This window comes from Rickettsia argasii T170-B, assembly GCF_000965185.1.
GTDB lineage: Bacteria > Pseudomonadota > Alphaproteobacteria > Rickettsiales > Rickettsiaceae > Rickettsia > Rickettsia rickettsii.
In genome coordinates this window covers 1-56322 of the sequence record NZ_LAOQ01000002.1, presented here as the reverse complement: position 1 = coordinate 56322, position 56322 = coordinate 1, and the positions used below count along the sequence as shown (strand labels likewise).

Here is a 56322-nt window from a genome sequence, read left to right as displayed (position 1 = left end):
TTTCCAAATAATAGTATGTTTACTCAATTCTGCGTATAATTTTTGCCATAAATCGGCATTTTTAACGGGTTCATTGTTGCTTTTACACCAATTATTTTTTATCCAATTATGAATCCAAGCGGTAATTCCTTGTTGCAAATATTTACTATCGGTATAAATCTCAATATTACAAGATTTTTTTAAAATCCTCAAGGCTTCAAGTGCTGCCGTAATTTCCATACGATTATTAGTCGTATCTAACTCATACCCAAATACTTCTTTGCTAGTATCATTAAATTGAAGCAAAGCTCCCCACCCTCCGGGACCTGGATTACCCGCACATGCACCATCAGTATATATCACTACTTTTGAATCCATAATATGCATTAACTAGGTTTAGGTTTAGAAGAATTACGAAACTTATCTAACATTATAACATTTGGACTTGAAGATGATGAAGTCTGATAACTTTTATTATTACTTATTTCCTCTTCATGTTGAGGATTTTCATGTATATTTAACGACTGATTAAAAGTGAGACTGTAATTATTATTGGAATCAACAAAGCTAATCAGTGCATCAAAAGGTACGTAAATTATTTCTTTAACACCGTCAAAACTTACTGTTAAAGAAAAGCCCGTATCATTTACTATTAAATTTTCAAACTGATATTGCAGTACTATCGTTATCTGTTTCGGATATGCCTGTTTAACTTTTGAAGGTAAAATTACCGCAGGGTTATCGGTTCTGTACGATATGTATATTAACTGATCCCAATATAAATTTTCATGCTGAATTTTTGTTAGAATTTTTTTCACAAATTCTAGCATATATTCATGCACAAATTTTTTATATTCAATATTCATACGAGAAAAATAAATAAAAATAGGTCGACGAAGTTTAATTTGAACAGTTTACGTCATTACGAGGAAAAACTGTAAGTTTTGACGAAACAATCTCAGGAGTCCTACTTTATGAGATTGCCACATTCTCTACGTTCGCTTGCAATGACAAGATCAACCGTTTTTAGGCAATGCCAATTTTTCAAATTAAACAAGTATAAGTGAGGGTTTTTCTGTTGCCCGGCACACCCTCCAGCCGCGTAGGATTAAGCTGCTAAAGCTAAACGACCTACAGAACGATTATTATCGTTTGCGTTTCTTTGTTTTGACCCATATGGCATAAGCCATCGGCGGAATCATCCCGAGTAAAAGCAATCTTTTTATTAGGCACGTCGATCCTATTTCGCCCCCCAAAAATACTCGATGAACTTCGTATTGTCTACTCTTTTAAGAGTTATTACATATTTAAACTTTTCTAAATGACGTAGCTAATAAAGAGAAATTTGAAGGCGACACGGAACGCAGAACCGCAGGGTACACACAAGTAACGTGAGGATTCGAATACCGGATCGACGTACAAATTACCTTTAGGAGCAAGTTATTTAGAAAGTTTTGGTGGAGGCGTCGGGTACTGCCCCCGAGTCCGCAACCTCTATTCTAAATTACGTTTATTACTATAGCTATATTAGCACCAAATATTATGCCTTAATTTGATTAAAATGTAAAGGTCAAATAAGAATTCTAGATTTATATTAAAAATGGACTTATAATAAATGTTTAGAATTCTAAATTAAAAACTTAATTATGCTACCAAATCTTGGAATTATCGCCGGTAGAGGTTCATTACCTTACTTAATAGCAGGTAATTATACAAAGCAAGGCGGTAATTGCTATATCGCGGCAATTAAAGACGAAGCTGATATAGATCAAATTAAAGATTTTGAATATAAGATTTTAAAAATCGGTATGGTCGGGGAAGCTATAAAATATTTTAAGGAGCATAAGGTAAAAAATATTATTTTTATCGGTGGAGTTAATAGACCGAATTTTAAAAATTTAGCCGTAGATAAAATAGGCGGTTTATTGCTTTTCAAAATAGTTGGGCAAAAAATTCGAGGAGATGATAGTTTGCTAAAAACAGTAGCGGATTTTTTTGAAAGTTACGGTTTCAAGGTAATTTCAAGTAATGAAATATATAAAAATCAACAAGGTAACTCCAATATTATAACCGATACTAACCCTATAAGTTCAGATAAAAATGATATTGAGCTTGGAATAAAATTATTGAATCATCTAAGTGCATTCGACATTGCACAATCGGTTATAGTTGAAAGTGGCTACATACTTGGTATAGAGGCTGCCGAAGGAACGGATAATTTAATAACGAGATGTGCAGATTTACGTAAAAATCCTCATGGAGGAGTATTAGTAAAAATAGCGAAATTAGATCAAGATAATAGACTAGATATGCCGACGATCGGTCCTAATACTATAAAGAATCTTGCTAAATATAATTACAAAGGGATAGCGATTCAAAAAAATAACGTAATTATAGTCGAAGAAGAATTAACTATAAAACTCGCTAATGAACATAAAATTTTTATAACAAAATGTTAGCAATAGGTATTACCGGTAGCTATGCATCGGGTAAAACTTTTATGTTGGATTATTTAGCAGAAAAAGGATATAAAACTTTTTGTGCCGATAGATGCATAAAAGAATTATATCAAGATGTAGTTTTGCAAACTCAGATTTTAAAATTACTACCTGAACTTGAGTCTTTCAATATTGGAAAAATCAGTAATTTAATTTACAATAACGACCTAGCTAGAGAAAAACTACAAAATTTTATTTACCCCTTACTAATAGATAAACTCATTTTCTTTAAAAAAGAAAATGCTAATTCCAAATTTGGCTTTGCCGAAATACCACTGCTTTATGAAGCTAAATTTGATAAATATTTTAATTTTGTCGTAACAATATACTGCTCTGAAGAAATAAGAATGCAAAGAGCAATAACGAGATCTTCTTTTGATATAGAAATTTATAATAAAATCAAAGAAATTCAACTACCACAAGAGAGCAAAATAGCAAAAGCAGATTTTGCTATAAATAGCGGCGTTGATATGTTAGACTTGGAAAAACAAATAGCGAAGCTAATAAAGGATTTGGAATGTCGAGTTTAAGAGAAATAATTTTAGATACCGAGACTACGGGACTTGACCCACGACAAGGTCATCGAATCGTTGAGATCGGTGCTATTGAGATGGTAAATAAGGTATTAACAGGCAGGAATTTTCATTTTTATATAATCCTGAGCGAGATATGCCGTTTGAGGCTTATAGAATTCATGGTATATCCGGCGAATTTTTAAAAGACAAGCCTCTATTTCATACAATAGCCGATGATTTTTTAGAGTTTATTTCAGATAGCAAGCTGATTATTCATAATGCTCCTTTCGATATTAAATTTCTAAATCACGAATTATCATTATTAAAAAGAACCGAAATTAAACTCTTGGAACTAGCAAATACTATTGATACTTTAGTAATGGCTAGAAGCATGTTTCCAGGCTCAAAATATAATCTTGATGCATTATGTAAAAGATTTAAAGTTGATAATTCAGGTAGGCAGCTTCACGGAGCTTTGAAAGATGCAGCATTACTTGCAGAAGTATATGTAGAGTTAATGGGCGGTAGACAATCCGCTTTTAAAATGGTTGATAAATCTGCCGGAATAAATAATTTAGCAACTCATCAAGTAAATCACAAAACAGAGCAAGCTACTATTGTTATTAAACCTACAAAAGAAGAGCTGCAAAAACATAAAGAGTTTCTCAGTAGGATTTTAAAAACTGCTTAGTAAAACGTCATTGCGAGGAGAGGCAAAGCCTCGACGTGGCAATCTCAGGGATTTTATATTTCATGAGATTGCTACGCTCCTTTTAGTCGCTCGCAATGACGATTATCAACAATCCCCTTAAAACTTATCTATGAAAACAAATTTTCTTGTATTTATAACCTTTACAATACTTATCTCTTTAGGCTTTTGGCAGCTTAGTCGTTTAAAAGAAAAGAAATTATTTTTAGCTTCAATGCAAGCTAACCTAACCTCACCTGCAATTAATTTAGCAGACATTCAAGACGGTTTACCTTATCACAAAGTAAAAATTACCGGTCAATTTTTGCCTAATAAAGACATATATTTGTACGGTAGAAGATCAATGTCGAGTGCAAAAGACGGATATTATTTAGTTACTCCTTTTAAAACCATAGAAGATAAAGTTATTTTAGTAGCACGAGGTTGGTTCAGTAATCGCAATAAAAATATTATCACGCAAGCTACAAACGACCGGCAGCACGAAATTATCGGCGTTACCATGCCATCAGAAAAAACTCGTATCTACTTACCTGCTAACGATATAAGAAATAATGTGTGGCTAACGCTAAATTTAAAAGAAACATCCAAAGTGTTAGGCTTAGATCTTGAGAATTTTTATATTATTGCGGAAGGAAAAGATATTAGCAATCTAGATATTTTATTACCTCTTGCAATAAATTATTTAGCAGTAATCAGAAATGACCATTTAGAATACGCCCTAACTTGGTTTGGACTTGCTATTTCTTTAATCGTAATATATGTAATTTATCGGCGTCATTATATGGCTGTGGATGTCATCCCGCGAGCTTGTAGCGGGATCCAGAAAAATAATTAAAAAGACTGGACCCCGTGGTCAAGCCACGGGGTAACAGTAGAAAATCGACACATAAATGAGTGATTTACAAAGAGAAGCATCCGATCCTAATTACTCCGTTTGGGTATCGGCATCTGCCGGTACCGGTAAAACCAAAATCCTAACCGATCGATTTTTACGTCTGTTAATAACGGGCGTAGAGCCTTCCAATATTTTATGCCTTACTTTTACTAATGCTGCAGCTATAGAGATGCAAGTAAGGATTAATAGCAGACTTAAATATCTTTCTCTTTGCAACGCCGAGAAACTAGAAGAAGCACTTTTCTTAATGAGCGGCAATAAGCCATCGCCGCAAGAAACAGAAAACGCAAAAACTTTATATGATAAAATACTAAATAGCAATAAGCTTTTAAATATCTATACAATTCATGCTTTTTGTCAAAAAATCCTTAACACTTTTCCCTTAGAAGCCGGCATAACACCAGAATTTAAAATCCTTGAAGAAACTAAATTACAAGATATCTTCCTAAATATCAGAAACGAAATTTACTTAAGCGATGAACATAATGACTTAATAAAAAATTTACTTAACCGATTTCATGAAATAACTCTGCAAGATATTTTTACCGAGATAATCGAGCAGAAAATTAAATTCAGAAAGTTATTTATAAATAAGCAAATTCCCAAAGAAATATCTAATAAAAGATTAGCGTTAGGGGAATTAAATAATATTTACGATAAGGTAAAAAACTTATTTGCCGAGTATGATGTGGAGATAGCACCAAAAGAAATTTTTTTTACCAAAGACGGGAAAAAACGACAAAGCCTTTTATCGAAAGAATTAATAAGGAAATATCCTAAATTATTACTAGAGCTAGAAAAAATTACCTCTGAAATTTACCGATTAGATGAGCTGCGTCGCATAGAAGAGCTAGAATATCATACGAACTTACTTACTAAACTTGCGCATATTATTTTAAAAAAATACGATTCATATAAGGAAGAAAATAATTTACTCGATTACGACGATTTAATTTACTACACCGAGAAATTACTAAATAATAAAACTACTCATAAGTGGTTACTGCATAAGCTTGAAAACGAGATAAATCATATTCTTATCGATGAAGCACAAGACACAAGCCCCCCGCAGTGGAATATTATTACTACTTTAATAACAGAGTTTAATGCTGTAGAGAGGCCAAATAATAGTGTTTTCATAGTCGGCGATGATAAACAATCGATCTTCAGTTTTCAAGGGGCTGATCTTCATAATTTCAACTTATTAAATGAGCGACTAAAAGCAAATCTTACAAATGCTAATAAGAAATTCAAAAATATCACCCTTGAATATTCTTATAGATCATGTACAGAGATTTTACAATTTACTTATAATGTTTTAAAAAATATAAAATCCAATTACCCGAGTTTATTCCTTTCGAATAATCCTTTAATATCCTCATTTCGTACACATCAAGGCTCTGTAACGGTTTGGCCATTAGTGACGAGTGAAAAACAAGAAGAGCTTTTTTGGGCACTACCTGCAGATTATGAAAATTCTAAATCTGCTGCCGATTTACTCATAGAAAAAATCGTAAATTTTATAAAAGAACAAATAGAAAGCGAAGAAATTTTACCGTCTACTGCAAACAGAATATCTGAAAAAGATTTCATGATATTAGTCAGAAAGAGAGATGAATTTAGTAATAATCTGATCAAAGAACTTAGCAAAGCTAAGCTTAAAGTTGAGGTAAGCGATAGAATGAACCTTAAGGAAAATCTAACTATAATGGACTTAATTTCATTAGCTAAATTTGTGTTACTACCTGATGATGATTTAAATCTTGCCTGTTTACTAAAATCACCGATTATTGGAATAAGCGAGCAGCAATTATACAAACTTCTTGTAAATAAAAGTGAGAATAGCTTATGGGATATACTCTCTTCACATGAGGAGATATATAATAAGTTAGATTCTCTAATTGAAATTTATAAAATATCGATTGTTGAGAACTTCTTTGATTTAGTGGTGCATAATCTAAATTTACGAGAGATTTATGATGATGATAGTGATGATATGATAAATGAGCTATTAACATTAAGCAAAAACTATGCAAATGATATAGATAATTCACTGCAAGGATTCGTTGCTTGGTTTGAGAATAACGATATCTATATTAAACGTGATATGGAGCATTCAGACAAAATAAGAGTAATGACCGTCCACGGCTCTAAAGGGCTTGAAACTCCTATTGTTATATTATGCGATTCTACTACTTTACCGATAAGCAGCAATAAATTTATTTGGGATGATAAAGGAGAAATGTTTTTCTCTGCTAATGCTGCCGATACTCCTGAGTTTTTGCAAAAGCTGAAAGAAGCTGAAAAATTAAAAGATTTGCAAGAATATATAAGACTACTCTACGTTGCAATGACAAGAGCTAAAGACAGGCTGATTATATGCGGTTTTAGTAATAAATCTACCACTCCTGAAAATTGCTGGTATGAAATAGCCAAACAAACTTGCGATAAATTTCTCAATTAGTAGCTGCTATATTAAATATAATATACTATTAAGACGCACATATATTTAAATAGCGTCTTATGTTAAAAATTTTAGAAAGTTTCTTTGAAAATAAAGCAAGAATTAAAATAGAAAGGTTAAACAATTACCATCCCTGCATTATGCTTATGAAAAAGGTAATAAGGAATAATACTTAAATTTTTTTCTTTTAAGGCTTGTTTATACTTTATTATTTTAGAAATAACAACTACAACAAGAAAAATAAAAATACTTATTAACATAAGATATAAGATATTTAACTGATCAAACATCATTAATTTCACAGAATTTAGTTAGATACTACATAATAGTAGTAACATTTATTTAAATTTCAACTTAAATATTTTTTATTTAAATTTAACTCCTATATCTTAAATTTAAATCATTTATAGATATTGTCATAAGAAAATTAATAAGATTTTTATTGAAACCGCTACTTATAAAATAGATAGCATAATAATTTATGCATTATGATAATGATCATGCCCTAATAAATCAGATTTAAGAATACCACAATTATATTCATATAAATCTAAATAAGCTTGTAATTCATGAACATTTTGTTCTATTTTTTCATAATTATATTTATATGAGTTTTGGAATTTTTCAACTAATTTACCTTTATTAACAACTTTTTTATAAGAATCTTCTTTAAAAAACCCATCTTTTTGTTCTTCACTACGAAAGTAATCCTTAAATTCACTATGTTTTTTTCGGTAAATTATAGATAAATTCTGCAAATTTTTCTAATTGAATATTGGTAATTAGAGTCAATACCAAACCTATATTTTTATTGGTTAACTCTTGAAATTTCATGCTCTATTGTATCTTTTTGTTCAATTTCAATAACATTATTAGATAAAATAACTAAATCTTTTTTATTAACCTCTTGCTTTTCAGATTCCTTTAGTTTTATATTCAGTATTTCCTCTTCTAATGCCTCTTTACTCAATAATTTTTTTAATGCAGCAAGCCACGGACCAAAAGCTGTACTTTCTAACTTTTTAAAATATTCTTTTAACTTCATAACTAATTTCCTTGTTTATATTTTCTTAGTTTAATTTATAGTACTAGTTGGAAGTAATCAAGTTATAGAGCTAAGAAAAATTAATACTTTTGTAAAAATTATATATAGCGTAACAATTGAAAAACAGTTTTAAAATGCTTAAAATAATTTGACTATTTTAGAAAATTTTAATAAAATCTATTAATAAACTCAATCGATAATACAAAATATGAAAACAGCTTTTATCTTCCCCGGTCAAGGGTTGCAATTGATCGGCATGGGAAAAGATTTTTATGATAATTTTAAACCCGCCAAAGAAACTTTTCAAATCGTTGATGAAGTACTAAACCGAAAACTCACCGATATAATTTTTAATGGACCTTCTGAAGAACTTACCTTAACCACTAACACACAACCGGCATTAATGGCAGTATCTATGGCAATAATAAATATTATCAAAGCTGAAACCGGTAAAAGTTTGGATAGTCTTTGCGATTATGCTGCCGGTCATTCGCTAGGTGAATATAGTGCTTTATGTAGCACCGAAAGTATTAACCTTGAGACAACAACAAAACTACTTCATATACGTAGTACATCTATGCAGGAAGCATGTCCTGAAGGTGAGGGAAGCATGGCGGCTTGTATCAATATTCCGCTTCAAAAACTTGAAGAAATATTAGAAGAGATCAATAAAATAAATTTATGCCAAATTGCCAACGATAACATTGAAGGACAAATAGTTATTAGCGGCAAGACCACAGCTATAGATCATGCTATTAGTATAATTAAAGATTTAGGTTATAAAGCGATAAAGCTGAAAGTCAGTGCTCCATTTCATTGTAGCTTAATGAAACCGGCAGAAGAAAAAATGCGAGTAGCTCTTGATAAAGCTGTAATTAATAAACCTCTGATACCGATAATCCAAAATTATACCGCAAAACCTACTCTAGATCCTACAGAAATCAAACAAAATTTAATGCTTCAGATATGCGGGCGAGTTAGATGGCGTGAAACTCTAGAACTATTTCACAAATTAGAAATCGCTCATATAGTAGAAATAGGGGCAGGAAGCGTACTAACAAATATGCTCCGGAAAATTAATTATCCATATAAGTTAAGTAATATAAGTAATTTAGAAGAACTACAGCATTGTTTAGATAACGTTAGTCAATAACTGTCTCTAATAACTTCTGATTCATAAAGTTTTTAAATTAACTTAATATTATTATATGCAAATTAGTTTTAGTTTTTTTAAGCAATTGCTAGAATTATTCACTAGTGATTGGCAGAGCTATTTAGACAAGGTAATAGAGGATTTTAAAATTTAGCCTTAACAGATACTAATGATACATTTTTAAAAGAAGAATGTTATAAAAAAATTGCTCTTATCCAAAAAGACATTAAAGAAGGTGAATATCCATGGTATGTTGCTCCTTTTAATAAAATAGATCATGCAAGTTTATTACTTACCAATATTCATATATTAGAGCTTGATTATCTAAATCAAAATACGGTAAAAGCAGTAAAAAATATGCTGCGAAATAACTTCAAAGATATATATAATCCGGAAATTTATATTATTGCTAATTATAAAGAACCTATAATTAAAAACTATACAATAATAGATAAAATAGCCAAAGGTAAAGTTATTACCTTTGAAGATTTAAATATTAAATATGTAGATCACACGGATGAAGAGTTACAATATATTGGTGATATAGTAAATGATATTAGAAAACTAGACAGCGAGTTAGTAGCAGATATTCAAATATCATCAAATTTATTTATCAATTTTATTTTGTAGATTTCTTATTACTCAGTGTACAATCATTTTTATGGCTGCATATTTTGAAGAATTACACAATTTTCATCAAAATTTAGATAACCTCAATTTTTTAGTACCGTTACAAAAATATATTCCCGAATGCCAACCAAAAGACTATAAGAGTTTCAATCTTAAAGCAATAACTTGGAATAGATTTTTAGTTAAATATCAGAAATTATTTGATATTTGTGATGATAACACGGATATTAAAACTATCGAAGCCAAGGCTAAACAGTTTTACAAATATATTGAATATTTTATTGAATATTTCCGTAGTTGGGATGATTTACCTAGTTATTGGTATATGGACTTTAAAGGGCTACCCGGGTGTGATAAGGAAGCTTTGATTATGAGCAATTCCGTAAAGCCGGGAAATGATTATATTGAGTTAGAAAAATTATAAAATAATTCTAGAAATTTTGCTTATTAGATGATATAAAGTAAGGCCATAACCGGAGAGATGGCCGAGTGGCCGAAGGCGGCGGTTTGCTAAACCGTTATACGGGTCATACCGTATCGAGGGTTCGAATCCCTCTCTCTCCGCCAGTCTGTACAGTTAGCCAATTCTTGTAGTGCTATCTAAGTATAATCTTTATCACCAAGCATATTATAGATTTCCGGCATATATTTATGTTTCAGCCAAATCTCAAGGCTACCGATAATATAAAGGTTATTTTTAGCTCTGCTAATACCGACGTTTAAGACGTTTGGCTTTTGCGTCATTATATTTCTTGCACCTTTATCAAGAGGATGCTGAGCTCCTAGTAGTATTTTACCGTATCGTTTTCTGTGCCTTGAAATGCATGAATAGTGCCGATATTTTTATATCCAAATGCTTGAATTGTTTTCTCATATCTTGAATCGTCATATTATTTCATTCAATTTTCTACGAATAGATTCGCTGTAATCTTTATACATTGTAATAATGTAAATTTGTTTGAGCAAATCATCCCCTTTTTTCTCTTTTAATACTTGGTTTTAATAACTCTAGTAATTTTTGAAATTCGGCTTCCGATTCATATTTATAACGTTGAACCTTATTATCTTTCATATCTATCCATTTTGAAGTACCTAAAATCGTTCTAATATCAGAGTTACAGTCAGAGGTAGCAAAAATCATTTTGTCACCGTAAGCTATTTTTTACATATTTTAAACATCAGATTTTGACATCTTCTATGCACTAATAAAGGGAAACCAACCGTAATATCATCTATTTTTGTTTGATATAAAGAATTACGGTCAGCTAGGTTTTGCAATGAAACTTCCGAAGGTGACCACTCAGGATATGAAACCTTAAAATGTTATAATTTGTTCATTAAATCTTGCATTAAATCTTGCTTTAATATAGAAATAGGATCTATTTGCAGCGGATCACCGACTACTACAACTTTTTTTGATTTTTAAATAGCACTAGCTGCGTATTGTGGCGGTATCTGCTCTGCTTCATCAATAAATAACCAAGGAATTTCATTATGTTCGGATGTTGCCAACATTTTATCGAATGAGTGAAAAGTTGTAGACACAACAGGTATGACCATAAAGAAATTTTGCCAAGCAATTTTGTTTATCTTAGGGTCACCCGATGAATGCACTGCCATATCAAAGAAATATTGCAGGCTATGCCCCAAATTATCAGCATTAGCATTTATAAATATCTCATGTAATCTTACAGCACTTATGAATAATTTTGATCTTAATTTTTCAAACTCTTTATCAAAGTAAGGAGTGACTTTATTTAAATCTTCAAAATTTTCTTGCCAATTTTTCCAAAATATATCTTTTTCAAAATCCTTAATATTGAAATATTTATCTTTTAAACTTACGATAGCCAAGCTTATATAGTCGTTAAGCTGTTTTATTTCTTCTACAGAAGCTTCAATTTTCTTAATTGCAGCTTTAATATTCTTAATATCAGTTTTTATCTGGTCAATTTCTTTTGAAGATTTATTTTTTAGCTTAATTAAATCCCGTTTTTGCTCATAGCAAGAATTGTATTTTGCGGTTTTAAAAAATGCATGAATTTTTTCAAAAAAACCAAATTTAATAATTTTATTTCACAATCAATTTCAAGTATTTTAGAGCTTTTATAATCAAGCTCTAATTCTAACTCATTTTGCTCTTCTTTTTTTCTGCATATATCACTCCTAAATTGATACAATATTTTCATAAACTTCATGAATTTCACTGTATAAATTGTTAAAATCAGCACACGCTTCTTTCCATTCATTATTAATTTCATCTATAGAATTACAATATTCAGGTTTAAAATGTGCAGGTGATTTATCTTTACATTTATTATTAACTAGCAGATTAAGATATTGCAGTATTGTATGTTTTTCATCATTCTTATCATCGTTTTCTTCTTCATCTTTATATTTCCAAAACTTATTTGAAAATCTCTTTTTATTTCCATGATTACCGAGCACCGCAGCAAATATACCCCTATCTTTCTCTTTTTCCTCTTTCAATAAAAGTTATTTAAAATATAGCTTATCTATTTTACTATATAACGATATTTCTTTAGATATATTTTCAACGGCATTGTTATTAGATGATGCAACAACCATACCGTAAGTTTGTAATTCCGTTTTTAAAGAATTAACATGATAATCAAAATTTGGTGTATGTAAGGAAGATTTTTTATTTTGAAACCCGTCCTTAGGATCTTCTAAAGTTGCTAAATATGAAGCACGATCTACATAGATATTTGCTATAAGATCAAAAAGTATAGTGGTTTTACCTGTACCAGGCGGACCATTAACAGCAAAAAGCTTTCCTGAAAAAGAGGGTAATACCAAATTAATCGCAGCAGCTTGCAGTGCCGCAAAGAGAGTGACTCGGCGATGAACACCAACGCGTCGGTTGCATCATAAATGGAGATAACAGTTCTTGTAGACTTTCTTGATGCTTTAAAACATCTATGGAACCCGGCTTATCTTCTTTACCGAGATATTTGGCAATTGCTGATTCCGAGTCAAATTTTTCTATATTACTTCGTACAAAATCTAATGGTCTTAGAAAAAAACTATTAAACATTTCTAAGGAAGGAGTGGCAAAATTATAAATTACCGGTTTATCTTTTTTCTTTTTATGCGAGGTAACTCTTCTTACACATATTTCAGAGCGGCTAAATAAATATTTTTTGTCAATTTCTAATTTCTGTACTACAAGATCAATCATAAGATTAATCATTTTTAAATCTAGAGTTTTAACTCAAGAATCTTGCTTTTTATCCTTAAAATATATTCTCTCACTTTCTGAAAATACTTCCTCTATTAGGCTGTTATTATTATCTACAAAATTTGGTAAATCTTTTAATTCTTTTTCTTGGAACTCTTCTCTCATGATTCTACCGAGAACATAAGCAACAGTAGACAACCATAAATCCTTCAATATATTTACCGTTTTCATCTATAGTTAAACCAGCAATAGGTGTTTGTCGGTTGCTCTTGCTTATCTTGATGGTTATTATAATCATTTAAGAACTCTTGATCTAATTTAGTTATATTGTGGATTTTCTTTAAAATATCAAGTGCAGCTTCCGACCGTTTTAAATAACCGAGATAAATATGCCAATGAACTGCTACTTCATTTTTTTCAAGATCAATACCGAATTTTGTTTTATCCAGTTTTTCAAACTAAGCATCTTTTAAGAAAAAAGTGTTTCTTTCTTATCCAGTTTGCAACTAAAACTGCCTTTTTTATCGGTATGTTCTCTAATAATTGCAAAATATCTATTTAAATTTTCGTTTTTATTAGGAGTTAGTACTTCAATAATCTTCCATACACTGAGGATAGATTTGCTTTGTTCATCAGATTGATTGTACATCAAAAGAAGTTTACACTTAAAATAGAAATATCCTAAGTATGAAACTAGAATAAGTAAACAACTTTTTAATGTTACTATTTATAGCATATAAAGATGTGTATAATTAACACAATTATCACCAAATTATTAATGATTTTATCCAAATAGGATATAATAAATGCAAAATAATAAGGAAATTATTAAATATATAGTGTCTAGCATTTGGTCTTCTTGGAATCCTATAAACTGGTCACCAAGTATGCAATTAGCTACCTTAAGTTATATATTCTCTTGTTTAATTAATGGGAATGATGAATATCCAATTGAAGATGCACAAATAATAAATAATGACCAGGAATGGCTTAAAAGCAATCAAACTTATACCTTTTATAATACCCAATTTCTAATCTTCTCCGTTATATGGAACTTGCAAAAGAGATACCTATATGCCTAAAAAGATTAAAAATATTTCATCAATTTGATGATGAGAATTATATACCCAATGAAGCGTTAGCCTCTCATAAGCTCATAAATAACTTTTCTAATTTATTGAAGCATTTTAAACTAACTCCTCTTATAGATTCTACTGATTTTAATCCTAACTATTTTATGGTATGGAGTTGGGCAAAAAATTTAGGGAATATTCCTAAATATTTTGGTCAAAAACTAAAGCGTGTTTGTAATAATATAGAAGAAGCAGAAAATTATTGGGAGAGTTATGAACCGGAGGCATTCTCTCATTTTTCTACCTTTCATGAGTTTATAAATACAATAACACGTTGTAATGATGCATTATTAGGTTGTAGAGATATTAGATCAGATATATATTATAATGAACTATAGTTAATTCAGATGAATACAACTTTCTTCTTTAGCAAATAAAGCAATTAATGCCTATATAGTCAAATGCACATTTAAACCGCTTCAACACACATAGCCATACCCATACCGCCACCGATACATAAAGTAACTAAGCCTTTTTTAGCTTTAGCTCTTCGTAAGCCGTGTATCAGAGTAATCAGTACACGTCCGCCACTTGCCCCGATCGGATGACCGATTGCTATTGCTCCACCGTTAACATTAACCTTCTCCATATCCCATTTCATTTCACGGTTTACATAAATACTTTGAGCGGCAAACGCCTCATTAACCTCGATAACTTCCAAATCATTAACGCTCCAACCTGCTTTACTTAAAGCTTTTTTGGATGCAGGAACAGGGGCAGTACCCATAATACTTGGATCAACACCGGCTGAAGCATAAGAAACAATACGAGCTAGCGGCGTTAAATTATGCTTTTTCAAAGCTTCTTCGGAAACTACCATAAGACATGCCGCACCGTCATTAATAGCGGAAGCATTACCCGCTGTAACTACACCGTTTTTATCAAAAGCAGGACGTAATTTACTCAGAATTTCAAGGCTGGTATCAGGTCTTACTGTTTCATCATGATCAAACAAACTAGTAGTTTTTTTAATCGTTACTTCGATAGGTAAGATTTCATCTTTAAAAACTCCTGCTAGCTGTGCTTTAGCTGCTTTCTTGTGAGAGCTTAAGGCAAACTCGTCCTGCTGTTGTCTGCTAATATTAAACTGTTTCGAGATATTTTCGGCTGTAATACCCATAAATACTCCTGAAAATACATCGGTTAATCCGTCATACTGCATTAGATCAACCATTTTAATATCGCCGAATTTAGCTCCTGCTCTGATATAGCTACCGTGCATACCGAGCGACATATTCTCCTGCCCACCTGCTATAACTATTTCATTATCACCCGTCATAATTGAATTTGCTGCAAGTGCTACGCTTTTAAGACCTGAGCCACATACTTTATTAATCGTATAGCCCGGCACTTCTTTCGGTATTCCCGCATAAATCAGAGTTTGCCTCGCCGGATTCTGCCCGCTACCGCCGGTTATTACCTGTCCAAGGATTACCTCACCTACTAAAGCTGGATCGATTTTGCTGTTTTGCAGTATATCCTTTATTAAATGAGCAGCAAGCATAGGTGCAGCTGTTGTACTAAGGCTACCTATAAACGAGCCGAAAGCAGTCCTTTTCGCATAAGTTATATAAACCGGTTTTGTCATAATGTGTACTCCTTAAACAATTTATCTAGTTTATCATTTATTAAATAACTAATATGTCCGCCTGCTACATCTATAAGCTTAGAGCTTTTAATAATTTTTGCAAAGGTAAAATAGAAGCTTTATGTACTATTTGATCATCTTCTGCTGCTACTATATATACAGGACAATGAATTAAACTCGGATCAATAATAAAATTATCGATTTTCCATTTAAGATTTATAAACATATTTTCATCTAATATATTTTGTGTAATTTGATTATAAATCTCCTTAGATATACTATTTTACCTGACATAAGCCCATTCTCTATTCTCAATGCTAATTCTTGCTCCTTATCGGAAGTTATAGAGAAAAATTTTTTTAATTTAGCATTGAAATAATCAGGGAATAAAAGAAAAAATAAAATTTGAATATGAATTTTAGTAATTATCGGTAAATTGTCTATGCCACTATCTAGTTTTAAATATTGATACAACATTCTTATATAGAAAAAATGAGAAAAATCCCACGGGCAGGTAAGTAAAGTCAGAGTTTTGATAAATTTAGGCATAAGTACGTTTGTAGCTATCGCAAGGTTACCGCCGATACAATGACCTATTAAATTAATGTATTTAATTTTCAAATTATCTATTACTTCGATTATTTTATGCACATAGTCGTCTAGGTTCCTCAATCTCTAGCCAATCTATTAAATAAACTTCACCGTAACTTCTCAAATTTTCAATAAAACTTTTGTCACGAGCTAACAGTGAGTTGAAGATAGAGAGGATGATTAGGAAAGTTTTGATGTCATCCTGATTTATTTCTATGTCATTCCCGACTTCCCCTTTGTCATTCTCACAAAAGCGGGAATCCATTTTTAATTTATTTTTACTGGAACCTGTGGACAAACCACGGGATAACACCGAGTAATACAACACCCTATAATGCTCTGTTTGCATTACTATTTTACCTAATTTTAAATATTTATTACCTAAATTATGTGTCTTTGTATAATTATTATAAAGGTCAAAATATTCCTGTAGTTTATTACTATCTAGGCATTGAGAGTATCTAATCTTATATTAGTAATTCTTGACAAAAGGCTAAATATATTGTATAAGTTCAGCACCTTCAGAATGTAATAACAAGTATATAGGCTCTAAAGTTTTAGGGGAAATACATAAAATCTTGAAGTGCTTAAGTTTTTTTTTTGTCCTTAGGGATTTATAATGCTAAGTACCTCATCACGATCGTTTAAAAACAAATTCAGAGCGGCATTTTGGCCTGTGCATAATTACGAACTCGGAAAGTTTATTCCGATGAGTACCTTAATGTTTTGTATTTTGTTTAATCAAAATGTTTTACGAATCTTAAAAGATAGTATTTTAATCTCCGAGATTAGTGCAGAAATAGCAGGTTTTGCTAAAGTTTATTGCGTTACGCCTGCCGCTGCTTTATTCGTGATTATTTATGCTAAAATGATTAATTATCTTACTTTTGAAAAGATCTTTTATTATTTAAGTGCATTTTTTATCAGCTTTTTTGTTTTATTCACTTTTGTAATTTATCCTAATATTCATATTTTTCATATACATCCCGATAATCTAGCTGACTGGATGGAACGTTATCCTCATTTTAAGTGGTATATCTCATTAGTAGGTAATTGGGGTTATATAGTATATTATAGTCTTGCCGAGCTTTGGCCTAATATTTTTTACGTATTATTATTTTGGCAGTTTGCTAATGAACTTACTACTACCGAAGAAGCAAAAAGATTTTATACTCTCTTTTCGCTATTCGGCAACTCTTCTTTAATATTAGTTGGCTTTTTAATGATGAATCTATCATCGGAAGATACTATTATTAAGAAGTTTATGAGTATTTCGGATAGTAAAATCACTTTAGTTCAAGTATCCACGACAATTGTGTCAATTGTTGCTATTATTTGTTGTTTGTTAGTTAGATTTATTAGCAAGAACGTTTTTACTAATCCGTTATTTTATGCTAAAGCAAAAAGCGGTAGCTCAACTTCAGAACGTATGGGGCTAATTAAAAGCTTTAAATATATTGCGAAATCAAAATATTTATGGCTACTTTTAATTTGTTCGGCAGCTTTCGGATTTGCTATTAACTTAGTCGAAGCCGTATGGAAAGCAAAAATTAAGGAATTATATCCGACTGTAAATACCTATGCTGAATTTAACAGTCTGTATATACTTTGGACAGGCGTGGCAATAATGGTTATGACCATCATCGGTAATAACATTATGCGTATGCACAACTGGTTTGTAGCAGCAGTTATTTCACCGATTATAATAATGGTGACCGGCATTTTGTTCTTTGTACTTATCGTATTTGACCAACAAATTTTATCATTATTTGATGGAGCAATTTTAATGTCACCTCTTGCTCTTGCCGTTTCAATCGGTGGCATTCAAAATATTTTAGCTAAAGGTACTAAATATTCTATATGGGATACTTCAAGAGAAATGTTATATATCCCTCTTGATGAGGAGCTTAAAACCAAAGGCAAAGCTGCGGTTGACGTGATAAGTGCAAAAGTCGGCAAATCCTCTAGCGGTCTTGTGCAATCTATTATTTTTACTTTAGTTCCAACCGCTACTTTTACCTTAATCTCACCAATTCTAATGCTTGTATTTACTTTTGTATGCTTAGCATGGATTTATGCAGTAAGAAAAATATATTGTGAATATCAAAAAATAGCATAAAATAAATTATTATCATCCCGCGACTTGATCACGGGATCTAAGGATACAGTCTGTGACCAAGATACCGTGGCTTGACCACGGTATGACACTGAACGTGTTTTTTGATCCACGCGGGTAATGCCCTTTTTAGCTAGGAACCTTACAGCATAAAACTATCGATGTTACTATGAATCAATCTCTCCTAAAGCTTTAGTCTCTATAATAAGAAAATCTCAAAATCCTTTAAGATATTTTCAACATCTTTTAAGATAGGATCAAATTCGTCTTTATTTGAGAAGAAGGCAGTTTAAATGAAGTTAGGGTAACTTTTTCACTCTTTATAAAATTATGAGGCTGAGGCTGATCCTTAAGTTTAATAGTAACAACTTCGCCTGCTAGAGAGTTCGGATGTCTGTTCTCATTAATTGAATCTGGATGCATAATTTCTAGGTTTTTTGGAGTATTATCTTCCTTGTTCTTACTACGGAATGAAAAAATTCTAGATGATGGCATTTGATTTACATTTTATTTAAAAAACGCTATTTATTATAGGGCAATAATTTATATTTAACAAGCAGGATGGTTAATTGTCATAAACTTTTCTATCATTCTAGTAACGGAACGTTCTAGTTCAATATCTAATTTTGAATAATCAGAAAAGTTAAACCATTTAAGTTCATTCGATTCGTTATTTTTTATAAAATTATCATTATTTACTGTTTTTAGTAAAAATCGTACATCATAGTGATAATGAGCAGGCTCCTTATGAGTTTGCGGAATATAATGGGTGTCTATATCAAAAATCTCCTTATTTATCGTTTTGATTTCATTAATTCCAGATTCTTCTATAGCTTCTTTAACCGCTACATTTAATATATTACTATCTCCATCACAATGACCGCCTGGTTGAAGCCACTTATCAAGCTTTTTATGGTGCATCAATAAAAATTTAGTTTTATCATTATTAAGTAAAAAAGCCGAAGCAGTGAAATGTCCTATTTGTAAATCTCAGCTAAAAGGGTTTTCATATTCATTTAAAAATTCAAGCATTTTTGTTTTTGTAACAATTTCTTCAGGATATGTACTACTGTAATTTTGTAGTTTAATATGTAATTCATTCATAATGATAATTTTTTATGTATAGAGCTTCGATATTTAACTCAAATTTCTCTGCTAAGTCAAATGAAAATAATGTCATAAAATTATATTGTCCATGTTTCATGGTAATTATCATTGACAATTAGTTAATATTTAGTTATATATCGCATAACTAAAATTTAATATTAACTAATTAGGTTTATTTTTATGCTTAACAAAATAGTCGAGTTATTTAGAAGTGATGGTACCACCCCCTTGGTATAGTAAGATTGCAGTAGTAGGAGCATGTGCTGTTGGAATTTATGTGATAGCAGGTGATTTACTTAAATCTCCGGCTTTTATTCTCAAATGTGGTGCCGATGTAGTAGCAACAATGGGAGCAATTCTAGCATATGAGCATTATACAGACGCAACTTCGCAAGAAAGTCCGATGGAATTGATAGAAAATGAAGCACAAGCTGAAATATAATAATAAAATATTTTTAACGAATTTAGAGGACACACCGACTCTAAATTCGTATTCATTTACCATTCAAACCGTTTTTTAGTCTAATTTTGACTTGTTTTAAAGAACGAGGAGTTGCGTCCGTAACTTCAATTTCAATATTTTCTGAAATATCTATTCTAGTACCGATAGCCGGAACACTACTGACTCTAGTCAATACTAATCCACCTATCGTATCAAACTCATCATAATCATTTTGTAGCTTTTCTCCTATTATTTCTTCAAGCACTTCTACTTCAACACGTGCATTTGAAATAATTGTTGAGTTATTAATAACCTTGAAATTATCGCTATCTAATTGCTGATCATGCTCATCATCTATTCGTCCTACTATTTCTTCTATAAGATCTTCAATAGTAACTAAACCGTCAGTACCGCCATACTCATCAACAACTATTGCAATATGTGTTCTCTCACGACGCATTTTTGCTAGCAAATCTAATAATTTCATAGAAGGAGCTGCAATTATATGCTTACGTATAAGCTTTTTTAAACGACCGTTTTGCTTTGTAGCCAATGCTTTAAATAAATCCTTGATATGAATGAACCCTACTACATTATCCAAAGTACCGTCATATATAAGAGTTCGTGTATGTGGGACTTCTAACTTAATAGACTCACTTAATTCTTCTAGATTCATAGTTAATTTTATTGCCGCAATATCGGAACGCGGTACCATTATATCTTCAATAGTTTTATCTTCTAGCTCCAATAAATTAGCTAAAATATTACGCTCGTCTAAAGTCATTTTTTGGCTATTAATTTTAAGGCGTTTTATGACACCAAAAAAATTATCGGGCGTTTTTGTTTTTCTAAAAAAATTTTTTATCGGAGAGAATAATTTTCGTACAGTAAAAATTAACTTATTATTTTGATTTTTTTTACTAGAATCTTCTTTTTTTGAAGATTTTAACATAAATTTTTTTATTTAGTTAATAAGGGGGGAAAATACCGAAATATGATAATATTTCAATTTCTAGATTTTCCATAATATTTGCTTCTGTGTCATTTTGATGATCAAAACCAATTAAGTGTAAAATACTATGTATTAAAAGATGAATAAAATGATTCTCAAAAGTTTTGTGCTGCTCGCACGATTCATTATATATGACCTCATAACAAAATGCTATATCACCTAAATGCATATAATCAGAGTCACCTAAAAATTCAAGTTTAGAATATAAATCCTGCCAATTTAATTCGTTGCTTGGAAAAGAAAGAACGTTAGTAGCTTTTTCTATATTACGAAATTGTTTGTTTAAGGTCAATATTTCTGCAGCATTTGTTAGTAAAATTGATAATTCAAATTGTTTTATTTTACTAAAATTATCAAACCGCAATAAAATATTTTGAGTTATTTTTTTGATTAAACTCTTATTTATCTGCTTATGCTCACGCCATTTGTTGTAGTTTCTTACAATTTCTACGTTTATCATTGTACCAAATATTGAATAAATAGTCGTTATAGACTTAGCTGTAATTTAAGAACATATTTTAAAAGCTGTATATCTTCATTAGAGATAACGTTAATTTTAGATTTTAATCTTAATTTGCTTACTGTCATTATTTGATCAGTCATGGCTTTACCTTTTTTGCTACCTATCATTACGTAGGCTTCACAAGGATAGCATTTATCGATGTTACTAGTTAAAGGTATTACTTGAACACGATTTAATTAAGCATTTGAGTAATCATTGCCGGTCTTACCTTAGCGACTTTCCACCTAACAAAGGATTAAAGTCGACTACCATACCTCAGCTCTTTTCATAAAAATCGCGTTCTATTAACCCTTCTACCCACTCATTGGCCTTCTCCTCAGCTTTTGTATCTTGAGCCATGGCTTTGTAAGCGGCTCCAAGCTCCTTATTAATTACATAAGGTTTTAACAAGTTGCTCAATAAATTTGTTAATTTTACGTTCACCTATTACAGAATAAAACCTATAATAAACCGCTTAATCTATAGTAATTGTCAATTTCTTCTGCATAAAATACTCGTATACACGTATGATATCATATATATAAATTAATCAACATGAGGATTATTTACTTTAGTAAACAAAGATAATAGCTATGAAAACTGACCACACAGGCAATAAGATGATATTTTAAGACACCAGTTTTTGTTGGTAATTCTCTTTTAATTTTTGAAAATCCTCATCGGCATGGTATGAAGAACGGGTTAGCGGGCTTGCCGAAACCATCAAGAATCCTTTTGTTTTTGCGACTCGCTCTAGATATTTAAACTCTTCCGGCGTAACATATTTTGCGACCTCAGCATGATTTTTGGTAGGCTGCAGATACTGCCCGATAGTTAGGAAATCAACCTTTGCTTCTCTTAAATCATCTATAACCTGTAATACTTCATTTATTTCTTCCCCAAGCCCTACCATCATACCAGATTTTGTAAAAATTTCAGGAGATAATTTTTTGATATTATGAAGTAAGCTTAAAGAATTATAATATCTAGCCCCCGGTCTAATCGTTTTGTATAAAGACGGTACTGTTTCGACATTATGGTTAAAAACGTCAGGTTTTGCGTTTGCTATTATTTCAGCTGCTCCTTCTTTTCTTAAAAAATCGGGTGTTAGAATCTCAATAGTAGTATTTGGCGATGATTTTCGGATTTCGCTAATACACTCCGCAAAATGTGAAGCTCCGCCATCCTCAAGATCATCACGATCGACGGAAGTAATTACTACATGCTTAAGATTTAGCTTTTGTACCGCCTCCGCTAACCTTTGCGGTTCATGCGGATCAAGTAAATCCGGTCTACCCGTTTTAACGTTACAAAACCTACAGGCTCTAGTACAAACCGAACCTAAAATCATCACAGTTGTATGTTTTTTTGACCAGCACTCACCAATATTAGGACAAGCAGCTTCCTCGCACACAGTATTTAACCTCAGATTCTTTATTAAATCTTTTGTATTATAGTACTCTGTAGAATTAGGAGCTTTTACTTTTATCCAATCAGGTCGTTTATTTAAATTAGCCATAAAACGGAAATAATTTAATTAATTTTGTCACTTCATTTAATACTTTCTGCTCAAGATCGCTATTATCTTCATTATTTTTTAAGCCGTCTAAAATATCTGCTACCATATGACCGACTAATACAAAATCCTTTTCTTTAAAGCCTCTAGTAGTACATGCGGAAGTACCAAGGCGAATACCTGAAGTGATAAAAGGCGAAGTTTTATCAAACGGGATAGCATTCTTATTACACGTAATCCCTGCTCTATCCAAAGAATTTGCTGCAAGCTTACCCGTGATTCCGTCTTTACACAAATTCACTAAAACAATATGATTATCGGTACCACCTGTTAATATATCATATCCTCTTTCTTGCAAGCTACTTGCTAAAGCTTTAGCGTTACTGATTACCTGCTGAATATAACTTTTATATTCAGGCTGCAAATTTTCTAAAAAAGCTACGGCTTTTGCAGCGATTATATGCATTAACGGACCACCTTGTAGTCCTGGAAATAATGCAGAATTTATTTTGTGACCTATCTCTTCATCGTTAGATAAAATTAAACCGCCTCTTGGACCTCTAAGTGTTTTATGAGTAGTAGAGGTAACAGCGTGAGCGTAAGGAATAGGGCTTTGATGCTCACCTGTGGCAACAAGTCCTGCAATATGAGCAATATCTGCCATAAAGTAAGCTCCTACTTTATCCACGATTTCTCTAAATTTTGCAAAATCAATATTACGAGGATAAGCAGAAAAACCGGCTATAAGTAATTTTGGTTTATGCAAATCCGCTAAGCGTTCAATCTCATCATAATCGATTAAATAAGTCTCTTTATTTACGCTATAAGAAATAGCATTAAACCATTTACCGGACATATTAGGAGCTGCACCGTGCGTTAGATGCCCACCGCTATCCAAGGACATACCAAGAACCGTATCACCCGGCTGTAATAAAGCAAGATATACAGCCTGATTTGCTTGTGATCCTGAATGAGGTTGGACATTTGCATATTTGCAGTTAAAGAGTTTTTTTACTCGTTCTATAGCTAAATTTTCAGCTTTATCTACTTCCTCGCAACCGTTATAGAATCGCTTACTTGGGTATCCTTCGGCATATTTGTTAGTCAGAAGCGACCCTTGAGCTTCAAGCACAGCAGGACTTACGAAATTTTCTGATGCAATAAGCTCGATTACGCTACTTTGACGTAGCTTTTCATGCTTTATTATTTCATTAATCTCTTTATCCGTTGCGTGTAAATTATTATTAAAAATATTCATTCATCCTCATATTTTTTTGGTTTTGTTGTGTGGATATCTAATCGTCATTGCGAGGAAAAATTGAAAATTTTGACGAAGCAATCTCATACCAAAATCCTAAGATTGCCACGCAGCCTACGGCTGCTCGCAATGACGGTTATTTATAAAATTAATCGCAATCTCAAGCCCCCGTCCATCTATTGAATGAGCAAGAGACGTTAATTTATGTCCGCTATGCTCTATATGCAGCTTAGATAAATAGTTTGAAGCATTATACATCTCGCTAACACCGACCACCTCATCTAATTCCCCATGAATCAAGCATATAGGAGTAAGCTTATTATTAACTTCCATAGGTGGAATTAATGCACCCGAAAAACCTATAGTACAGAAAAACGGCTCTTTTTGAACTAGTGTTAAATATAACCCTATCATCGTACCTTGAGAAAAGCCAATAATGATAGTATCTTTGTTGGTTAGATTTAACTCGTCCTGCTTTTGCTTTATTATATCTTCAACCTTAGAAATATTATTTGCAATTAGCTTTGCTATAATATGCGGGCCGCGGTCTTGCAAACTAAACCATTGTCTACCATAAGGCATCATATCATAAGCCTCGATACCATGCGGGGAAATAAAATGACAATTGGGTAAATAATTTTTGATATAAGGCACAAGTCCTATTAAATCATGTCCGTCCGAGCCGACACCGTGCAGTAATACTACTAGCTTCTTCGGCGGCTGCTCTTTACTTTCTACTTCGGGGTATTCTAAATATTTGCTCATGTTTTTATATGTTTATGTACTTAAAATATTAAGGTTGAGTAGTAGTATACGAAGGTCAATTTCAAAAAGAGCAAGGAGTCTGCAAGGCGAGGAGCGTATACTGAATACGTGAGCACCGCAGAACTTGCTAGACGACTACGCCAATTTTTGAAATTCACCGAGTATACGCTTTCAACATCTTCTCAAGTTCTCCACTTTGATATAACTCTCTAACAATATCACACCCGCCGACTAATTCTCCGTTAATGTATAATTGTGGGAATGTCGGCCAATCGCTAAATTTTTTTAAATCTTCACGTAATTCAGCATCAAAAAGTACATTAATATCACGAAATTCTACACCTAATTTATTCAAAATAGCTACTACGGTTCCTGAAAATCCGCATGTAGGCGACTTTTTAGTACCTTTCATGAACAATACTACTTTATTATTTTTTATTTCATTTTCTATAAATTTAAAATTTTTATTTTCTAGCATTTTAAGACTCAATAATTTATCTTCTAAAATATACTTTCTATAGCAATATATGCAAGCACAAATAGTTAATAAAATTTTTGAGATTTTTAGCAAGAATAATCCAAATCCGAAAACCGAATTAATATATAAGAATGATTTTACCTTATTAGTAGCGGTAATATTATCTGCTCAAGCCACCGATATCTCAGTAAATTTAGCAACTAAATCTTTATTTGAAACTTATGATACACCAGAAAAAATTTTAGAACTCGGCGAAGAAGGACTTAAAAAATATATAAAATCTATCGGACTATTTAACAACAAAGCAAAAAATATTATCGCATTATGTAAAATATTGATAAGCAATTATCAAGCTTCAGTACCGAATGATTTTAAGGCATTAATTAAACTACCGGGCGTTGGCAGAAAAACTGCTAATGTTGTACTAAATTGCTTATTCGGCATGCCTACAATGGCAGTTGATACGCATGTCTTTAGATTAGCCAAAAGAATCGGGCTTGCTAAAGGCGGTACTCCTGAAATAGTAGAAAAAGAGCTACTGCAGATTATCGATAAAAAATGGCTAAAGCATGCCCATCACTGGCTAATTCTGCACGGCAGATATATATGCAAAGCTAAAAAACCCGATTGCGACATCTGCCCTATTAAAGAGTATTGCGATTATTATTTTAACCTTAAATAAGAGTTATAGTAAATCTTATAAATTACCAATTATTTCTGAATAATCTTCATGTTCTATAGAATTAGGTTTAGGATCAAGTGTTGCTAATGTTTCTAAATGACAAGTAACGAACGGTGCACCTTTTACCTTGCCCCCTGAATAGATACAGATGTTTGCAAAACCAAGCGAATTCTCCTTCCATTTGTGCACTAGTTAATTCATGTAATATATTACAGTTTTTATCATAAAGACTAAATAAAGTTTTGTCATTATCCTCAATAAGTTTTATAGGAGTTTGTTTATTATCTAAATTTTCTTGCTGATGTCCTATATATATTTTATCTAAAACTCCTTTTTTCTCATATTCTTTAAAAATTATTTGTGTCATTTCCTTTACCGGTACAGTAATCATATATTCTTTTTTATTAGAATAAATATCTTTGACATAGGCGGCAATAAAACTATGAAGTTTAACTGCAAGATTTTTATGTTTTATAATAAAAGGTTTTTCTTGATATATTGGAAGTCTTGCTATACCAGAATGCGAAATAAAGCTTGAATTTTGAGAAGTCAGCATGGTTATAAACATCTCTATAGATGAAGTATCACGCGAGTCATATTTTATTGGAAACAAAGGCTACATAATACATCGGTTAAGCCTTGATCATGATAATCTAAGCTAGCGGAAAAGGCATACTTCCCCTTATCAAAAATTTTTATCACCAGATCATTGCCTTGATAAGAACTTTGAAAGCTACTCTGCTTACCCAAAAAATCTTGCCAAGCAGACATATTCGCTCCGTTAACTTTTACCATATAAAAATGTAAATCATCTTCCTGTTTATAATGATGAATTTCTGAATTTACTTTTTGTATTTGTGTCTCTTGTAACTTTTTAAAAATACCCTGTAAATCAGAATATTGTTTATCTATTTTACTGAAATTATACTTAGAACCAAGCTGTAAAGCTCGCCCATATTGCATTTCGATTCCATCCGGGGTTTTAGCTTCTTTACACACAGCTTTTATAAATTGACTTAACTGTTCTTCATCTTTAGTAAAATTATTTTTTTTAAATCTCTCTAAGAATTTTTTTAATAAAGCCTCTTTTCTGCGATCTGTCATATTAACATCAGTATGATTAGTAATATTTATGCCTGTTTTTAATCTTAAATTCAAAATATCTTCCATATATCTATAGAAGGTATAAATTTCTATAGTTTGGGACTTAAAAGATGAATTATCATTTAATTGCAAAATAAAATCATTTACTTCTTTCCAATGTTCATAAGTTGATATATCAAGAGCGATAATTGTATCCTTTACTATATAAGAACTTTGCAGAAAATTAAAAATCTCTTGTAAGCTTATTCCCTCTAAATTTGTACAATCTAAGACACCGTCTTGCATAAAATATAGTGCTTCTTTCAATTGATCATTGATTTCTTTCATTTTATAAATACTTATTAAATATTAATTCTTAAAGAAATACTAAAAATTAATATTTTATCAACAAAATATCTTATGTGATTATAAAGATACGGCTAAGTGATGTATACAAATACTTTAAATTTTAATATATTTTCAAGTTGACAATTTTTTACTTACTTCATAATATCTAAGCTCAATTTGATAAAGGTAAAATTTATGCGTTCAGCACTTATAACTTCTATATTAGTAGCTGTAGCTTTCTTAACAAGTGCTTGTAATACAATGCAAGGTGCAGGTCAAGATATGCAGGCAGCCGGTAAAAAACTTAAAGATTCGGCAGAAAGCAATAAGCCTCAAAAAGGTTGCGGCTGTCCTCACAGCTCAGCTAACTAAATATACTGTTTTTTATAATGGGTCGTCTGCCGATTCTTCATTTACTCGGAGTATATATCGCAAATGACTTTTTATTTTTCCGCCTTATCGATTTCTGCTTTTAGCTTTTCTATTTCTTCTTTTGAAAGTTTAGTATATTTAATTATTGTTTCTAGAGGCTCTTTATCAATTAGCATTTCTTTTGCTATTTCAATATTTCTTCTAGCTTCGCCTTCAGCTCTTCCTGCCTCTTTCATCTTGTTAAAAGCACTAGTTTCAATTCTAAACCACTCTAAACGATTTTCATATTCCTCTCTTTCTGCATCATTTAAATTTATTACCTCAAGCACGGTTAATGCTTTTTCAATACATCATTATCCAATTCTTTCGGTAAATTATCTTTATTTAATAAATCATTACGTGTTAAAAATGCTAGCCATATATCTAAAGCATTTTTAACTTTCTTGACGACATCAGATAACTCCTCCTTAGGATTCTTAGCAAATTTATTAAGCTCTATCGTATGTAACTCTATATCTTTAAAATATACTAAACCACTTTTTATTTCCTTTAACTGAAAAGAATTATGATATTCATCTGTATCTGTAATACTGGTAAAGTTAAGTATGTGTATCCCTATTGTTTTATTTAATGCCGCATAATCTGATCCCTCTTTCAGTTGCTCCGTATACATTTTCGCCCAGTAATACAAAGCTCTTTTATCGTAATCCGCTTCATCGGTTACTTGGATTTCGATATTATACCTTTTACTGCTTTCACTTTTGGCTTTTATATCAAGTATAGATAGTTTATCGGCTTTAAAATTCTTTGGATTATACGGATTTAAGTAATGTTACTTCTACAATCTGATCTTTCTCACTTACTATCGCATTAATAAGCGATATCAATAAATCTTTATTCTCTTCTACTCCGAAGATTTTTTTAAACGCTAAATCTACTCTAGGATTAACTTTTGACATATTATTATGTTACTGAATGTGATTTTTCTCTTTATTTTAGCATATTCTGAGGTAAATATTCTACTATAAATTTATATTAAATCTTTTGCTTATTCACCAATCTATATATCTCTTTTTTACTATAAACATCTTTGAATTTGTCATAAACAAGTTCGGTAGTAGTTTTGCTACTTAAGTTTTTACTTAAGCAAAGTTCTATAAATTTTTCTAAATTTTTGTGTTGGTTTTGTTCCTGTATATTTCCTGAAATCAACAATACTATCTCACCTTTTAAAATATTATTTTGATAGAACTTTATTATTTCATCTATATCCCCTGTTTTTATTTCTTGATACAGTTTAGTTAACTCACGAGCTACACATATTTCTCGGTTTCCTAGTATTTCCTTAGCTACCGATAAAGTATTTATCAAACGAGGGGCCGTTTCAAAAAAAATCAAAGTAGCCTTAAGATTTACTAGTTCAGAAAAAATCTTTTTCTTACTTTCTATAGTTTTAGGTAAAAACCCGTGAAATAAAAATCGATCAGTAGGAAGAGCCGATAAAGTTAGAGCAGTAACCGGTGCAGATACCCCCGGTACTACGTCTATATAACAATTAAGATTGCGTATACCTCTAACTAACTTATAGCCGGGATCGGAAATTAAAGGAGTCCCTGCATCAGAAATTAAGCTTATTATATTGCCCGATCTTATTAAACTTATGATATTTTCTCTATCTTTCTCGTCACTATGATCATTATAAATTTGTAATTTTGTATGAATGTCATGTTTTGCTAGCAATTTTTGTGATATTCTAGTATCCTCGCATAAGATAATATCCGAATTTTTTAAAGTCGATATAGCACGAAGCGTTATATCTTCAAAATTACCGATCGGTGTTGAAACAATATATAATCCCGGTTTGGAAAGATATCTAATCATAGTTTTTTAATTTTTAAGTAACATTATGGCTAGTATAAAACATAAACTACGAATCGTTCTATTATTTTTTTGCTTTATATATTTAACGTCCTGTCAAACTCCTAAAGCAGAACCTATAAGTTTGCCTAAAAAAGAACAAACAGAAATTGAGATTGCAATTTTAATGCCAAATCAGGGTCCTGATAGTATTGTCGGGAAACAATATAAAGATTTAATTAAAATGGGACTTAACGACGGAACCAAATCTTACATACATGTTACTTCTTACGATGGTTCAGACGAAAAAAACGTTTTAGCCGCTATGGATAAAATAGTAGCACGTAAAACTAAGATTATTTTAGGTCCTCTATATTCTAACTTTACCTCTCTAATAACAGAAAAAGCAAAGGCAAATGATATTATTATAATAACTATGTCAAATAATCCGGCTCTTGCAGAAGATAAATTATTTGTATTCGGTCATGCACCTTTAAAACAACTGATACGTATCATTAATTATTACGCAAGTAACAACCATAAAGATTTTATGGCATTATTACCTAAAGGGAAGCATTCGCAAACTATTAGTCAAGTAATGCAAAATATATTGATTCAGAACAATGCATCATTATCACGCACTGAATTTTATGAGGATAATCCTGAATCTATAGCAAAAGCCGCAAGAAATATTTCAGACAATACCGATATTATAAATGAACGTAGCGACACGACAAAACCGGTTATTTATCTATCAGATGATCCAAAAAATTTAAACCTACTCGCTGATAGTATTCGTAAATATAATTTAGATAAAAAGGCTATTTTAATTGGTGATAATCGTATTGATATCGATTACCCTGAAAATATCGATATTAGCTTTACTGGCTCTTTAAATTTACTCAATAGCAACGTTCCGGATAGGGCAAAAGACTTAGATATTAACCATATAGGCTTCATGCATCTTCTTTCTTATGATTTAGGACGTATGACTGCAAACTATATAGGCAATGAATTTGCATCTGAAAGGTTTTTAAAGAGAATGAACAGTAGACAACCTTATATAGGTTTATCCGGTAATATTTATTTCATCGATGGAGTAGCTCAGAGACGATATGATATTATTAGGAAAGAGAATGGGATATATTCTACTGTTTCAGGAAATTAGGACGTTGTTGTATCTTAGTCACTCAGTGACCTGACCATGTGTTGTACGAACGTTCAGGATGTCATTCCCGCGGAAGCGGGAATCCAGAGTAAAGCGAAACAAATCGAGCTTTTCAAAAAAGCTTTAAAGTACTGGATCCCCGCTTCCGCGGGAATGACATTGAGTAGGTTTTTCAAGCCATGCAACAAGGCTGGTCAAACCACGGGATGACAAAGGGACACTAAAGATTAATTATTTATTTTTATCATTATCACTACCGTCGTCTTTCATGCCGTCTTTAAAAGCTTTAAGACCTTTAGCAAGATCGGACATGACTTGCGGTAATTTGCCAGCACCGAATAATACAAAAATAATTAATAAAACTATTAATAAATGGCTAAAGCTCATTCCCATGATATTTTTGCTGTATAAGTTAAAATTTAATTATATAAGATATTATAGCTCTAATCTAGGATAAAATAATTAAAGAAATGTTTACTAAAAAAACTAAAAAACAATTTTCAGAATTTTTTGCTACTTTTTTTTATATCGGAAAAATAAAATACTGCCCAGGCACTTTTGGATCGATTGCTGCTTTCCCTCTAACTTATTTCTTAATATATTTTATTGTTAATAACAAAATAATCATTCCTTTCTTAAGTCTTACTCTCGGTGAAGCTCAACTTGTCAGTATATTTATTATAAGCTTTAGCCTATGTTTGATACTCTTAATACTCGGCACTTATTTTACTAAAATATATTTAAATTATACAAATTCAGAAGACCCTAAAGAAGTGGTCATTGATGAAGTAGTAGGGCAAATGCTAACTATTGTTTTAGTATTTTTTTCCGCTTTATTTGCTAATGAATCGTATTTAATTAAATATTTTAGTCCGCTAACAATAAATATTATATTACTTTTCGTATTACCTTTTTGTCTATTCCGATTTTTTGATATAGTAAAGCCCTGGCCTATTAATTGGTTGGACAAAAATATTAAGGGCAGTATCGGCGTTATGCTTGATGATTTGCTAGCCGCAATATTTGCTGCGGTAACTCAATATGCAATTATATTTGTGTTAATAGATATTCGACAATAGATTTGCTATAAAAAAAGATCATTGACTAATTTCTTCTAATATAATAATATGATACGGTAAATATTTATAAATTTTTAAAGAGATAGTTTTCATGTTCGCAGTTATAAAAGCAGGTGGAAAACAATATAAAGTAGACAGAAATAGTATTATTAAAGTCGAAAAAATTGATGGAGAACTTGGCTCTAAAATTCAGTTTGATCAAATTTTAATGATTGGCGAATACTCAAAGCCTTCTTTTATTGGGACTCCAATAGTTAAAGGGGCTATCGTTACGGCTGAAATTACTAACCAACTTAAAGATAATAAAATTATAGTCTTTAAGAAAAAGCGTAGAAAAAATTATCGTCGTAAAGCCGGTCATCGTCAAGAATTGACAGAATTAAAAATATTAGATATTATCAAACAATAATAATAACTTAAAAGGAATTATAAAATGGCAACAAAAAAAGCCGGTGGTAGTTCTAGAAACGGAAGAGACTCGGCCGGTCGAAGGCTGGGAGTTAAAAAAGCCGATGGGCAATATGTAATACCCGGTAATATTATAGTTAGACAACGCGGCACAAAAATTCATCCTGGAACGAATGTAGGGCTTGGTAAAGATCATACAATATTTGCTTTGATAGAAGGTAGAGTAGAATTTTTAACTAAGCGAAATCATAAAATCGTGAATGTTAAAGAAATTGCCAGTGCTTAAGTATTGCGGTTTGATCTACTAGTGTTACGTGGAACGGAAAATGCTTTTTATGGCATTGTTGCGTTGATTGGTAAAATCCACTTGGTCACCCCGTAGCTTGACCACAGGGTCCATAAAAACAATTTAAAGTACTAATATTATTAGTATTTTAAGCTGGATCCCGCGATCAAGTCGCGAGATGACAATTGAAAACCGTTCCACACAATAATGTCTGTAAGTGAGCTAGATGACGACAGACGGGAATTAATTATATAACATAATATTCTATTAGGCTTTCTTTACTTATGGCCTTAATAATTCAAAAGTTCGGTGGCACTTCCGTTGCAAATATTGATAGAATAAAAAAAATCGTTCCTATCATAAAAACCGAAATAGCTAAAAATAACCAAGTAATTGTAGTAGTTTCGGCTATGGTAGGTGTTACTAATCAACTTGTCACATTGTGTAATGAAGTATCAAGCCTTAACAACATTTCTCAATTTGCAGAATATGATGTAGCACTTTCTAGCGGTGAAATAGTCACTGCTTCATTACTAGCGCTCGCTCTTCAAGAAGAAGACATAAAGGCGCGATCATTTCTAGCTTGGCAATTACCGATGCTCACCGATAATAATCATAGTAAAGCTTTAGTAGAATCAATTACTACAGATTTACTAGAAAAATATTTACAGTTAAATACCGTTCCTATAATAGCCGGTTTTCAAGGAATTAACAAATCCAATAGATTAACTACTTTGGGCAGAGGAGGATCTGATACTACTGCCGCCTTAATCGCTGCAGCTATGAAAGCCGATAGATGTGATATTTATACCGATGTAGAGGGAATATTTACTACTGATCCAAGAATTATTCCCAATGCCAAGAAGATAAAAGAAATAGATTTTTTAGAAATGTTAGAACTAGCATCAAGTGGAGCAAAAGTACTACACCCTAGAGCCGGAGAGTTAGTAATGCGGTATAACATAGATATGCGTGTTCTGTCAACATTTTCACCGGATACAGAAGGTACGTTAATCACTTCAAAGGATAAAAATATGGAGAATGGGATTATTAACAGCATTACTTCTAATAAAAATTTATTAAAAATATCTGTAAAGAGCATTTCTTTAAGTTTTTTGCAAGTTGCAAATATGATTACACAAAATAATAATCATATTGAGTTTATGCAAGAGATAAAAAATAATGAAGAATATAGTTTTATTACAAATTTAACCGATAAAAATAATTTACAAGCTTTACTGACTAATTTACAAGATGATAAGCAGATACAAGATTTTACTTTTGATACCGAAATTGCTACAATCTCTCTTATTGGTTATGGGATTAAAAATGATTGTAAATTACTTGAAACGATATTATCAAAGTTAACGAACGATAATATAAATGTTCACATGATACAATTATCAGAAGTTAAAATTACCTTATTCATAAATGATCAAGATGCAGAAAAAATAATTTTTAATTTATATAATCTCTTAGATTCTGCATCTGAAATTTAATTTATAGTAAAAGAAGTGGAACAGACATGGCTCCTACTACAGAAAAATTTTATAATTTGTGACAAAAAAAGTTAAAATAGATTAATTTCAATTTCATATATAAGACCTAAATACTTAATTCAATAGCTTAAATTTATTATTTTCATTATAATTATCTTCTATTTACTATCTATTAGTTATATATTAATAAATAAGTCTAAGAGACTATCTATGAAGTTATTTTAACTCTCAATTTTTAGGAGTAAATTTTACAGGAAAAAATAATGAGTGAAGATATAAGGTCAAAAGAAAGATTTAATCAGATTAACGATATATCAGAAACAAATAAAGACGATCCAGCAGAAATTAGAAATAATTTTAAAAAATTTGTACTGAATATATTAGAAACAGACAATATAACCCCGTATAAGTTAAGTGAAAAAACAGGTACTCATGAAACAGCGTGGAAAAATTTTCTAGATGGTCGTACAAAAATGCCTGATATGGGAGCAATTGTTGCTCTTGCAGATTATAAAAATGTTCCACTAGATGAAGTAATAGGCAGAGATATAAATAAAGCAAAAAAGATAACGGTAGAAATAAAACAAACTCCGGAAACATCGGCATCTATAGCTAAACTACCAAAAGATATACTTCAAGAAGCCATGTTGATAGGAGAAAAAACTAGAGGATTTATTCATAAACCAACAAATAAAAAGACCAAATCTTTTGCTGAACAAGTTAAATCTAATAAACCGAAAGGAAGGTCTATCTAAATAAAAATATGTTTTTCAATATTGAGCCTAATATAAAACTTAAAACCTTACTTGATATTCTAAAATGGAAAATAACTTCAAAACGACCAAAATGGCTGACAGCACTGCCGCTTACTTCCACTGATATTCCACCACAAAAAATAACTAGAAGTAAAAATACACAGCTAAATCTCGATCGCTTCAGATAAGATGAATTTAAGGACGAGTCTGCACAGTGTACATTAGTACGTGACTACAGACGAGTTCCACGAAATTCATTAGTATCAAGCGATCGAGATGACGCTGTACGAGTAGCCTACGTAGAGCATGTAACCTTTTGAATTCAAATAGACGGTTTAAATATCTTAACCGATCCGGTATGGTCGGAGCAGGTTAGTCCTTTTACTTTTGCAGGACCAAAGAGAGTGGTAAAACCCGGTATTAATTTTACCGATTTACCTAAAATAAATGTTATATTAATAAGCCATAATTACTATGACCATTTAGACATCAGAACAATATAAGCCTAAGATTATTACACCGCTAATTAATGACGTAATAAATCAAAAAACATATTACCGATGCAGAAATTGTTACCTTAGGGTGGGGAGAATCATATAAAGAACAAGAAATACAGCTAAATTCAAAAAGTTTCCAAGAAGATGAAATTAAAGACGATGTAGAATTTTCTTTAGAACCGACACAGCATTGGTCGGCTAGAGGAATATTTGATAAAAATAAAGCATTATGGGGAACTTTGATCATTAAAACTAAGATAGGAGATATTTGTTTTATAGGTGATGCGGGTTATAACGATACTCTTTTTAAAGAGATAGGAAAAAAACATAATATTTTAATAAGCCTTATTCCGATAGAGGCTTATGAACCAAGATGGTTTATGAAACCGGTGCATATGCATCCTGAAGAAGCCATATTTACTCATTTGGACTTATGCGCTAAATATTTTCTATAGCTAGTCATTTTGACGTCTTTCAATTAGCTGATGAAGCATTTAATGCCGCTCCTTTGGAACTTCGACAAGCTATGAAAAAACATAATATTGATGAAAATAAGTTGATTATCCCTGAAATAGGTGAATTTTTCCTATTTGATAAAAACGATTTATAGTTTATGAACTTAAATTAAATGTGTTTTGTCTACCCATACTATATGTTTTACTGGATCCCGTGAATAAATCACGGGATGACAGAGAGGAATAATAAACCACACCAACTACCCCTGAACGACACAAAATTCAGTTTATAATGGAGATAAAAGCATATTTATTACTGAATGAAAATTGCCCATTTCTGATTTATCACGAGAAGAGAAAATAGAGCTACTAAATGGTTGTGCTTGGGGCATTGCATTAGTCCATAATATTCTACCACTTTTTGCTTCTACTACTCCTATAGACATAAATATATTATCTGCATTACTTACTGAACAACCCAAAGCACTCATTAAAAAGTCACGTGTACGAGCTCCATTAGTCTTTATTATTTGCACATAATTAAGTAATACAAATATATCGGCTCCTGTTTTTTCTCTTAACATTATAACAGGTTCACCTATATTTTGAGTCATTGAGAAAGCTTTTTCTTCAGATCATAATAAAGGCGTATATAAAGCAGTATAAGTATTATTATAGGAGCTACGGAAACGAGATACTAAATCATCAAGCTTTTGTGTTCTAATATCTTTGTTGTGCAATAGCTTAACTCTTAAACCATTCTTCTGCATTGCTAAAGAAATTTCTTGCTTCAACAATTCTTCCAAATGATCTTCATAGTTATATTTACGTTCTTTACAATTACCAATATCTAAAGTATATACTTCCGTTTGCATCGGTAAAACTAATATTTCCTTGTATACATAAGATAATAAAAATTATAGATTTATGAAAAATTTTATGCATAACATTTAAAGTTAAAAAAAATACAAATAAAGATACTTACATTCATTATTTTCATCAAGATTTATTTTTTACCTATTGCGGTTAAATAATATGGTCATAGAATAAGCAAGTACGGCAAACATGCAAAGATATAAAATCGGGAATAGGTTAAAATCAAATGATTTTATTACCTTTGCACAAATATAATTAGCAGTACCGGACATTAACATTGAACCGATATTATGTCCTAAACTTATAACACGATAGCGTTCTTTAACTACAAAAGACTTAATAACTATACTATGAGCAAGAGCATTAAAAGGTGCAACTGATGCAGCTAACATTAAACTAGCTGCAAGCCCTAAATTAGTCATTTGATATTTTACTGCTATCACAAAAAATACACTTGCTGTAATAGTACATATAAATGCGATTTTTAATACTGAATTAACTCCTAAGCGATCAGCAATAAAACCGGCAATCGGCATGCAAACAGCAAAACATATTACTATTAAGACCGAAAAAGCACTCATAATAATAACGACTGAAGGTAATACGATCGGTAAATATTGCTTCATAAAGATGATCGCAATTTGATATGTTGCTCCAAAACCTCCGGCTAAAAATATTAACCGTGCAATATTTTTCCATTGCTTTTTAATTATAGAGCTAAGTTTTTCAATAGCATCTTGGCTATAGTGTGCTTTTTTAAACTCCGGTGTTTCATCAAATTTCCGGCGATAATAAAGAGTTATTAATGCAAGTGGTAAACTTAGTAAAAACGGAATACGCCAACCCCACTCCGGCAAAATATGAGAATTAAAGAAATTAGTTGCACCGATTCCACATAATAAACCTATTACTCCTGTACATCTAGTTATTGCCGAGGCAGTAAATCGGTATTTTGCTCCTAAATGTTCAATAACATAAATCGCTGCACCGTCATATTCCCCTCCAATAAAAATACCTTGCATGAAGCGACATAAAACTAAAATTATTGTACTCCAAATTCCTATCGAGGAATAATCGGGCAATAAACCTATTATTAAGGTAGGGATTACAATACCGATAATCGTAAAACTTAAGGCTTTTTTTCGACCGTATATATCCCCTATACGTCCAAAAATATAAGCACCCATAGGCTTTGATAAATATGCTGCTGCATAAACGGCAAAAACATTTACAAGCTTTGTTAATAGATCAGTATTGGCTGAAAAGAATTTATCAGCGATAATTGCCGCTGAAAAACCATATAAACTATAATCGTAATATTCAATAATAGTGCCTAAAAAAGCACCAAGAACTTTATTGCGTGATTTTGTTTGTTTCATTTTAAAGGTATACTGTGAGTAAACGAAAAGTAGTTAGACTAATTTGGAAAAGAGCAAGGCGTCTTGAAGCTGATAACCGCAGCGTATATACTAGTACGTGAGGATTATCAGCAAAAGACAACGTAGCCAATTTTTCAAATTAAACGAGTATACATGACCGCTTTGGCCGTTACTTAAAATCCTTCAAAGACCTTTATGTAAAGGTGGACTTCATATATCTAAACTGAATTAGTATTAGACAGGGACGATGTCCTAAAAGTTAGTGGTAGTCCTAAGTTAATATTAAGCTCACAAACCAAGCAGCCAAAAGCTAATATATCACTTTCCCATTTTACGTGCAAGGTTTTCTAGGTAACCTGCTATAGTAGTTAAGGTTTCTGCGAATTTTTCTTCGTCTGGATGATTTTTTTGAAGACCGTTTTTATTAAGTTTTTCTGTTAGACTAGCTATTTCAGCTTGCGCATTAAGTGATGCCATAACTAATAATAGCTCAAAAGAGGCTGTGGGACTACCAAGTTTAATTTCCGCTATTTTATCATTCAATTTATTCGCTAAAGATAGTAATTCTTCCTCATCTCCATTATTACAATATAATTGAAAACTCTTGTTATTTAATGTTACCGTAACAATTGACATAATTATTTTTGCTGTTTTTTTATTTCTTCCAGTTCATTAATATAAATGTTAATTTGATCTAGCATTGTTATATAATTATCTTTTAATACTTTATTTTCGTTTTGTAATTTTTGAACTTCATTTTGATTATTTACAAGCATACTCAACAAATCATCGATTTTATGTTCTACTTCTTCCATTAATTTCTTTAGACTGTTTACATAACCTGCTTCTAAAGGTAATTTGTACGTCGATCCTGTACTCGCATCCTCACGTACGTCTATGTACACTGCGGTGCCGCGTTCCGTGTCTCCTTCAAATGCCTCTTTATTAGCTTCGTTCTGTAAGCAGTCTAATATTTCATTATTATTTTCGTTTAAGCGTTAATTATGAATGGATGACTTACAATAATAATTGATAACATTATAATAGATATAAGTACTAATTGTTTTTTATGTTTATAATTTATTAATACCGTAGCTCTTTTATTATTTAATAATTTTTCGGTTTCGTTCTGTTTAGTAGCTTCTATCTGCTCTGCATTTCTATCTTTTACATTAAGATAATCCAAGTATAATTTTAAGTAACCTCTTACGTATACTTCTCCCGGTAAAACATCAAAATCACCCTCTTCTAAAGCTACTAAATATTTTTTTCTAATTTTTAAATCACTAGATACCTGATTTAAAGTTTTACCTAAATCTAACCTAATTTGCCTAAGCATTGACGACATAATTTACTCAAGTTTTTGTAAGAATATTTCAAATTTCTTGTTCGCTAAAATAATTATATTTAAGTCTATAGTTTCTTGAGCTTTAATTTCTTTAATAAAATCAAGCAAATTTCTAACTAAGTTATTATTATTATCAATCCATAAATCTAAATCAATAGTTGTTTTAGATTTATTAATTATTTTTATTAATAATCTACGTTGTTTGTCATATAAATCATCTTTTAGCGATTGAATACCTAAGCGACGCCAAAATGAATCGTTCAATTGCCTATCACAAGCTTTACGTAACCAATCAAGACTAAACATATCACTTATAACAAAATAAGCTTTTGCTATCTCTTTATTATTCCCTGAAGTCTGTTTTGTTACATATATAATGTCAAATACTGAAATTAAATTGTCAAATGTAGCGATAGTAGCAGCCAATGATTCCTCTACCCCGCTAGTGGTATAATAATTTAATTTTTCTTCAAATCTTATTTTAGTTTCTCCAACTAATAAAGTATCTACCGTTTTTCTTAAGTTTTGTGCAGGAACTCTAAACTCTTCTATAGTTTCACTAATATTAATAGGATGTTTTAAATTTTTAATAAACCACGAAATACCTCGACGCATTAATTTCGTTATTTCGGTAAACATGTCGATTTTTACATTGTAATCAATATTAGTAGGTAGCTTACTTATCGTTTCCCATATATCATCAAGATCAAAAATTTCACAAATAATGGTATATGACCTTATTATATCACAAAGAGGAGCCCCAATCTCACGCTTTACAATACTAATAAGCGGTCCTCCAAGCTGATTCATTATTTTATTTATAGTAACGGTTTTAATAATCTCATGTTTAAGTGGATGAGATAAAATTTCATTACGAAACTTTTTTTGCATCATTTCAGGAAAATAATCTATAAGATATGCATCAAAATATTTATCATGGGAAAAAGTAGAATTAATTAACTCATGATAAGCAGATCTCTTACTATATGATAGCAATATGCAAAGCTCAGGACGAGTTAATACTTCACCGCTAATAGCTCTGCTATTCAATTCTTCTGCACTAGGCAAGAATTCATTTTCCCGCTCTAATACTTTTTCTTCTTCTAAAATATCTATAAATTGACTAAGTATATTAACAGTTAAAGTAGGAGATAGTTGCATAATTGTTATTGCTTCAGTTTGCTTATAATTATCAAGTAATACTAACTCTTCAACTTGCTTTGTCATATCGTTTAGAAGTTTATTACGTTCTTCTAAAGTAATTTTGCCTGAGGTTATCGCACTACTTAAAGCAATCTTGATATTTACCTCATGATCGGAGCAATCAACACCTGCTGAATTATCAATAAAGTCAGCATTTATGCGCCCGCCTTTTTTAGCATATTCAACTCTACCTCTCTGTGATACCCCAACATTACCGCCTTCTGCTATAACTTTTGCTCTAATTTCTTCACCGTCACATCTCAGATTATCATTTGCTTTATCACCGATTTCTAAATTATTTTCCGTTTTAGCTTTGATATAAGTGCCTATTCCGCCATTCCACAATAAATCAACATCTGCTTTTAAAATAGCTTTAATTAATTCTTCCGGTGATAATTCATTATCATTTATATCAAGTAATTTTTTAATTTCCGGCGATAATTTTATTAATTTACTACTGCGTTCAAATACTTTGCCTCCTTTAGAAATAAGCTTAGAATCATAATCAGACCAATTAGAACCCTTTAAATTAAATAAACGCAAACGCTCATTAAAACTTGATAAAGGATCAGGAGTAGGATCAATAAATATATGTTTATGATTAAAGGCAGCAACTAACTTAATAGCCTCTGATCTGAGCATACCGTTACCGAACACATCTCCCGACATATCTCCTATACCTACGACGGTAATAGGGTCTTTTTGGACATCTAACCCTAAAGTTTTAAAGTGATTAGTTACGGAAATCCAAGCTCCTTTGGAAGTAATAGCCATTTTTTTATGATCGTAACCTGCAGAACCACCGGAAGCAAAAGCATCATCAAGCCAGTAATTATATTCTCTTGCCACACTATTAGCATAATCCGAAAATGAGGCTGTACCTTTATCGGCAGCAACCACTAAATAAGGATCTTCTTTATCATAAATAATAACGTCTTTTGGATGTACTACTTTACCGTCAATGATATTATCAGTTATGTCTAATAAACCTCTAAGGAAATTCTTATAGCATTCTACCACTTTTTCCATATATTCATCACGAGTAAGCCCTTCCTCAGTAAAATGAACATAAAAGCCGCCTTTAGAACCGACAGGGACAATAACGGAATTCTTAGTCATTTGTGCTTTCATAAGCCCAAGGACCTCAAGCCTATAATCTTCTGCTCTATCCGACCATCTAAGCCCTCCGCGTGATACGGGACCGCCTCTTAAATGAACAGCTTCAAAATTTCTAGAATAAACAAATGCTTCAGCAAACGGAACAGGTTTAGGTAAATCCGGTACTTTTGAAGAATCAAACTTAAATGAAAAAATATGTTTATGTGGTTGATAGTAATTTGTTCTAGTAATAGCATTAACTATACCAAGCATATTACGTAGTACTTTATCTTCACTACTCATCTCAACGGTTACTAAGTAATTATTTAGTTTATCTTTAATTACATCACAATTATTATCCAAATGTTTAGGATTAAATTTTATATCAAATAGATTTACCAACATTTTTGTATATTCGGGATGTTTAAGTAACGTTAACTGTACATAGCCTTTACCGTAACTAAATCCCGTTTGATGTAAATATCTTGTTAAAGCTTTGACGAGTTTAACTTGCTTCCAATTAAAACCGGCAAGCACTATTAATTTACTTAAAGAATCATTAGCAAGCATCCCAAGTGCCATTTTATCTAAAGCTTCTTCAACATTTATTTTTAATTCGGTAATATTATCCTTTACAGGTACAATAGAAGTTAAGATAAAATTATATATCCAGCTTTCTTTAATTTCGCGAGCCTCCTTAATTGCAAAAGTTTGTTCATCAATTGCTTTAAAACCTAAATTTTCTATTGGCGGCAATATGTTAGAAAGTGCAAGTTTTACTTTTGGACTATATATTTTTAAGTAAAATTCCGTTTCATTTACAGAAACTAGATTAAACATACATTTTTGTGACTTACTTGCTTCCGTTAGATATTCAATATCTACTAAAGCTATTTCCGGAGAAAATTTTTGCCGATAATCTGCCGAAAAAACATTATCAAAAAGTTTTAAATTAATACCTGCTTGATATTCGCCGAATTTTTTAGAAAACTTAAAATAAAAATCTTCACTCCAACGTGTAGAGATACGATCTAAATCTTGCTGTATTATTTCTGCTTCAAAATTTATTTTATGTTCCCCTTGTGCTTCAAGCGTTACAAAAAGATAAGAAAAATTACCGGCTACTTCAGTGATATAGTTGGATAAAATTTTACTACCGAATTTTTCTGCTAAATAACAATCTATCATATTATGCATTTCAGCCGTTAAACGTTCTCGTGGCAGAAAAATTATGATATTAAGAAAAGAACTAGACCAATCATATTGAATAAATAATTTAAGCTTCTTACTCATCATACTTGAGAGCATATGTAAACACATACAATATAAATCGCCTTGATCAATTTGTATTAAAGCTTCTCTCGGTAACGACTCCATTAAAATTCTTAACTTATCGGCATTATAACCAGATAATGCAAAACCGGCTTTCTCAATTACAAAATTAAATTTTTGTCGTAGGATTGGAATATTACTTATTGAATGGTAATACATATTTGAATTATATATACCGAAAATTATACTTCCCGAAATATATTCACCCGAAGAGTCAAATTTTTTCACTAAGATATAGTCGATTAAATTATCTGAATGGATAAGCGACGCACTATTTATTTTACCGAGTATTATTAATTGATTTTGATATAAAGGATTAGCAGAACATTTTATAATATCATCAATCTCGTCTTTTACTTCTTGCCATATTTTTGCTGCTCCTATTTCATTGCTTAATTTTAAAGATTTTACTTCAAAATCAAGAGTCCCTAATAAAACCAAATTATCGTTTTGTAACCAATTTAAGAATTCTTTAGCCTCTTTAAAATGTAATTTATAATTATCAATTATATTTTTAGATAAATCTTGTAATTTTGTGAGTAATTGCGGTAAATGGCTATAGCTTTGCTCTAACTTTTCTAATCTTTCATTTATAGCCTCAGTTAAAAATGTAGTAGTTTTATCGTCAAAATTTCCTAAAATGGTTAAATGTAGTATTGATTCTGATTTTTCATCCGACACAGAATTTTCTAATATTTTTTCTAATTCTCCTTTACTATTTCGGACACAGTTTATTACCGGATGGAGTAAAAACTTAGTTTGCAAATTCATGTTTTTAAGCAGACATATGATAAAATCAACAATATGCGGCTTATTATCAAGTAATATCAAGACATTTATTGCCGGATCATTTTCGATAACTACCTTTGTTATTGCTATTTTTCTTGCTCTTGCTATCCTGTGCTTAAAAAACTTAAAGGCTTCATCTGCAAAATTTTGGAATAATTTTGCTCTATTCTCAAAATCATAATCTATCGGAATATAATTTAAAAACTTTTGAACAAAATCTATATATATGGCACTTGACTCACGTTCCTTGCTAAGTTCTAGAATTTTAGTGTTATAATTCGGGATTTGACAATTTAAACGACTAAAGTTTAAAGAGGTTGTTTTTGGGGTCATGATTTTCTTAAGTAATAATAATATGATTATTTCTGTTGTTATTATATTATATAAAATAACTTAAGCAAGAGGCATAGACAATAAGTGGAAACGATATTTGCACAAAGCTCTGCATTCGGTAAAGCAGGCGTAGCAGTTTTTAGGATTTCTGGTCCTAAAAGTTTAGAAGTTTTACAGCTACTTACCGGTAGAAAGGACTTTAAATCGAGATTAATGTATTATCAACAAATTACAGTCCCTGAAACTAAGGAGTTAATCGATAATGTTATGGTTGTTTATTTTAAGTCACCTGGTAGCTTTACCGGGGAAGACGTAGTTGAAATTCACACGCATGGCAGTAAAGCTATATCTATAATGCTGACAAATGCATTATTAAATATAGCTGGTATTCGTTTGGCAGAAGCAGGAGAGTTTACCAAAAGAGCTTTTTTAAATAACAAATTTGATTTAACAGCAGCAGAGGGGATAGCCGATTTAATTAATGCCGAAACTATAATGCAGCATAAGCAAGCAATTAGACAAGCAAGCGGCAAACTTGAAGCATTATATAATAATTGGCGTAGTCAGCTTTTAAAAATTATCTCTCTGCTTGAAGCTTATATAGATTTCCCGGATGAAGATATACCTGATACCGTCCTTAATGAAGTTACTAATACTCATACAATTCTTGTAAATACAATATCGGAATATCTTAATGATAACAGAAAAGGAGAATTACTACGAAGTGGTCTTAAGCTTGCAATTATCGGTCCGCCAAACGTTGGTAAGTCTAGCTTACTAAACTTCTTAATGCAGAGAGATATAGCGATTGTCTCAAATATTGCAGGAACTACTAGAGATATAATTGAGGGACATTTAGACATTGGCGGCTATCCTATTATTTTACAGGATACAGCAGGTATAAGAGAAGAAAGTAGTGACATTATCGAGCAGGAAGGTATAAAACGAGCTATAAATTCAGCTAAAACAGCAGATATTAAAATTATAATGTTTGATGCCGAAAAATTAGACTCCTCTATAAATGAAGATATTATTAATTTAATTGATGAAAATACTATCACAATAATTAATAAAATTGATTTAATCGAAGCTAGTAAAATCTTTTCTATTGAAAATAAATATAAATGCTTAAGAGTTTCAGTAAAAAATAATATTGCTCTTTCAAGTATATTAAAAAATATTGAAAATATTGCCGAAAACATGGCAGGATTTACCGAAACTCCTTATATAACAAATCAGCGTCATCGTAACTATTTACAACAAGCTCTCTCACATTTAACGGCTTTTAGCTTAGATAATGATTTAGTTCTAGCAACTGAAGATATTAGAATGACAGCAAGCTGCATCGGTGCAATTACGGGTGTTATCAACGTAGAAGAAATACTAGGCGAGATCTTTAAAAATTTCTGCATAGGTAAGTAATATTGTATAGCACGTTCTATGTCATCCCCGCAAGGTATCATTGCATGGACACCAAATGCGAGCAACTGTAAGGAGCGTGGCAACCTCATGAAACAGTAGATTTCTTGCATAAACTCCTTCTAAAGATAATTTGTACGTCAATCCGGTACTCTCGCATCCGTTTCCTGTAAATTCCTTTTATAAGATAGGTTATGCAAGAAGTCTAGTACAAAATGATTGCCACGTCGAGGCTTTATCTCTCCTCGCAATGACGAAAAAACGAAACATTACAGCATAACAATCATTTTTCTCAAATCTTTCAATATATTAATTTATTTTAACTTTATCTTGACAAAAACATTAACATACTTTAGAAATCACGTTTTATTAATTAAAGAAGTAACATTATGGTATCTATATTAAATATAAATTTTAAATGTGTTATGCCTATATTTAGCAATGAAATAGTAAGCCGTTTACCGGGTAATGTAAGCCACATCATTCATAAATTAAGCAATACTATATTTTCATCAGTATATAGTACTGTTGAAGGAGCTTTTAAAAAAGGTTATATAGTGGATAATACACAGTGTAATTGGAAAAACATTGAACAATCTTTCAATGAGTCCCCAAATGATTTTTCAATACTACACCAAGAGTGCAACAATGGTTTAAATATTCCAATAAATAATATTTTTATCGATGCTGAAAATAATCCTCATATACTTTTACAACAAACCGTAACACCTCATCAAAACGGTACGGTTAGTATTCTTAGTCAACTTTATAAAGTAACGAATGATTATATATTCTCTCAAGGCAATATTACCGAAACTAGCGGAGCTGATTTCTTAGGTTTAAACGAATGCACTAAAGAAGAAGCTATGAGTGCTTTACAAAACTATAACGCTTATAAAGAAACTTTAATCCCTCGTGAATCGTTTATAAATACTCTTAAAAATACTCTAAATCACTTGGGTCTCTCTTTAGATAATGTTTCTCCTACAGAAATAGGTAAAGATATTTTAGATCAACTCGGTCAAGCTTACACTGACCCTACTACAGAAAGACCTAACGATGATACAAATGATGGTGGATATAGCGGTGTTTATATAGCTGGAGTAGCATTAGGAACATTAGCTGTAGGTACGATCTTAGGGTATTGCATTAAATATGGATGGGATTGGTATAAGGGAAGAAATATAAAAAATGAAACTTTAGATTTAGTAATGAAGAATAAAGAATTAAAATTTGTAGAACTACTACATGAAAATTTTAAGAAGAATGCAGTTATATTCGATGAAGTTATAAAAATAAATAATTTACATGATATTATAAAACTAGCAAAATCTATTAAGGAATATGAATTCTCAATACTACCACTAACTAATTTAAATAATGAAATTGTAAAATTAAATTCCCCATCCGCTATAGCAATAAACTTAGATTCTTCAAGCGGAATATTGCATGAAATATGTAAGAGTCTTGGCGGTGATGATAGTTTTCAGACTATCAACAACTTTGCACGCTTAATAACAATTATACGAACAGCAAATCCCAAGTCTGAAGAATATAAAGAAAGCATTATAGAAATATTTGAGATATTTAACCATAGTTACACAGATATTGACTATCCAAATTGCGAAATACCGTTATTAGCCGATGTATCATCACCATATAACTCCTTAGGTATAGAAGTATAGAACGTTGTTAGTACCATAACAAACCATAATTTACTTTTTGAAAATTATATATAAAATGATGCTTAGAGTAGCAAAGTGCTATTTCGTGGTGTCGAAACCTCTGCCAAAAGTGAGAACCTTTCTTACAAAACTGATGCAATCCTCAACTTCACGGTCGGGATTATAATAGTTATGTCCAAGGTTTAAAGCTTAAGCTTAGAACCTAAAGGCTATTATGGCTATCGTTGATGGTTTTCTTACTCTCCCAACCACCAAGAGTTTATTTCTCTTCGGTGGTTGAAACCTGAGCAGTTTAAGTTTAATCAATCGGGAACAAATATGTCTGACCACAATACTAAAACCATCTCAAGACTCATCATAGAATTTATTTTAAATGAAAATAAAAAAACCTAAGAGCCAAGATAGCAGATTTACTAGAAAGACCTATAACAAAAAGCGATATCGAAAGAATAGAACAACGCTTAGCAGAATTAGAAAAAATATTTAGTAATGATTTATAGCCTTGAAAATATCATCATCTCATTTTATTAACTACCTACTATAAAAATAAGCACTAAGATCATTATTAACCATTATGGTAAATAGTACAAAAATAGCAAAAGACGGTAAGATTTCTATACCAGTTTCATCATATTAATGTAGAGAGGTAAATGCTTTAAAAGGAGGAAGAACATACATAATCACACCCGCCAATATTAGCATGATTATTCCTAGAACAATACCTACTATATTAAATGCATTTATAAAAGTAATATTAACCTCTTTAATTAATTCGTGAGCACATGAAGGTGGTAGTTGTTGAGCAATAATTATTCCTTCACCGATTGAGTCATGAGCTATTTCTGCCATTGATACAGAAACACCGTGAGGAATTACTAGATTGTTACTATATATAAAAGATGTAATACTCACAATAACAGCTATACCTAATACATTACCTAATTCATTTCTTGTAATGCTGCTGCACCTCCGGATCTCTCTTGCCGGTACTGGCATTCATCATAACTGTTACGGTGTAGAGAGGCATAGACTACTGCCTATACCAAGCAATCCAAGATATATAATATAGTATTCGATAATAAATCTCTATAGTCTCATATACTAGGTAAAATCAATGATATAGTAGTAAAAGCCCACTAAACATTATTACACGTGCGATAAATCGTGTGAGTAAATATGGCATAACTAAAGATGCAATTAAAGCAAAAACTGCTGCAGGCAACATATAAATACCTGCATACAAAGGACTTAACCCTTTGATAAACTGTAACCATAAGGACATAAGATACATTATGGATCCTAAGACACACGTAATCAGCAAATAAACTATTACTCCTATACTAAAATTGCTAATTAAGAATAAACGCATATCCACTAACGGATCATCACTTTTAAGTTGGTGTAAGGTAAATATTATTAGTAACACAATGCCAATTAATAGCATTCCGCCGGATGCTAGATTCATAATACAGTATTTAGCCAACATCTTAATGCCTTGAACTAAAGCTGTCATCCCAAAAAACGATTGAAATACTCCTATCCAATCCCATGGGTTCATTACTAGGATCAGATGATTCAGGAATCCAAACTATACCAAAAGCAATAATTACTAATGCAATAGGTGCATTTATAAAAAATGCAAATTGCCAACTTAAAAGCTCAACCAATACTCCTCCTAGTACTGGTCCTATAGCTGCTCCTACGGTTACCATTATTCCCCACACGGATATTGCGATCATACGTTCATGTGTATTATAAAGTGGAAGGCATCATCACTAATCCTCCTAACCCAAGTAAAGCACGACATAGTACTAATCCCCATGAGCTATCAAATACATAAACTAACATTGAAGCGATGGAAAAAACTAAAAACCCCCAAAGTAATAATCTTTTACGACCAAATCTATCTACTAATGCACCTGCGGTAATGAGAAGACCTGATAATACTAATGCATATGCATTGATTATCCATAATTGTTGTAAATTAGATGGTTTTAAATCAAGGATTATAGTAGGCATAACAGCATGCAAGACTGTAGCTCCATCGATACCAAAAGTAAGCAAATGCTTAAAATAATTAAAATATGCCATCTAAATTTATAAGATATAGATGATGAATTATCTTTAGCGATATATTCAGTTTGCGGAAATTGTGATACCATATGTAATAAGTTATTTAATAAGGGTTTTACTAAATCTATCTTTTTCGAGAACTATGGGACTGTTAACAAGTAATTTAATTAGCTTTAAAATTTATTTTGTTAATAGTCCTAGGTTAATTCAGTTGGTAACATAGTAAGCAAGTCCAAATCAATTAACCATAACACAAGTAAATTTAACATCTAAGCATCACCTAGTATGGAAGTCAAGATTTAATCTTACAAGCACAATAACATAAATAAAATTTGATTTTTCTTTCTCAAGCTTATATTTTAATTGGTAAGTTTATAATATGGAAATTTATGTCAAATACAGATAAGGAAAGAGCCATTGCCGCAGCACTCGCACAAATTGAAAAAAGCTACGGTAAAGGTGCGGTAATGAAACTAGGGCAGCGTCCGCATGTTGATATAGAAGCCGTATCGACCGGCTCACTTGGTCTAGATATAGCTCTTGGAATCGGCGGTGTTCCCAAAGGTAGAATCATCGAGATTTTTGGTCCTGAAAGCTCAGGTAAAACCACTCTAACATTGCATTTAATTGCAGAAGCTCAAAAAAAGGGTGGTACATGTGCTTTTATTGATGCCGAGCATGCATTAGACCCTGCTTATGCTAAAAAATTAGGCGTAAATATTGATGAGCTTATTATTTCACAGCCTGATACAGGTGAACAAGCCCTAGAAATTGCCGATACGTTAATTCGCTCCAGCGGTATTGATATGATAATAATAGATAGTGTTGCGGCTTTAGTACCGAAATCAGAGATTGAGGGCGAAATGGGTGATGCTCAAATGGCTTCTCAAGCAAGGTTAATGAGCCAAGCTTTGCGTAAACTTACTGCATCAATTAATCGCACCAATTGTATTACTGTTTTCATCAATCAAATCAGAATGAAAATAGGTGTGATGTTCGGTAGTCCTGAAACTACGACAGGCGGTAATGCCTTAAAATTCTATGCTTCTGTTAGGATCGATATAAGAAGAATCGGCTCCATTAAAGATAAAGAAGAAGTAATAGGCAGCCAAACCAAAGTAAAAGTAGTCAAAAACAAAGTATCTCCTCCATTTAAAACTGCAGATTTTGATATAATGTACGGTTCAGGCATTTCAAAAGAAGGCGAGATAATCGACCTTGGAGTTAAGCTTGATATTGTTGAGAAATCCGGCTCTTGGTTTTCCTACAAGAACGTACGCATAGGTCAAGGGCGTGAAAACGTCAAACAATATTTAAAAGAACATCCACAAATTTCCAACGAAATTGAGAAAATAATACGTGAAAAATCGTTAAAAATTACTAATATAAATCTTGATCAAACGGAGGAAGAAAATGATTGATTTAACAGGTAAAACTTCCTTAATTACGGGAGCTTCAGGAGGCATAGGCGGAGCTATAGCGAGGTTACTGCACAAACTCGGAAGCCATGTAATTATTAGCGGTAGTAATGAGGAAAAATTAAAATCCCTTGGAAAGGTTGTAAAAGATAATTATACGATAGAAGTATGTAATCTTGCCGATAAGGAAGAATGTAGCAATTTAATATCTAAAGCATCAAAGTTAGATATTTTAGTATGTAATGCCGGTATTACTAGCGATACGCTAGCAATTAGAATGAAAGATGAAGATTTTGACAAAGTTATTGATATTAATTTAAAAGCAAATTTTATTTTAAATCGTGAAGCAATAAAAAAAATGATACAAAACAGGTATGGACGTATTATTAACATATCTTCAATAGTAGGAATTTCAGGTAACCCCGGGCAGACTAATTATTGTGCTTCTAAAGCAGGTTTAATAGGTATGACCAAATCACTCTCTTACGAAGTTGCAACCAGAGGAATTACGGTTAACACAGTAGCTCCAGGATTTATTAAATCAGATATGACCGATAAACTAAATGAAAAACAAAGAGAAGCTATAGTACAAAAAATTCCGCTAGGCACTTACGGTATGCCGGAAGACGTGGCAAACGCAGTCGCATTTTTAGCAAGCGATCAGGCATCATATATTACCGGTCAAACTATACATGTAAACGGCGGTATGTTAATGGTATAAAAATTAATAAGATTATTTTGTGCTAGCATAAAATAATTTTTTGTGCTAGAAGTTCTTTTAAAGGTAAAATGCGATGAATATTTTAAATAAATATTCATACAGTTAAAATAAAGTCTAATAGCTGAATAACCGCTATTATACGGCATATAAAATTAAATGATTTATGGAGTTCAAAATTATGAGTACAACGGATAAGATCGAACAGAAAGTTATTGAAATGGTTGCTGAAAAGCTAAATAAAGATAAATCGATAATAACTACGGATTCAAGATTTATAGAAGATTTGAAAGCCGATAGCCTTGATACCGTAGAGTTAATGATGGCAATAGAAGTTGAATACGGTATTGATATCCCTGATGATGAAGCCACTAAAATTAAAACCGTATCCGATGTTATAAAATATATCAAAGAACGCCAATCTTAATCTGTATAAATTAAATCTATAATATATAATTAAAAATGTCGAATCAAAGAGTAAATAAAAGAGTAGTTATTACCGGGCTTGGACTTGTTACTCCTGTTGGACTTAATGTTAGCTCATCTTGGAAAAATATTGTAGATGGAGTAAGCGGTATAAAAACTATTACAGAATTTGACACTTCTAAACTTGCGTGTAAAATTGCCGGACTTATAGATAACTCTGAGAAAAATGGATTTAAACTTGAAAATTTCACACAAGCAGATGACATTAATAGACTAAGTAAAATGGATAAATTTATCCGTTACGGAGTAGCAGCCACAACCGAAGCAGTTGAAGATAGCGGCTGGTTACCCGACGATGAAAAATCTCGTGATAGAACCGGCTTGATATTAGGTTCAGGAATCGGCGGGCTTAAAATGATCGAAGATACCTCTATCAAACTTTATCAAGAAAATAACGGCAAAGTTAGTCCTTTCTTTATCCCCGCTTCATTAATTAATCTTTTATCCGGTCTTGTTTCTATAAAATACGGTTTTAGCGGTCCAAACCAAGCGGCAGTAACAGCTTGCTCTACAGGGGCACATGCTATAGGCGATGCTATGCGTATGATAAAGCACGGCTATGCCGATGTTATGATCGCAGGCGGTGCAGAAGCTCCAGTTACACCTGTCGGAGTTGCAGGTTTCGTTGCTGCTAGAGCATTATGTACTAAATATAACGATAATCCTAAAAAAGCCTCAAGACCTTGGGATAAAGACCGCAGCGGCTTTGTTATGGGTGAAGGAGCAGGCGTTGTAGTCTTAGAAGAATATGAGCATGCCTTAAATCGAGGGGCTAAAATTTACGGTGAAGTTATAGGATACGGCTCTACAGGTGACGCCTATCATATGACAGCTCCACATCCTGAAGGTAGAGGAGCTTATAGAGCGATGAGAGACGCAATGCTAGATGCAACTATCACGCCCGATATGATTGATTATATTAATGCACACGGTACTTCTACTACACTTGGTGATGGAATAGAATTAGCAGCCGTACAAAAATTATTTTTAGAAGCGAATCCCAAAGTTTTAATGTCTTCTACTAAATCATCAATAGGACATTTGCTTGGTGCGGCAGGAAGTGTTGAGTTTATCTTTTCAACTCTTGCAATTAGAGACCAGATTGCACCGCCAACCTTAAACTTAGATACCCCTATGGATGAGGTGAATATAGATTTAGTTGCACTTAAAGCTAAGAAAACTAAGATAGATTACGTGCTTTCTAACTCGTTCGGATTCGGTGGTACTAATGCTAGTTTAGTGATTAAGAGTATACTCGTTTAATTTGAAAAATTGGCACAAAGTCCTATAAGCACTGTTGTGGTACTCACATATTAAGTATACGTTCCGCTCCTCGTCTTATGGACTCCTTGAGCTTTTCCAAATTAAACTTCGTCTACCAACCTTTAACTAATGTCATTCCTGCGAAAGCAGGAATCCAGTAAAACATATAAAAACTTATTTTTATATGTTTATTCTATCAAATATGTAATTTTGTACCAATATTAAGGTTATTTTTCTAGATTCCTGCTTTCGCAGGAATGACATAAAAACTAGCCAATAATCAACTATGACCCCAATTTATTACATTAAAGACGGTAACTTAAGTTTTGCGGATAAAGTAATTTTATCTGATTTAGAGCTTTATTTGTACACAGGCGATAAGATTTGTCTTATAGGACGTAACGGCTGCGGGAAATCAAGCTTAATGAAAGTCATATCAGGTGATTATGAGTTAGATAACGGTGAATTATTTCAAGATCCTTTAGTTACAACCGGTTATTTAAGACAAGATATTTCTATAAAAACTCATCTAACTGTTTATGATTTTGTCTTACAACAAACAGATAGTACAAAAGAAATAGATAAATACCAAATCGATATAATTCTAGAAAAATTACAAATCAAAGGAACAGATAATTTATCCACCTATTCAGGCGGTCAACTGAGAAGAGCAAGCCTTGCTAAAGCTTTAATATTAGAGCCAGAAATATTACTACTTGATGAACCAACTAACCATCTAGATATTGCAACAATCGAATGGTTAGAAGAATTTGTTAAATCTTATAACGGTGCTATTATTTGCGTTAGTCATGATAGAACATTCCTCTCAAATGTTACTAATAAAATTTGGTGGCTTGATAGAGGAATTTTACGTAAATCCGATAAAGGATTTAAATTTTTTGATGAATGGCAAACAATTATCATAGACCAAGAAGAAGCCGCTCTTCGGAAATTAAATAAAAAATTATCTCAAGAAAATGAATGGTTAAATGCCGGTGTTACTGCTAGACGTAAACGGAATCAAAAGAGACTTGCGGATTTGAAAGCTTTAAGAGCAATAACACAAGAACAGACTGCAAAACTAGCTAGTGCAACACAAAGAGTTAGGGTAGAGCTTGCCGAAAATATAGCTAAAAGTAAATTCATTATTGAAGCAGATAATATTACTTTTAGTTATAAAAATACTAAAATTATCGATAATTTTAGCTTTCGTGTAAAAAAAGGCGAGAAAATTGGTATAATCGGTGCAAATGGCTCAGGCAAATCTACCTTTATCAAACTACTAACAAAACAGCTTACCCCTGAAAACGGCAAAATTATATATGGCGGTAATTTAGATATTTCATATTTTGATCAACATAGAGAAAAACTAGAGCCTAATCATACATTACAACAAACTTTATGTCCTACAGGCGGTGATCAAGTATTTTTGCCAAACGGTAAAACCATGCATGTTGCCGGTTATTTGAAACAATTCATGTTTAATCCTAAACTACTTAATGCAAAAACCGCTATTTTATCAGGCGGTGAAGCTAATAGATTATTACTTGCAAAAATTCTAATTAACCCTGGCAATCTGTTAATTTTAGATGAACCGACTAATGACCTCGATATGGATAGTCTGGAAATTTTACTAGATATACTTGCAGATTATTCAGGTACTTTAATAGTCGTGAGCCATGATCGTGACTTTTTAGATAGGTTAGTTACTAGAACTTTAGTTTTCGCTCAAGGTAAAATTCATGATTTAACAGGAGGTTATGAAGATTATAAGCAGTATTTTACTACCTCTCCTATAGCCAAAAAAGCTTCAAAACCACTACCACTAACTTCTCAAAAAGAACCTCTAAATAAAAAGCTATCTTATAAATATCAGCGTTTGCTTGAAACATTGCCCAACTATATTGAAAAGCTAGAAATATCCATCAAACACTTAGAAAAAGAACTTGAAGACGTTAATCTATATTTAGATAATCCTCAAAAATATAACCGCATTACTAGACAATTAATTAATGATAAAAAGAAACTAGACGAGTTATTAAATCAATGGCTAGAAATACAAGATTAATTTTTATTAAAATTTTCTTGACTTAATTATTAACTTTTGTTAACGTTTCTTGGCGTTAATATTAAAGATGATGAGCATGTATGTCGGATATAACAGCTACATTAAAATATAAATTCGATAATTTAAAAGAGCATCTTAACAATTCTTATTCTCGCTCTCAAATAGAAATAATTCTAGGAGAATTGAGTAGTTTACAAAGCGAAGCAGCTTCATATGGCTTGAGTTTTGATATATCCATTCTAAAAGAGAATGCTGAAACTAAGATCAAGAACTATGAAGTAGAACAATCTATTGAGAAAGCTAGGGTTCAAGAAGAAGAATTGCTAAAATCACAAAGAGCAATAAAATTTGCCGAAGAAGAAAAAGAAATCGCACAAAGAATTGCTGCACTTAATAATTTGTAATAGTTGAGATTTTATCTTACATTTAGTAAAATAAATTAATTATTAAATGGAGATAAAGAATGCACTTAAATCAAAAAATAATAAAGCCAAAAATAGGATTACTAGAACTTGCTAAGAGCCTTGGTAGTATATCATCAGCATGTAAAGCGATGGGATATAGTAGAGACAGTTATTACAGATTTAAAGAACTGTATGAAACTGGTGGCGAAGAAGCGTTATATGAAATTAGTCGCAGAAAGCCAATAATAGCCAATAGAGTTGATCCAGCGATAGAGAAGGCAGTAATGGATATGGCAATAGAATATCCAGCATATGGTCAGCTAAGAGTATCAAATGAGCTTAA

69 protein-coding genes, 1 tRNA gene, 2 other RNA genes and 6 pseudogenes (1 of these 78 only partly in view) are annotated in these 56322 nt (G+C 31.7%); 32 read left to right on the top strand and 46 right to left on the bottom strand.

Going from position 1 to position 56322, the window contains the following annotated elements; genetic code table 11:
• From rnhA to ssrA, 3 genes are all read right to left on the bottom strand, one after another.
• Positions 1-366, bottom strand: partial view of a ribonuclease HI gene (gene rnhA / locus RAT170B_RS02675; protein ID WP_004997577.1) — the 5' portion only. 102 nt of this gene lie to the left of the window's left edge; the window shows 366 of its 468 coding nt (coding positions 1-366); it begins with the start codon at positions 364-366; its stop codon lies off the left edge, out of view.
• On the bottom strand, positions 366-845 hold the full coding sequence (locus RAT170B_RS02670) for an SspB family protein (RefSeq protein ID WP_014014721.1): 480 nt from the start codon (positions 843-845) through the stop codon (positions 366-368). Before RAT170B_RS02670 ends, rnhA begins: the two co-directional genes overlap by 1 nt.
• Before the next feature lie 196 nt (positions 846-1041).
• Positions 1042-1551, bottom strand: a transfer-messenger RNA (tmRNA) gene (ssrA, locus tag RAT170B_RS08370).
• A 74-nt stretch (positions 1552-1625) separates the two neighbouring features.
• Here ssrA and RAT170B_RS02665 point away from each other — a divergent pair.
• From RAT170B_RS02665 to RAT170B_RS02645, 5 genes and pseudogenes are all read left to right on the top strand, one after another.
• Entirely contained in the window at positions 1626-2438 is an 813-nt protein-coding gene (locus RAT170B_RS02665) for an LpxI family protein (RefSeq protein WP_045805556.1), read from the top strand.
• Positions 2432-3007, top strand: a complete 576-nt coding sequence (gene coaE, locus RAT170B_RS02660; RefSeq protein WP_045805555.1) for a dephospho-CoA kinase — start codon at positions 2432-2434, stop codon at positions 3005-3007. The genes RAT170B_RS02665 and coaE overlap by 7 nt, the downstream gene beginning before the upstream one ends.
• Positions 2995-3683 (top strand): annotated as a pseudogene (gene dnaQ, locus RAT170B_RS02655) (DNA polymerase III subunit epsilon). The gene coaE and the pseudogene dnaQ overlap by 13 nt, the downstream one beginning before the upstream one ends.
• 130 nt (positions 3684-3813) lie before the next feature.
• Positions 3814-4536, top strand: coding sequence for an SURF1 family protein (locus RAT170B_RS02650; protein ID WP_045805554.1), 723 nt, complete (start codon positions 3814-3816; stop codon positions 4534-4536).
• Between the two features lie 55 nt (positions 4537-4591).
• A complete protein-coding gene (locus RAT170B_RS02645; RefSeq protein WP_045805553.1) occupies positions 4592-7060 on the top strand; it encodes a UvrD-helicase domain-containing protein in 2469 nt (822 codons plus the stop codon).
• 479 nt (positions 7061-7539) lie between these two features.
• Here the strand turns inward: RAT170B_RS02645 and RAT170B_RS02640 are convergent, their stop codons facing one another.
• On the bottom strand, positions 7540-7818 hold the full coding sequence (locus RAT170B_RS02640; protein ID WP_045805552.1) for a hypothetical protein: 279 nt from the start codon (positions 7816-7818) through the stop codon (positions 7540-7542).
• Between the two features lie 50 nt (positions 7819-7868).
• Complete coding sequence (locus RAT170B_RS02635) at positions 7869-8105, bottom strand: hypothetical protein (protein ID WP_261368658.1); 237 nt, start codon at positions 8103-8105, stop codon at positions 7869-7871.
• A 208-nt stretch (positions 8106-8313) separates the two neighbouring features.
• Here RAT170B_RS02635 and fabD point away from each other — a divergent pair, with 208 nt between their 5' ends.
• From fabD to RAT170B_RS02610, 4 genes are all read left to right on the top strand, one after another.
• Positions 8314-9258, top strand: coding sequence for an ACP S-malonyltransferase (gene fabD / locus RAT170B_RS02630; RefSeq protein ID WP_014014728.1), 945 nt, complete (start codon positions 8314-8316; stop codon positions 9256-9258).
• A gap of 357 nt (positions 9259-9615) precedes the next feature.
• Entirely contained in the window at positions 9616-9888 is a 273-nt protein-coding gene (locus tag RAT170B_RS02620) for a hypothetical protein (RefSeq protein WP_045805645.1), read from the top strand.
• Positions 9889-9919: 31 nt separating this feature from the next.
• Positions 9920-10312 carry a hypothetical protein gene (locus RAT170B_RS12090; protein WP_014014730.1) on the top strand — a complete coding sequence of 131 codons (393 nt, stop codon included), beginning with the start codon at positions 9920-9922 and terminating at the stop codon, positions 10310-10312.
• Between the two features lie 51 nt (positions 10313-10363).
• Positions 10364-10455: transfer RNA gene (locus RAT170B_RS02610), tRNA-Ser, on the top strand.
• Between the two features lie 33 nt (positions 10456-10488).
• Here the strand turns inward: RAT170B_RS02610 and RAT170B_RS11215 are convergent.
• The 9 genes and pseudogenes from RAT170B_RS11215 to RAT170B_RS08350 form a co-directional block, all read right to left on the bottom strand.
• Entirely contained in the window at positions 10489-10632 is a 144-nt protein-coding gene (locus RAT170B_RS11215; RefSeq protein ID WP_016770345.1) for a DNA2/NAM7 family helicase, read from the bottom strand.
• Between the two features lie 223 nt (positions 10633-10855).
• The gene (locus tag RAT170B_RS10315; protein WP_167310028.1) at positions 10856-11029 is read right to left on the bottom strand and encodes a hypothetical protein; all 174 of its coding nucleotides are present in this window, start codon (positions 11027-11029) and stop codon (positions 10856-10858) included.
• Positions 11030-11655: 626 nt separating this feature from the next.
• Positions 11656-11948, bottom strand: a pseudogene (locus RAT170B_RS12085) (hypothetical protein); the annotation flags it as partial.
• Between the two features lie 106 nt (positions 11949-12054).
• A complete protein-coding gene (locus RAT170B_RS02590; RefSeq protein WP_045805550.1) occupies positions 12055-12378 on the bottom strand; it encodes a hypothetical protein in 324 nt (107 codons plus the stop codon).
• Between the two features lie 6 nt (positions 12379-12384).
• Entirely contained in the window at positions 12385-12708 is a 324-nt protein-coding gene (locus tag RAT170B_RS11205) for an AAA domain-containing protein (protein ID WP_261368656.1), read from the bottom strand.
• 1 nt (position 12709) lies between these two features.
• Positions 12710-13090, bottom strand: a complete 381-nt coding sequence (locus RAT170B_RS11200; RefSeq protein WP_261368655.1) for a hypothetical protein — start codon at positions 13088-13090, stop codon at positions 12710-12712.
• Positions 13091-13123: 33 nt separating this feature from the next.
• Positions 13124-13321 (bottom strand): hypothetical protein, encoded by a 198-nt coding sequence (locus RAT170B_RS02580; protein ID WP_045805549.1) that lies wholly within the window; start codon positions 13319-13321, stop codon positions 13124-13126.
• On the bottom strand, positions 13318-13539 hold the full coding sequence (locus tag RAT170B_RS12080) for a hypothetical protein (protein ID WP_082068653.1): 222 nt from the start codon (positions 13537-13539) through the stop codon (positions 13318-13320). The genes RAT170B_RS02580 and RAT170B_RS12080 overlap by 4 nt, the downstream gene beginning before the upstream one ends.
• Positions 13540-13559: 20 nt before the next feature.
• Positions 13560-13739, bottom strand: coding sequence for a hypothetical protein (locus tag RAT170B_RS08350; protein WP_082068640.1), 180 nt, complete (start codon positions 13737-13739; stop codon positions 13560-13562).
• A 399-nt stretch (positions 13740-14138) separates the two neighbouring features.
• On the opposite strand from RAT170B_RS08350, the gene RAT170B_RS02570 reads away from it, so the two are divergent.
• Positions 14139-14561: a hypothetical protein gene (locus RAT170B_RS02570; RefSeq protein WP_014014736.1), complete on the top strand. Its 423-nt coding sequence runs from the start codon at positions 14139-14141 to the stop codon at positions 14559-14561.
• 71 nt (positions 14562-14632) lie between these two features.
• Here the strand turns inward: RAT170B_RS02570 and RAT170B_RS02565 are convergent, their stop codons facing one another.
• Positions 14633-15811 carry an acetyl-CoA C-acetyltransferase gene (locus RAT170B_RS02565; RefSeq protein WP_014014737.1) on the bottom strand — a complete coding sequence of 393 codons (1179 nt, stop codon included), beginning with the start codon at positions 15809-15811 and terminating at the stop codon, positions 14633-14635.
• A pseudogene (locus tag RAT170B_RS12075) lies at positions 15808-16868 on the bottom strand (alpha/beta fold hydrolase). Before RAT170B_RS12075 ends, RAT170B_RS02565 begins: the two are co-directional and overlap by 4 nt.
• A gap of 153 nt (positions 16869-17021) precedes the next feature.
• Between RAT170B_RS12075 and tlc5 the strand changes: the two are divergent.
• Positions 17022-18521 carry a GTP/GDP exchange transporter Tlc5 gene (gene tlc5 / locus RAT170B_RS02555; protein WP_045805548.1) on the top strand — a complete coding sequence of 500 codons (1500 nt, stop codon included), beginning with the start codon at positions 17022-17024 and terminating at the stop codon, positions 18519-18521.
• Between the two features lie 243 nt (positions 18522-18764).
• Here the strand turns inward: tlc5 and RAT170B_RS02550 are convergent, their stop codons facing one another.
• The 3 genes from RAT170B_RS02550 to RAT170B_RS02540 are packed head-to-tail and all read right to left on the bottom strand — an operon-like array spanning position 18765 to position 19622.
• Positions 18765-19013: a hypothetical protein gene (locus RAT170B_RS02550; protein WP_261368652.1), complete on the bottom strand. Its 249-nt coding sequence runs from the start codon at positions 19011-19013 to the stop codon at positions 18765-18767.
• A 54-nt stretch (positions 19014-19067) separates the two neighbouring features.
• Entirely contained in the window at positions 19068-19499 is a 432-nt protein-coding gene (locus tag RAT170B_RS02545) for an NUDIX hydrolase (protein WP_077181656.1), read from the bottom strand.
• A gap of 9 nt (positions 19500-19508) precedes the next feature.
• Complete coding sequence (locus RAT170B_RS02540) at positions 19509-19622, bottom strand: hypothetical protein (RefSeq protein WP_014014742.1); 114 nt, start codon at positions 19620-19622, stop codon at positions 19509-19511.
• A gap of 217 nt (positions 19623-19839) precedes the next feature.
• Here RAT170B_RS02540 and RAT170B_RS02535 point away from each other — a divergent pair, with 217 nt between their 5' ends.
• Positions 19840-20067 carry a hypothetical protein gene (locus RAT170B_RS02535; RefSeq protein WP_045805547.1) on the top strand — a complete coding sequence of 76 codons (228 nt, stop codon included), beginning with the start codon at positions 19840-19842 and terminating at the stop codon, positions 20065-20067.
• A gap of 52 nt (positions 20068-20119) precedes the next feature.
• On the opposite strand, the gene tlyC is transcribed toward RAT170B_RS02535, so the two are convergent.
• The 8 genes from tlyC to grxD all read right to left on the bottom strand — a co-directional run bounded on the left by tlyC (position 20120) and on the right by grxD (position 25598).
• Positions 20120-21019: a hemolysin C gene (gene tlyC, locus RAT170B_RS02530; protein WP_045805546.1), complete on the bottom strand. Its 900-nt coding sequence runs from the start codon at positions 21017-21019 to the stop codon at positions 20120-20122.
• Positions 21020-21035: 16 nt separating this feature from the next.
• Entirely contained in the window at positions 21036-21539 is a 504-nt protein-coding gene (ybeY, locus tag RAT170B_RS02525; protein ID WP_010977713.1) for an rRNA maturation RNase YbeY, read from the bottom strand.
• Between the two features lie 26 nt (positions 21540-21565).
• The gene (locus tag RAT170B_RS02520) at positions 21566-21760 is read right to left on the bottom strand and encodes a type II toxin-antitoxin system PemK/MazF family toxin (RefSeq protein WP_082068639.1); all 195 of its coding nucleotides are present in this window, start codon (positions 21758-21760) and stop codon (positions 21566-21568) included.
• A gap of 97 nt (positions 21761-21857) precedes the next feature.
• Entirely contained in the window at positions 21858-22001 is a 144-nt protein-coding gene (locus RAT170B_RS12360; protein WP_261368651.1) for a hypothetical protein, read from the bottom strand.
• A gap of 208 nt (positions 22002-22209) precedes the next feature.
• Positions 22210-23100 (bottom strand): lipoyl synthase, encoded by an 891-nt coding sequence (lipA, locus tag RAT170B_RS02515; protein WP_014014746.1) that lies wholly within the window; start codon positions 23098-23100, stop codon positions 22210-22212.
• Positions 23093-24355, bottom strand: coding sequence for a serine hydroxymethyltransferase (glyA, locus tag RAT170B_RS02510; protein WP_045805545.1), 1263 nt, complete (start codon positions 24353-24355; stop codon positions 23093-23095). The genes lipA and glyA overlap by 8 nt, the downstream gene beginning before the upstream one ends.
• Before the next feature lie 114 nt (positions 24356-24469).
• Positions 24470-25120, bottom strand: a complete 651-nt coding sequence (locus tag RAT170B_RS02505) for a hydrolase (protein WP_014014748.1) — start codon at positions 25118-25120, stop codon at positions 24470-24472.
• Between the two features lie 154 nt (positions 25121-25274).
• Positions 25275-25598: a Grx4 family monothiol glutaredoxin gene (gene grxD, locus RAT170B_RS02500; protein ID WP_045805644.1), complete on the bottom strand. Its 324-nt coding sequence runs from the start codon at positions 25596-25598 to the stop codon at positions 25275-25277.
• 49 nt (positions 25599-25647) lie between these two features.
• Between grxD and nth the strand changes: the two genes are divergently transcribed.
• Entirely contained in the window at positions 25648-26280 is a 633-nt protein-coding gene (gene nth, locus RAT170B_RS02495) for an endonuclease III (protein WP_014014750.1), read from the top strand.
• A 73-nt stretch (positions 26281-26353) separates the two neighbouring features.
• Here the strand turns inward: nth and RAT170B_RS02490 are convergent, their stop codons facing one another.
• A complete protein-coding gene (locus RAT170B_RS02490) occupies positions 26354-26893 on the bottom strand; it encodes a hypothetical protein (RefSeq protein WP_014014751.1) in 540 nt (179 codons plus the stop codon).
• Positions 26881-27711 carry a hypothetical protein gene (locus RAT170B_RS11180; protein ID WP_261368650.1) on the bottom strand — a complete coding sequence of 277 codons (831 nt, stop codon included), beginning with the start codon at positions 27709-27711 and terminating at the stop codon, positions 26881-26883. Before RAT170B_RS11180 ends, RAT170B_RS02490 begins: the two co-directional genes overlap by 13 nt.
• Before the next feature lie 195 nt (positions 27712-27906).
• On the opposite strand from RAT170B_RS11180, the gene RAT170B_RS02475 reads away from it, so the two are divergent.
• Positions 27907-28083: an entericidin A/B family lipoprotein gene (locus RAT170B_RS02475; protein ID WP_012151273.1), complete on the top strand. Its 177-nt coding sequence runs from the start codon at positions 27907-27909 to the stop codon at positions 28081-28083.
• 71 nt (positions 28084-28154) lie between these two features.
• Here the strand turns inward: RAT170B_RS02475 and RAT170B_RS11175 are convergent, their stop codons facing one another.
• The 4 genes from RAT170B_RS11175 to rsmI all read right to left on the bottom strand — a co-directional run bounded on the left by RAT170B_RS11175 (position 28155) and on the right by rsmI (position 29964).
• The gene (locus tag RAT170B_RS11175; protein WP_082068638.1) at positions 28155-28412 is read right to left on the bottom strand and encodes a hypothetical protein; all 258 of its coding nucleotides are present in this window, start codon (positions 28410-28412) and stop codon (positions 28155-28157) included.
• A gap of 2 nt (positions 28413-28414) precedes the next feature.
• On the bottom strand, positions 28415-28855 hold the full coding sequence (locus tag RAT170B_RS11170; protein ID WP_261368686.1) for an Rpn family recombination-promoting nuclease/putative transposase: 441 nt from the start codon (positions 28853-28855) through the stop codon (positions 28415-28417).
• 40 nt (positions 28856-28895) lie between these two features.
• Complete coding sequence (locus tag RAT170B_RS09615; RefSeq protein ID WP_109559318.1) at positions 28896-29042, bottom strand: PD-(D/E)XK nuclease family transposase; 147 nt, start codon at positions 29040-29042, stop codon at positions 28896-28898.
• A gap of 76 nt (positions 29043-29118) precedes the next feature.
• Positions 29119-29964: a 16S rRNA (cytidine(1402)-2'-O)-methyltransferase gene (rsmI, locus tag RAT170B_RS02460; protein ID WP_045805544.1), complete on the bottom strand. Its 846-nt coding sequence runs from the start codon at positions 29962-29964 to the stop codon at positions 29119-29121.
• A 25-nt stretch (positions 29965-29989) separates the two neighbouring features.
• Here rsmI and RAT170B_RS02455 point away from each other — a divergent pair, with 25 nt between their 5' ends.
• On the top strand, positions 29990-31108 hold the full coding sequence (locus RAT170B_RS02455) for a penicillin-binding protein activator (RefSeq protein WP_045805543.1): 1119 nt from the start codon (positions 29990-29992) through the stop codon (positions 31106-31108).
• A gap of 231 nt (positions 31109-31339) precedes the next feature.
• Here RAT170B_RS02455 and RAT170B_RS02450 read toward each other — a convergent pair whose 3' ends face one another.
• Positions 31340-31501, bottom strand: a complete 162-nt coding sequence (locus tag RAT170B_RS02450) for a Sec-independent protein translocase subunit TatA (protein ID WP_004997483.1) — start codon at positions 31499-31501, stop codon at positions 31340-31342.
• A gap of 77 nt (positions 31502-31578) precedes the next feature.
• Here RAT170B_RS02450 and RAT170B_RS02445 point away from each other — a divergent pair, with 77 nt between their 5' ends.
• The 8 genes and pseudogenes from RAT170B_RS02445 to RAT170B_RS02415 all read left to right on the top strand — a co-directional run bounded on the left by RAT170B_RS02445 (position 31579) and on the right by RAT170B_RS02415 (position 36087).
• A complete protein-coding gene (locus tag RAT170B_RS02445; protein WP_045805542.1) occupies positions 31579-32187 on the top strand; it encodes a phosphatidylglycerophosphatase A in 609 nt (202 codons plus the stop codon).
• A 91-nt stretch (positions 32188-32278) separates the two neighbouring features.
• Positions 32279-32596 carry a 50S ribosomal protein L21 gene (rplU, locus tag RAT170B_RS02440; protein WP_014014759.1) on the top strand — a complete coding sequence of 106 codons (318 nt, stop codon included), beginning with the start codon at positions 32279-32281 and terminating at the stop codon, positions 32594-32596.
• A 24-nt stretch (positions 32597-32620) separates the two neighbouring features.
• Complete coding sequence (rpmA, locus tag RAT170B_RS02435) at positions 32621-32881, top strand: 50S ribosomal protein L27 (RefSeq protein WP_011271503.1); 261 nt, start codon at positions 32621-32623, stop codon at positions 32879-32881.
• A 284-nt stretch (positions 32882-33165) separates the two neighbouring features.
• Positions 33166-34380, top strand: coding sequence for an aspartate kinase (locus RAT170B_RS02430; RefSeq protein WP_045805541.1), 1215 nt, complete (start codon positions 33166-33168; stop codon positions 34378-34380).
• Positions 34381-34643: 263 nt separating this feature from the next.
• A complete protein-coding gene (locus RAT170B_RS02425) occupies positions 34644-35135 on the top strand; it encodes a hypothetical protein (RefSeq protein WP_045805540.1) in 492 nt (163 codons plus the stop codon).
• A gap of 155 nt (positions 35136-35290) precedes the next feature.
• Positions 35291-35443: pseudogene (locus tag RAT170B_RS11165) on the top strand (palindromic element RPE3 domain-containing protein); the annotation flags it as partial.
• A gap of 12 nt (positions 35444-35455) precedes the next feature.
• Positions 35456-35769 (top strand): annotated as a pseudogene (locus tag RAT170B_RS12065) (MBL fold metallo-hydrolase); the annotation flags it as partial.
• Entirely contained in the window at positions 35746-36087 is a 342-nt protein-coding gene (locus RAT170B_RS02415; protein WP_267878501.1) for an MBL fold metallo-hydrolase, read from the top strand. The pseudogene RAT170B_RS12065 and the gene RAT170B_RS02415, both read left to right, overlap by 24 nt.
• Positions 36088-36374: 287 nt before the next feature.
• On the opposite strand, the gene RAT170B_RS02405 is transcribed toward RAT170B_RS02415, so the two are convergent.
• From RAT170B_RS02405 to RAT170B_RS02375, 8 genes are all read right to left on the bottom strand, one after another.
• Positions 36375-36701 (bottom strand): hypothetical protein, encoded by a 327-nt coding sequence (locus RAT170B_RS02405; RefSeq protein WP_261368649.1) that lies wholly within the window; start codon positions 36699-36701, stop codon positions 36375-36377.
• Between the two features lie 21 nt (positions 36702-36722).
• The gene (locus RAT170B_RS02400; protein WP_024704360.1) at positions 36723-36962 is read right to left on the bottom strand and encodes a hypothetical protein; all 240 of its coding nucleotides are present in this window, start codon (positions 36960-36962) and stop codon (positions 36723-36725) included.
• A gap of 138 nt (positions 36963-37100) precedes the next feature.
• Positions 37101-38342: an MFS transporter gene (locus RAT170B_RS02395; RefSeq protein ID WP_014014764.1), complete on the bottom strand. Its 1242-nt coding sequence runs from the start codon at positions 38340-38342 to the stop codon at positions 37101-37103.
• A 150-nt stretch (positions 38343-38492) separates the two neighbouring features.
• Positions 38493-38651: non-coding RNA, 6S RNA (gene ssrS, locus RAT170B_RS08315), on the bottom strand.
• 9 nt (positions 38652-38660) lie between these two features.
• Complete coding sequence (locus tag RAT170B_RS02390; protein ID WP_004997454.1) at positions 38661-38978, bottom strand: cell division protein ZapA; 318 nt, start codon at positions 38976-38978, stop codon at positions 38661-38663.
• 2 nt (positions 38979-38980) lie between these two features.
• On the bottom strand, positions 38981-39316 hold the full coding sequence (locus RAT170B_RS02385) for a palindromic element RPE1 domain-containing protein (RefSeq protein ID WP_045805538.1): 336 nt from the start codon (positions 39314-39316) through the stop codon (positions 38981-38983).
• A gap of 17 nt (positions 39317-39333) precedes the next feature.
• On the bottom strand, positions 39334-39690 hold the full coding sequence (locus RAT170B_RS02380; protein ID WP_045805537.1) for a helix-turn-helix domain-containing protein: 357 nt from the start codon (positions 39688-39690) through the stop codon (positions 39334-39336).
• Between the two features lie 3 nt (positions 39691-39693).
• A complete protein-coding gene (locus RAT170B_RS02375) occupies positions 39694-44445 on the bottom strand; it encodes an NAD-glutamate dehydrogenase (RefSeq protein WP_045805536.1) in 4752 nt (1583 codons plus the stop codon).
• Positions 44446-44529: 84 nt separating this feature from the next.
• On the opposite strand from RAT170B_RS02375, the gene mnmE reads away from it, so the two are divergent.
• Both mnmE and RAT170B_RS02365 read left to right on the top strand, forming a co-directional pair.
• Complete coding sequence (gene mnmE / locus RAT170B_RS02370) at positions 44530-45867, top strand: tRNA uridine-5-carboxymethylaminomethyl(34) synthesis GTPase MnmE (RefSeq protein WP_045805535.1); 1338 nt, start codon at positions 44530-44532, stop codon at positions 45865-45867.
• A 386-nt stretch (positions 45868-46253) separates the two neighbouring features.
• A complete protein-coding gene (locus tag RAT170B_RS02365; RefSeq protein ID WP_045805534.1) occupies positions 46254-47549 on the top strand; it encodes a DUF5460 family protein in 1296 nt (431 codons plus the stop codon).
• A gap of 633 nt (positions 47550-48182) precedes the next feature.
• Here RAT170B_RS02365 and RAT170B_RS02360 read toward each other — a convergent pair.
• The 4 genes from RAT170B_RS02360 to RAT170B_RS02345 form a co-directional block, all read right to left on the bottom strand.
• Entirely contained in the window at positions 48183-48545 is a 363-nt protein-coding gene (locus tag RAT170B_RS02360; RefSeq protein WP_261368648.1) for a hypothetical protein, read from the bottom strand.
• Positions 48546-48660: 115 nt separating this feature from the next.
• Positions 48661-49107 carry a hypothetical protein gene (locus tag RAT170B_RS11155; protein WP_261368647.1) on the bottom strand — a complete coding sequence of 149 codons (447 nt, stop codon included), beginning with the start codon at positions 49105-49107 and terminating at the stop codon, positions 48661-48663.
• Positions 49037-49261, bottom strand: a complete 225-nt coding sequence (locus RAT170B_RS02350; RefSeq protein WP_045805533.1) for an MFS transporter — start codon at positions 49259-49261, stop codon at positions 49037-49039. The genes RAT170B_RS11155 and RAT170B_RS02350 overlap by 71 nt, the downstream gene beginning before the upstream one ends.
• 40 nt (positions 49262-49301) lie before the next feature.
• Positions 49302-49640 carry an MFS transporter gene (locus RAT170B_RS02345; RefSeq protein ID WP_261368646.1) on the bottom strand — a complete coding sequence of 113 codons (339 nt, stop codon included), beginning with the start codon at positions 49638-49640 and terminating at the stop codon, positions 49302-49304.
• Positions 49641-50011: 371 nt separating this feature from the next.
• Here RAT170B_RS02345 and recA point away from each other — a divergent pair, with 371 nt between their 5' ends.
• The 7 genes and pseudogenes from recA to RAT170B_RS02310 all read left to right on the top strand — a co-directional run.
• Entirely contained in the window at positions 50012-51043 is a 1032-nt protein-coding gene (gene recA / locus RAT170B_RS02340) for a recombinase RecA (protein ID WP_014014775.1), read from the top strand.
• On the top strand, positions 51036-51761 hold the full coding sequence (gene fabG, locus RAT170B_RS02335; RefSeq protein ID WP_014014776.1) for a 3-oxoacyl-ACP reductase FabG: 726 nt from the start codon (positions 51036-51038) through the stop codon (positions 51759-51761). The genes recA and fabG overlap by 8 nt, the downstream gene beginning before the upstream one ends.
• A 163-nt stretch (positions 51762-51924) precedes the next feature.
• Positions 51925-52185, top strand: coding sequence for an acyl carrier protein (gene acpP, locus RAT170B_RS02330; RefSeq protein ID WP_008579292.1), 261 nt, complete (start codon positions 51925-51927; stop codon positions 52183-52185).
• A 35-nt stretch (positions 52186-52220) separates the two neighbouring features.
• The gene (gene fabF / locus RAT170B_RS02325) at positions 52221-53507 is read left to right on the top strand and encodes a beta-ketoacyl-ACP synthase II (RefSeq protein ID WP_014014777.1); all 1287 of its coding nucleotides are present in this window, start codon (positions 52221-52223) and stop codon (positions 53505-53507) included.
• A gap of 286 nt (positions 53508-53793) precedes the next feature.
• A complete protein-coding gene (locus RAT170B_RS02320; protein WP_045805532.1) occupies positions 53794-55575 on the top strand; it encodes an ABC-F family ATP-binding cassette domain-containing protein in 1782 nt (593 codons plus the stop codon).
• An 80-nt stretch (positions 55576-55655) separates the two neighbouring features.
• Positions 55656-55976, top strand: a pseudogene (locus RAT170B_RS02315) (hypothetical protein); the annotation flags it as partial.
• 62 nt (positions 55977-56038) lie between these two features.
• The coding region (locus RAT170B_RS02310; protein WP_045805530.1) for a helix-turn-helix domain-containing protein at positions 56039-56322 on the top strand (284 nt) is incomplete at its 3' end.

Coding starts and splice junctions, on each gene's coding strand:
- RAT170B_RS02380 (WP_045805537.1), bottom strand. CDS start 39,690: ATGTCGTCAATGCTTAGGCAAATTAGGTTAGATTTAGGTAAAACTTTA.
- ybeY (WP_010977713.1), bottom strand. CDS start 21,539: ATGATAAACGTAGAAATTGTAAGAAACTACAACAAATGGCGTGAGCAT.
- RAT170B_RS02445 (WP_045805542.1), top strand. CDS start 31,579: ATGTTTACTAAAAAAACTAAAAAACAATTTTCAGAATTTTTTGCTACT.
- RAT170B_RS02505 (WP_014014748.1), bottom strand. CDS start 25,120: ATGAGCAAATATTTAGAATACCCCGAAGTAGAAAGTAAAGAGCAGCCG.
- RAT170B_RS09615 (WP_109559318.1), bottom strand. CDS start 29,042: ATGTCAAAAGTTAATCCTAGAGTAGATTTAGCGTTTAAAAAAATCTTC.
- RAT170B_RS02665 (WP_045805556.1), top strand. CDS start 1,626: ATGCTACCAAATCTTGGAATTATCGCCGGTAGAGGTTCATTACCTTAC.
- glyA (WP_045805545.1), bottom strand. CDS start 24,355: ATGAATATTTTTAATAATAATTTACACGCAACGGATAAAGAGATTAAT.
- RAT170B_RS02360 (WP_261368648.1), bottom strand. CDS start 48,545: ATGCCAGTACCGGCAAGAGAGATCCGGAGGTGCAGCAGCATTACAAGA.
- rplU (WP_014014759.1), top strand. CDS start 32,279: ATGTTCGCAGTTATAAAAGCAGGTGGAAAACAATATAAAGTAGACAGA.
- RAT170B_RS10315 (WP_167310028.1), bottom strand. CDS start 11,029: ATGATTTTTGCTACCTCTGACTGTAACTCTGATATTAGAACGATTTTA.
- nth (WP_014014750.1), top strand. CDS start 25,648: ATGCAAGCACAAATAGTTAATAAAATTTTTGAGATTTTTAGCAAGAAT.
- RAT170B_RS08350 (WP_082068640.1), bottom strand. CDS start 13,739: ATGTACAATCAATCTGATGAACAAAGCAAATCTATCCTCAGTGTATGG.
- RAT170B_RS02670 (WP_014014721.1), bottom strand. CDS start 845: ATGAATATTGAATATAAAAAATTTGTGCATGAATATATGCTAGAATTT.
- RAT170B_RS02550 (WP_261368652.1), bottom strand. CDS start 19,013: ATGCCATCATCTAGAATTTTTTCATTCCGTAGTAAGAACAAGGAAGAT.
- RAT170B_RS11180 (WP_261368650.1), bottom strand. CDS start 27,711: ATGAAAGAAATCAATGATCAATTGAAAGAAGCACTATATTTTATGCAA.
- fabD (WP_014014728.1), top strand. CDS start 8,314: ATGAAAACAGCTTTTATCTTCCCCGGTCAAGGGTTGCAATTGATCGGC.
- RAT170B_RS11155 (WP_261368647.1), bottom strand. CDS start 49,107: ATGAACCCATGGGATTGGATAGGAGTATTTCAATCGTTTTTTGGGATG.
- RAT170B_RS02570 (WP_014014736.1), top strand. CDS start 14,139: ATGGAACTTGCAAAAGAGATACCTATATGCCTAAAAAGATTAAAAATA.
- RAT170B_RS02430 (WP_045805541.1), top strand. CDS start 33,166: ATGGCCTTAATAATTCAAAAGTTCGGTGGCACTTCCGTTGCAAATATT.
- RAT170B_RS02620 (WP_045805645.1), top strand. CDS start 9,616: ATGCTGCGAAATAACTTCAAAGATATATATAATCCGGAAATTTATATT.
- RAT170B_RS11200 (WP_261368655.1), bottom strand. CDS start 13,090: ATGATTGATCTTGTAGTACAGAAATTAGAAATTGACAAAAAATATTTA.
- RAT170B_RS02350 (WP_045805533.1), bottom strand. CDS start 49,261: ATGGTAACCGTAGGAGCAGCTATAGGACCAGTACTAGGAGGAGTATTG.
- rsmI (WP_045805544.1), bottom strand. CDS start 29,964: ATGATTAGATATCTTTCCAAACCGGGATTATATATTGTTTCAACACCG.
- RAT170B_RS12090 (WP_014014730.1), top strand. CDS start 9,920: ATGGCTGCATATTTTGAAGAATTACACAATTTTCATCAAAATTTAGAT.
- recA (WP_014014775.1), top strand. CDS start 50,012: ATGTCAAATACAGATAAGGAAAGAGCCATTGCCGCAGCACTCGCACAA.
- tlyC (WP_045805546.1), bottom strand. CDS start 21,019: ATGTTAAAATCTTCAAAAAAAGAAGATTCTAGTAAAAAAAATCAAAAT.
- RAT170B_RS02450 (WP_004997483.1), bottom strand. CDS start 31,501: ATGGGAATGAGCTTTAGCCATTTATTAATAGTTTTATTAATTATTTTT.
- RAT170B_RS02395 (WP_014014764.1), bottom strand. CDS start 38,342: ATGAAACAAACAAAATCACGCAATAAAGTTCTTGGTGCTTTTTTAGGC.
- RAT170B_RS02375 (WP_045805536.1), bottom strand. CDS start 44,445: ATGACCCCAAAAACAACCTCTTTAAACTTTAGTCGTTTAAATTGTCAA.
- RAT170B_RS02650 (WP_045805554.1), top strand. CDS start 3,814: ATGAAAACAAATTTTCTTGTATTTATAACCTTTACAATACTTATCTCT.
- RAT170B_RS02365 (WP_045805534.1), top strand. CDS start 46,254: ATGGTATCTATATTAAATATAAATTTTAAATGTGTTATGCCTATATTT.
- RAT170B_RS02635 (WP_261368658.1), bottom strand. CDS start 8,105: ATGAAGTTAAAAGAATATTTTAAAAAGTTAGAAAGTACAGCTTTTGGT.
- rpmA (WP_011271503.1), top strand. CDS start 32,621: ATGGCAACAAAAAAAGCCGGTGGTAGTTCTAGAAACGGAAGAGACTCG.
- lipA (WP_014014746.1), bottom strand. CDS start 23,100: ATGGCTAATTTAAATAAACGACCTGATTGGATAAAAGTAAAAGCTCCT.
- fabF (WP_014014777.1), top strand. CDS start 52,221: ATGTCGAATCAAAGAGTAAATAAAAGAGTAGTTATTACCGGGCTTGGA.
- grxD (WP_045805644.1), bottom strand. CDS start 25,598: ATGCTAGAAAATAAAAATTTTAAATTTATAGAAAATGAAATAAAAAAT.
- RAT170B_RS02580 (WP_045805549.1), bottom strand. CDS start 13,321: ATGAAAACGGTAAATATATTGAAGGATTTATGGTTGTCTACTGTTGCT.
- RAT170B_RS02405 (WP_261368649.1), bottom strand. CDS start 36,701: ATGACTCAAAATATAGGTGAACCTGTTATAATGTTAAGAGAAAAAACA.
- RAT170B_RS02475 (WP_012151273.1), top strand. CDS start 27,907: ATGCGTTCAGCACTTATAACTTCTATATTAGTAGCTGTAGCTTTCTTA.
- RAT170B_RS02645 (WP_045805553.1), top strand. CDS start 4,592: ATGAGTGATTTACAAAGAGAAGCATCCGATCCTAATTACTCCGTTTGG.
- fabG (WP_014014776.1), top strand. CDS start 51,036: ATGATTGATTTAACAGGTAAAACTTCCTTAATTACGGGAGCTTCAGGA.
- RAT170B_RS11215 (WP_016770345.1), bottom strand. CDS start 10,632: ATGACGCAAAAGCCAAACGTCTTAAACGTCGGTATTAGCAGAGCTAAA.
- RAT170B_RS02320 (WP_045805532.1), top strand. CDS start 53,794: ATGACCCCAATTTATTACATTAAAGACGGTAACTTAAGTTTTGCGGAT.
- RAT170B_RS02540 (WP_014014742.1), bottom strand. CDS start 19,622: ATGAATGAATTACATATTAAACTACAAAATTACAGTAGTACATATCCT.
- RAT170B_RS02425 (WP_045805540.1), top strand. CDS start 34,644: ATGAGTGAAGATATAAGGTCAAAAGAAAGATTTAATCAGATTAACGAT.
- RAT170B_RS02345 (WP_261368646.1), bottom strand. CDS start 49,640: ATGGCATATTTTAATTATTTTAAGCATTTGCTTACTTTTGGTATCGAT.
- RAT170B_RS02390 (WP_004997454.1), bottom strand. CDS start 38,978: ATGTCAATTGTTACGGTAACATTAAATAACAAGAGTTTTCAATTATAT.
- RAT170B_RS02565 (WP_014014737.1), bottom strand. CDS start 15,811: ATGACAAAACCGGTTTATATAACTTATGCGAAAAGGACTGCTTTCGGC.
- tlc5 (WP_045805548.1), top strand. CDS start 17,022: ATGCTAAGTACCTCATCACGATCGTTTAAAAACAAATTCAGAGCGGCA.
- RAT170B_RS02455 (WP_045805543.1), top strand. CDS start 29,990: ATGGCTAGTATAAAACATAAACTACGAATCGTTCTATTATTTTTTTGC.
- acpP (WP_008579292.1), top strand. CDS start 51,925: ATGGAGTTCAAAATTATGAGTACAACGGATAAGATCGAACAGAAAGTT.
- coaE (WP_045805555.1), top strand. CDS start 2,432: ATGTTAGCAATAGGTATTACCGGTAGCTATGCATCGGGTAAAACTTTT.
- RAT170B_RS02400 (WP_024704360.1), bottom strand. CDS start 36,962: ATGCAAACGGAAGTATATACTTTAGATATTGGTAATTGTAAAGAACGT.
- RAT170B_RS02535 (WP_045805547.1), top strand. CDS start 19,840: ATGGTACCACCCCCTTGGTATAGTAAGATTGCAGTAGTAGGAGCATGT.